Raw genomic sequence first — 57,671 nt, 5'->3', positions numbered from 1 at the left:
AGCAGGGGTTCGGTATGCACTCATCCGCCAACAGCTATAATAGAAAAAACTTTTCGCTAATATCGCTGCTTATTGATGCCTTTTTACTATTGATACAATCTGCGAATTAACTTTCGCATCTCCTGCCTCCTATTGTCGTTGAAAAGAAAACACGTAGGGTGAAGCTGTGAATTCCAGTGGGAGGGTAACAATATGAGGATCCCAACAGCTGGCGTTTTACCTGCAGTAGGCTGAAGCGTTCTTCAGGAAAGCGAGTGTTTTTCCACAGCGCCGAATCATCACTCGTTTTATTCGGGTAGTAGTGGATGCACACAGGTAAATGAACGCTATGTTGCAGATTAAAATTTTTGGGCAAAAGCGAGGCTTCTAGAGTATCGTTATAAGGAAAAATATTAGCATTTTCTTTTTTTTTGTATTATAATTATTTTTTGTGAAAAAATGTTTCTATAATGTCTTTCCCTGTTGGACATGTTTAAATGATGAGGATATTAAAATCTGAAAAATAAAAACATAGGAAAAAGGAAGGATTATTCGAATTCATGTAGAATAAAAAACTAGCTGTTTTCTTTTTCATGTCGAAATAAAGGATACATTTATCTTTTCATTTTTACCATTTCTTATTCAATTATTTAGGGTAGAGAAAGTATTGGTTTGACCCTTCTATGCAAAGGTTACATTATTATGTAAGATCAGGACGAGAAGCAGGTCCTGGGAGTGAGAACGTTTTGTTTTTGGTAAGGCAAGTGAATCAGTTATTTTTTTAAAAAAGATTGTCGAATTTTGCAGGGTTTTCTTAGTCTTTATAGAATAAACGTAGAGCATGGTGATTCTAATGAATGGTCAAATCCCTGAAGAAACGATAGAAGAAATAAGGAAATCCAATGATATCGTGGATATCGTGGGAGAATATGTCCAGTTGAAAAAGCAGGGCAGAAATTATTTTGGTTTATGCCCATTTCATGGGGAAAAGACACCGTCTTTCTCCGTGACACAGGACAAACAGATATTTCATTGCTTCGGCTGCCATAAAGGCGGGAATGTTGTTACGTTTGTAATGGAGATGGAAGGCTTCAGTTTTTTTGAGGCATTAAAGCATTTGGCTGAGAAAAGCGGCCATACTCTGCCAGAAAGCTACCAGCCTGTGAACCAAAACCAGCAGGTAAGCCAAGAAAGTCAGGATGTGCTCAATGCTTATGAATGGCTGACGAAACTCTATCATCATTTGTTGCGTCACACGAAAGAAGGTAAGACTGGCTATCAGTATTTAATCGATAGAGGATTCACTGATGAGGTGATAGATACTTTTCAGTTAGGTTTTTCACCAAACTCCAAGGAGTTTATTGTTCAGTTCCTGGAGAAGAAAGGGTTTCATCCTCAGACCATGGTGAAGGCGGGACTTCTCTCAATGAATGACCAACAGGAAGTCTCTGACAGGTTTAGAGGAAGGGTTGTTTTTCCTATACGCAATCATCTTGGGAAAACGGTTGGATTTGGAGGAAGATCAATAAATAATCAGGAACCCAAATATTTGAATAGCCCAGAATCGGAGCTGTTTCATAAAGGAAGGCTTTTATATAACTTCGATTTAGCCAGAAGCCACATCCGTAAACAAGAAGAAGCAGTATTGTTTGAAGGGTATGCAGATGTGATATCGGCTTATGCGGCTGGAGTCACAAATGGCGTAGCTACCTTGGGTACTGCCATTACAGAAGCACAGGCCAAACTGCTGCGCCGATATGTGGATACAGTGGTTATTTGTTATGATGCGGATGATGCGGGAGTACAGGCATCTTACAAAGCTGCCAAGGTTCTGAAAAAGGCGGGCTGTACAGTAAAGGTAGCAAGCATGCCAAACGGAATGGACCCCGACGAATTTGTTCAACAAAATGGAGCGGAGCGCTTTCGGAAAGAGGTAGTCGATGTAAGCGATACGTATATGTCCTTCCTGATGCGATTTTTAAAAAAAGATTATAATCTAAATCTGGAAGGAGATCGCATACAATATGTTGAAAGTGTACTTGATGAAGTCGCACTGATCGACCGACCTGTGGAACGGGAGCATTATTTGAAAGAATTAGCAAATGAATTTGAATTATCTATGGATACTTTGACTCAGGAGATAATGGCTAGAAGGCAAAAGATAGGTCCCGGGCAGGATAAGATGGTGCAGAAGAGCAATACTAGTATGGCGAAAGCACCGTACAGTCAAAAGAAATTACTTCCCGCTTACCATAATGCGGAGAAGCAGTTGATTGCTTATATGCTAAACGATAGAACGATTGCTGAAAAAGTGAAAGAAGAACTAGGCGGATCGTTTAACGTTGAGCAGCATCAAATCATTGTGACCTATTTATATGCTTTTTATGAAGAAGGGAACGGGCCAGATGTCAGTCTGTTTGTGGAAAGACTTCCAGACCCGTCTATCCAAAGTTTAGTTGTCCAAATTGCAATGATGCCTATCCATCAGGATATCAGCGATAGGGAGATTAATGATTACATTCGTCTCATACGTGTGGAACACAGCGACGAAGCAGCTATTAAATCTCTGAAAGCGGAGCAAAAGCTGGCAGAAAAACAAAATGATCATGTAAAGGCTGCCCAGATAGCTATGCAGATTCTTGAGATTAGAAAGCAACTGAAAAATTCAATTCATTGATATAGAAGTAAGTCTGGAAGGAGGGGGACTCATGGCAGATAACAAGCCATCACGTTCTAAAGAAAATGAAAATGAGCTAACCCTGGAGCAAGCGAAGGACCAGTTACTTGAACTGGGAAAAAAGCGCGGGGTGCTAGCATACGAAGAAGTTGCAGAGCGTTTGTCCAACTTTGAGTTGGAATCAGAGCAGATGGACGAGTTTTATGAGTACCTGAATGAGCAAGGGGTAGAAGTAATTGGTGACTCTGAAGAGGATCCGAGCATGCAGCAGCTTTCAAAAGAAGAGGAATTCGATTTAAATGATTTGAGCGTACCATTGGGTATAAAAATCAATGATCCGGTCAGGATGTATTTGAAAGAGATCGGACGAGTTGATTTGCTTTCTGCCACAGAAGAAATTAACTTGGCAAAGCGGATTGAAGAAGGCGAGGAAGAGGCCAAAAGAAGACTGGCTGAAGCAAACCTCCGACTTGTTGTAAGTATTGCAAAGCGTTATGTCGGCCGCGGAATGCTGTTTCTTGATTTGATCCAGGAAGGTAATATGGGCTTGATCAAAGCGGTTGAAAAATTTGATTATCGAAAAGGGTATAAATTCAGCACCTATGCCACCTGGTGGATTCGCCAGGCGATAACACGAGCAATTGCGGACCAGGCGAGGACGATCCGGATACCGGTGCATATGGTTGAAACCATCAATAAGTTGATTCGTGTACAGCGTCAGCTTTTGCAAGATCTGGGCAGAGAACCAATACCGGAAGAAATTGCGAAAGAAATGGAATTAACACCTGATAAAGTCCGGGAAATTTTGAAAATAGCACAGGAGCCTGTGTCCCTCGAAACACCGATTGGTGAAGAGGACGATTCTCATCTAGGCGACTTCATTGAGGACCAGGAAGCTACTTCTCCTTCCGACCATGCAGCATATGAATTGTTGAAGGAACAATTGGAAGATGTACTGGACACGTTGACAGATCGCGAAGAAAACGTATTGCGGCTTCGCTTCGGTTTGGATGATGGTCGAACCAGAACACTCGAAGAAGTAGGAAAAGTATTTGGTGTGACTAGGGAACGTATTAGACAAATTGAAGCGAAAGCCCTTCGCAAGTTACGCCATCCAAGCCGGAGCAAGCGGTTAAAGGATTTCCTTGAGTAAAAATCCGTTCATGCGAACTGTTTGGAGCTCAACTAAGTCATTGTGCGTACGTACAATGACTTTGATTTTGCTTCAAAGGGTTTAAAAACGCTAAATCGGTTAGGCAGTTCATGCCCGCCATGGATCTTCCTCTATAACAGGAACTGTTTGCCGACTGGTATTACAGGAAATCGGATGGGGGAGTAGGATGGCTATTGAGAAAAAAGAAATCATTATTAGAGAAATTCAGCAATGGAAGCAGAGCAGGCTTTTACCAGGTGAATATTGTGACTTTTTACTGGCTCTCTATTCTCAAGGAGAGGGGATCGATGAGCATATAAAACCTTCCCTGAACCTGAAGCTTGTGTTTCTGCTCTTTTCTAATATTTTGTTGTTACCGCTAACATATCTTGTAATCAATTTTACTGAATTCCCAGACAGATTGCAAATGTTCCTTGCATTTATTTTTCTACTGCTTTCCATTGCATGTTACCGAGTGTTTTCAAAAATAAAGGCTGTAAAAATACCTGTTGCAAAGCTCGTTATACTGGGTATTCTACTGATCATTACTATGGATATGGTGGAAATGTTGACAAAAACTCCCTGGATTACCGCAATAGCGATTTTGCTTCAATTGGCAGGTTGGTCGATCGCCGGCTATAAACAGAAAGATAAATACTTGTTTGGGGCAGGAATGATTGGTACGATTATGGTAATATACTATGTGATTATATAAAAATTTCTTGTCATTTCCCTTTTCTCTTGTCACATTTTCAAGTAAAATATAGATAGTTTGGTCTGTAAAGACAAGTTTGGGGATTACATAAGGAGGATAAAGACATGAAAAGAAACCCAGTTATCCCTTTTGCAATTATCGCAGTGTTGGGAATACTTACAATGATTGTTCTATCTGTAGTCGGTCTGAATCAATATGAGGACATTCAACAAGCTGGTGAAGAGGGTAGTCAGCAGGAGGAGTCTGGAGAAGGCGGCGGTGAGGAAGCGGCTTCCGATGATCCGGAGGCAATCTTCCAGAATAATTGTGCTTCATGTCACGGAGGCGACTTGTCTGGAGGTGCCGGTCCTAATCTGCAGGAAGTTGGAGGCAGATATTCCAAGGATGAAATACATGAAATTATCATGAACGGTACTGATGGAGGAATGCCAGCCGGTCTTGTAAGTGACAGTGAGGCAGATTTGCTTGCTCAATGGTTATCTGAACACAAGTAATATTTAAAAGAAAGCTTTCTGTCGCCGGAAAGCTTTCTTTTTTAAATACAAGCTACGAAGTGCCGTCTAGTCACGGCGTTCGACTTCCTCCTGGTCTTCACCAAGATCGCAGTGTGGCGTTAACTTGCCACGCAGTGGCTTGGCTTAACAGAAGGAAGCCAAAGCGCTTTTTCTTAGACAAGAATCCGGTGAAAAGAAAAAGGAGTTAATAGTAATGAATGAGAGACTGGTGTCTAATCGCTTACAATGTGTTGCATCCTTTTTACCAAAAGGGGCTTTATTTGCTGATATTGGTTCTGACCATGCATACTTACCTGTATATGTCTGTCATTTGGACAAACAAGCAACTGCTATTGCAGGTGAAATAAACGAAGGACCATACCAGAGTGCCAAAAGCACAGTCGTTGAAGAAGGGCTGACGGACAGGATAGAAGTGCGTAAAGGCGATGGCCTTGCGGTTATATCTGCCAATGAAGTCAACCAAGTGGTAATTGCAGGTATGGGGGGCAGTTTGATTTCTGCGATTTTGCAGGAAGGGAAAGAAAAACTGGCAGGAGTGGGACAAATTATTGCTCAACCCAATGTGGAAGCACGGGCTGTCAGGGTTTGGCTTCAGGACAATGGCTACCGACTGAATGGGGAAGCGATTCTTGAAGAAGCAGGTCACCGTTATGAAGTAATTTCAGCTATTTCTTCAGACATCACATATTCAATGACAGAAACGGAATTGCTGCTTGGCCCTTATTTAATGAAAGAAAAATCGGACCCTTTCCAAAGAAAGTGGAAATTGGAAATAGAAAAACGGGAAAGGGTACTAAAACAGATGAAAAAGGCGAAGTCACCGGATGAAAAAAAGATGGAAACTTTCCGTCATGAAATAGAACTTATTAAGGAGGTTTTAACTTGACTCAAATGCAAGTATCCGGAAGGCAAATAATTGATGCTTTTGAAGCATGGGCGCCTCCTGGACTAGCCTACAAGTGGGATAATGTCGGATTGCAAGTAGGCACGTTGGACAAACCCGTCAAAAAAGTGATGATAACATTGGACGTCCTTGAAACAGTCGCTGAAGAGGCAGCTGAAGCGAACGTCGATTTGATCATTGCCCATCATCCTTTATTGTTTAAATCGTTAAAACAAATCGATACAATGACCCCTAAGGGACGGACGATTACTAAATTGATCGAAAATGGAATCACTGTCTATGCCGCTCATACCAACTTGGATATAACTAGAGGCGGTGTTAGTGATATTCTGTCCGAGCGACTGGGGATACGTGAGACAACTGTCCTAGTCCCGTCCGAGCAAGACGAACTTATAAAACTTGCGGTTTATGTTCCTGATGACTATACAGAGAAGGTTAGAGTAGCGATTGGAAATCAAGGAGCAGGTCATATCGGAGACTATAGTCATTGCAGTTTCCGGGTAAAAGGAGAAGGGACTTTTAAGCCGTTGGATGGAACACAGCCATTTATCGGTTCCAAAGGAGAATTGGCACGTGTGGAGGAAGACAGATTGGAGACAATCATTCCGAAAAGTAAACTGTCTCGGGTGTTGGCTGCAATAGAAACTGCCCATCCATATGAAGAACCTGCATATGATCTTTATCCACTGAAAAATAAAGGAGAAGAAATCGGTGTCGGGCGTATTGGAGAATTACAAGAAAGCATGACGCTGCGTGAATTAGGTGAACTGGTAAAAGAACGCTATCAGGTTCCCAGCTTAAGAATCGTCGGGAATCTAGACGAAGAGGTAAAGCGGGTCGCGGTTTTAGGCGGAAGTGGCGAAGACTATATTGATCAAGCATATCAACAGCGGGCTGACGTATTTATAACCGGTGACCTCAGTTTCCATGAAGCACAGGATGCCTGGCAGATGGGATTGAAGCTCATTGATCCGGGACACCATGTAGAAAAGTTCATGAAACAATCTGTTCAATCTTTTTTACAGCAGAAATTCGATAAATTCTCTGCTCCCGAAGTGATCATTTCCGAGACAAATACCGAACCGTTTCAATTTATGTGAATAGAATCTATCGAAAACTATAGTTTCTTTATTCCATGGCACTAGGTGAAAAGGATGCCTTTCTCCTGCAGGAGGCAGAATTCAAAGTATCATTATATTTTGTCCATTACAAAACCGCGAAGAAAATATTTCTTCGCGGTTTTTTTCTTTATGCTTTTTTCTTCGCTTTGACTTTCGGAAGAATTTTACTTTGTTCTACTTTGGATTGAAGATCCCAATCTCCCTGTGCCGCATCAAAATTTTCGATGAAGCGAATCACTTCTTTCGTGATCGGAGTCGGGGTAGAAGCGCCGGCGGTTACTGCTACCTTGTTGACTCCTTCCAACCATTCAAGCTTGATTTCCGAAACATCTGCAATTCGGTACGCAGTAGTTCCTGCAATTTCCTGTGAAACTTGAGCCAGACGATTGGAATTGTTACTGCGTGGATCTCCGACAACAAGCGTCAGGTCTGCTTCTTTTGCCTGTTCAGCTACTGCTTCTTGACGTACCTGTGTTGCCATGCAAATCTCTTGTACCATTTCCGTTTGTGGATATTTTTCTTTTACCTTTTGCATAACATCATATACATCCCATTGACTCATCGTGGTTTGGTTGGTAACGATCAGTTTCTCGTTATCCAAATGCAGTTTTTCTACATCCTCTTCCGTCTGCACTAAATGGACTTTTCCAGGGGCAACCCCCATGGCACCTTCGGGTTCTGGATGACCTTTTTTCCCAATATAAACTACTTCGTAACCTTCTTTTACTTTCTCACGTATCAGGTCATGCGTCCGGGTGACATCGGGACAAGTGGCATCCAATACTGTCAATCCCTTCGCTTCCGCTCTTTTTTTAACTTCCGGTGAAACGCCGTGAGCGGTGAAAACCACCGTACCCTCTTCAATTCCTTCCAGAAGCTCTCCCCTGTTTTTTCCATCGAGGGTAATGACTCCCTCGCTTTCAAAGGCTTTGGTAACATGAGAATTATGCACGATCATTCCCAATATATAAATAGGTCTTGGCAGATTCGGATCCTTAACCGCATTCTGAGCTATGACCATTGCGTCCACTACTCCATAACAATAACCGCGCGGAGCTATTTTAATTACTTCCATGATTACGGTTCCCCCTCTAATATATATCTTCACTACTTTTTGTTTTCAGGGCATCAGTTTCATTATAAAGGTAAAACTACAATATGACAAAAATATTCATTAGTTACAACACTTACTGAAAGTATTTCTTTTTGGTCGCCATACAAGAGGCTGTGTGGATCTGTGAAGGATTACCGTGCAAAATACCTCTTTCTCCACTATAATAGGAAAGTAGCAAAAGTCAATTTAAAGGAGTTTATAAATGAAAAACCATCATTTCAGACAATATTCATTGCATCCCCTTATCAATGACGTCATTGACCGACTTGAATTTCATAAGCCAACCCCGATACAGGAGAAGGTGATTCCGGCCGTTCTGAGAGGGGAGAGCGTGATTGGACAATCCCATACTGGATCAGGGAAAACCCATGCTTATTTACTGCCATTGTTCAATGAAATGGAGGAATCGAAAAAGCAGGTTCAATTTGTGGTCACGGCACCTACAAGGGAACTGGCTATCCAAATCTATGACGAAGTAAGGAAAATCATTCATTATGCCAACAAAGATCATCGCTGGAATGCGAAACTGCTGATTGGCGGAACCGATAAAAAAAGGTCGATTGAAAAGCTGAAGGAACAGCCACACATTGTTGTGGGTACACCGGGAAGGATTTTAGATCTTGTCGAGGAAGGAGCACTTGACTTATACAATGCCAAAGCATTCGTTGTCGATGAAGCGGACTTAATGCTTGATCTCGGTTTCATTCAGGAGGTCGACAAGACGTTGGTAAAGACAAATCAAGAAATACAGCTCCTTGTTTTTTCTGCGACGATTCCGGAAAGGTTGCAGCCGTTCTTAAAAAAATATTTGGAGAATCCGGCCCACTTAACCGCCGATGAACATAAGCTTTCACCTGAAACGATGGAGCACCGACTAGTGCCTTTACGGCATCGTTCTGTTTCGGAGATGGTCTATCGTATTTCAGGAGCCATTCAACCTTACTTGGCAATTATTTTTACAAATGGAAAGGAACTGGCTAATCAACTTGCAGAAGAGCTCACCGAAAAAGGAATGGAAGTAGGGCTTATCCATGGAGGGCTTTCTCCACGAGAAAGAAAGCGGATGTTGAAGGAAATTCAAAATCTTCGTTATCAATACATTGTTGCTACCGATCTGGCAGCCAGAGGGATTGATATTAAAGGTGTCAGCCATGTAATCAATGCCCAGCTGCCCAAGGAAGAAGAATTTTATATCCATCGAGTTGGCCGTACTGCGCGCGCAGGGATGGAAGGCACAGCGATTAATCTGTACACCGATCAAGATGTGCAGCTAATTGAAAAACTGGAAAAAAAAGGATTGACGTTCACCAGCTTTGACGTTAAAAACGGGGAATGGGAGGAAGTCAAAGCCTGGAATGAACGAAGCACAAGGAAAAAAGCTGAATCAGACACGGAAAAAGAGGCATGGCGCAAGGTCCGTAAACCAAAAAAAGTGAAACCGGGTTATAAAAAGAAGATGAAGCAACAGAAGGAACAAGTGAAAAAGAAGTTAAATCGTAATAAGTATAAAAAATAATTATTATTATGTTATAATAGTTATAGAAAAAGAACAAAGAGGTGGAGGAATTGCTGAAAATAGGTTCGCACGTATCGATGAGTGGTAAAAAAATGTTGCTGGGATCGAGTGAGGAAGCTGTATCTTACGGTTCTAATGCATTTATGATTTATACAGGAGCACCGCAAAATACACGCAGGCGTCCACTAGAAGAGTTAAATATTGAAAATGGGCGCAGGCATATGGCGGAAAACGGTATTGTTGATCTCGTTGTCCATGCCCCTTATATTATCAATATTGGTAATACGACAAAAACGGAGACGTTTGAACTCGGAATCAATTTTTTGAGAAGTGAAATTGAGCGTACAGAAGCTTTAGGTGCAAAGCAAATTGTCCTGCATCCCGGCGCCCATGTTGGCGCAGGTGCAGACAAAGGGATAGAGAAGATCATCGAAGGCTTGAATGAGGTACTCCATAAAGACCAGCAAGTGCAGATAGCTTTGGAGACAATGGCTGGAAAAGGCTCAGAGGTTGGCAGGAATTTCGATGAATTGGCAAAAATTATCGACGGTGTCAAGTTGAATGAAAAGTTGTCTATTTGTTTTGACACGTGCCATACTCATGATGCGGGTTATGATATCGTTCATGACTTTGATGGAGTCCTCGACGAGTTTGATCAGGTGATCGGTTTAGACCGATTAAAAGTCATTCATGTCAATGATAGCAAAAATGAGCGCGGAGCCGGGAAAGATCGTCATGAAAATATTGGCTTTGGGCATATTGGGTTTGACGCACTTCGAAACATTGTCCATCATCCGCAATTGGAAGAACTCCCTAAGATTTTGGAAACCCCGTATGTAGGAGTAGACAAAAAGAACAAAAAACCTCCATATAAGTTTGAAATTGAAATGCTTAAAGGCGATTCTTTTGTCAGAGATCTAAAAGAAAAAATTGTTGCACAATAATTAAAGTATTTGGAAAAAGTATAATAGGCCAAAGTAAAAACCGAACGTGATTCGAAAGCATAAGCATTCGAATTCGTTCGGTTTTCTTTTTGATTTATAAGCTACCTGCGCATAACATGGCAATTAAGCTTTTTAACTTTCCCTTTTGAATAGTGGCAAACACTCCCATCGCCAAGTGCTTCGCTGAGGGAGGGCGAAGCCGTGCCCGTGGTAAGGACGGTATCTTGTCGAAACGATGGGAAACATCCCTCATAACTCCTGGATTAAAGCAAGTCTATCTACGGCATTTACCTTTCTTTGTTGATTCTTTTAATCCTTCCTATCCTGATATTGATTGGTTCATTTAAGTGGAGGTATGCTAAATCCCAACCTATTTGTCTGGGGAAGATGGTATTCCCTTCCTACCATCAACAATTGTGGTATAGGCTAACCAGTATCTTATGGGATTTTTCGGTGTATCAATCGAGCGAATGTTTAGTTTCAGTTAAGATAGGGAAGTCAATAAAACCAGGAGTCAATGCCGTATTCTTTCGTCAGTTGCTTAAACAGTTTATTGGCTTTTTTAGCTGTTTCTACGTTTGTCATTTTGGCTAGCTCTTTGAACAATACCATGCGCTCTTTCTCGCTGAAAGGATCGAATTCTGTTTTTCTTAAATAGGCAGTTATTTGTTCTGCCTGTCTTTTAGTTACTGGAATATCATATTGCTTGCTGTAATGAAGCAACTCTTCAGTACTTACTTGTTTCAATTTATTGAGTATCATCTTTTTAAGCATGCTGTTCATCCAAAAACCCTTTCTTCTACTGGCTGGTATCGACAGAGTTGAAACAGCCGAGCGTTAAAGTTTTCCCTGTTATACCTTATGAAGAAGAGCAGGTTTTGTGACGGGCAACAGTCGGTAAGTAAATCAATTGCATTTATGCCCCTTAACAGCTAGTATAGTTTTTTGTGGTTGGAAAAATGCAGGTTGTAGTAAGGAGTGGATTTATGTGAACTTTTGGAGCAACTCTGGTTCTAAGGCCATCAGCTTTTTATTTATTTGTGCACTATTATTATTTATATTTGACGGATATGCCAAAGATAACCAGAAAATCGATGCAATCTCGCAGGAGAAAGAAGAAATAAAAGCGCAGATTGTCGAACTCAAACAAGAAAATAAGCAACTGCGATCAGAAAAAAAGTACCTACAATCCCAACAGTCCGAATTAACTAACAAAAATGGGTATCTCACTTGGCCGAAAATCGAACAGATTGCGGATACTTTTGTTGAAGAAAGTGATGGGAGATTTAAGAAATCCTGGGCGCTCTATTTGGTGAAAGAGGCGCAAAAATTTGATATAGACCCTAAGATTGTTTTTGAGCTACTCAAGGTCGAGACTGGCGGAACTTTCGATGCAGAATTGGTTGGTCCGGAAACCAAATATGGGAAGGCATATGGAATGGGGCAGTTCATGAAGAACACAGCACCGTGGGTGGCTGAAATGGCTGGATTACCGTATGAAGAGGAATTATTGTACGATCCATATTATTCCATGCAACTGTCAATCGTATATCTCGATTATTTGCATAATGAATATGGTAAATGGGAAGAAGCGTTAACTGCTTATCATCGTGGTATGAATGGGATGGAAGAGTTTGTCCGGAAAAACGGTGATGCCAAAAGCTGGTATGCTGTAGAAATATTGTCCAATGCGGAAAATCACAAGACTGTGGCAACTGCAAACTAAACGAAAACCACCCAAATGGGTGGTTTTCGTCGTTTAGTAAAATCATTTCGAAAAATCAGCTTTGAGTGATAGGTTACATCCTTTATTTACCTTGTAATTTGAACAAGGTTCCTTCACAAACTACAAAAGCACCCCGATAAGAAAGTGAGGATGTTGCCGATGGACGAGAATTCGAACAAAAAGCAACAGAATGAAGAAGTCGAGGATGCTCCGAAATTTGGAGATGACACGAACGATCCGATTATTACCCAGCAACAGGGGGGTTCTGTACCTCCGAGAGATCCGCATGAACAATATATTCTCGACGAGCCGTATAAACGGGATGAAGAAATGGCTCAGGAGTTGACAGCTACAGAATTCAATAAGCCAATCAACGCCGAGGAAAAGGAAACAAAGATGGACGGGGATGTGCAAACAGGGTTTGGCTGGGTGGCTGTTATCCTTGGTGTTTTATCTTTCTTCATGATGCCGGTGGTACTTGGTGCCGCCGCGATCATTTTTGGGTTTATATCGAGAAATCGGGGTGCCCATACTCTGGGAAATACAGCGATAATCGCTGGAGCTGTTTCCATTATCCTAACGTTGTTTTTAGCCCCCTTTGTGTAACAAAAGAGCTGGTTCCTTTTGGAACCAGCTCTTTTCGTGGTCGCAATTATGCCTTTTGTTTGTCTTCTTCTTCTTTTTGTTGAGCGAAGTACTCTTCCGCAATTCGATCAACTTCGATTTTTAACTCGTCAACCATTGTTTCTTCAGGCACTTTACGAATGATTTCCCCATGGCGGAATAGTAAACCTTCTCCGCGGGCTCCTGCGATCCCGATATCGGCTTCTCGGGCTTCTCCTGGGCCGTTTACCGCACAACCAAGCACAGCTACTTTGATTGGCGCCTTGATGGTGGAAATATAATCTTCCACTTCATTGGCAATGGAAATCAGATCAATTTCAATCCTGCCACATGTCGGACAAGAAATAAGGGTTGCTGCATTGGAAGCAAGGCCAAAGGATTTGAGCAACTCTCTGCCAACCTTTACTTCTTCAACAGGATCAGCACTTAAAGAAATTCTCATTGTGTTTCCGATACCTTTACTTAGAATTGCTCCCAACCCGGCAGCACTTTTTACAGTTCCGGCAAATAAAGTACCGGACTCGGTGATGCCAAGATGAAGCGGATAGTCAATTGCTTCCGCTGCTTTTTCGTAAGCTTCGATAGCCAATGGGACATCAGAGGCTTTCATGGAAACGATAATGTCATGGAAATCGAGATCTTCGAGAATTTTGATGTGATGAAGTGCGCTTTCCACCATGCCGTCGGCTGTCGGGTATCCGTATTTTTCGATGATATGCCGTTCGAGTGACCCGGCGTTAACACCAATCCGGATTGGAATTCCTTTTGCTTTGGCAGCATTAACAACAGCCTCCACCTTATCCCGTTTGCCGATATTTCCCGGGTTGATTCTGATTTTGTCTGCTCCGCCTTCAATTGCCTTCAAAGCTAGTTTATAGTTAAAATGAATATCGACAACTAAAGGAATATTTATTCTTTTTTTGATTTCCGGAATCGCATCTGCAGCTCTGTCATCAGGACAGGCGACACGTACGATTTGGCATCCGGCTTCTTCCAAACGGTTTATTTGATTAACAGTTGCTTCAACGTCATGTGTTTTGGTAGTAGTCATAGATTGGATGACCACTTCGTTTTTACCCCCGACCATGACATTGCCTACTTTGACTGGTCGTGTATTTTTCCTGTGGGTTATTGCCATAAATATATCGCTCCTTTATTTAATCGCGAACAAGAATGGTATTTTAGGTACCATTGCTTATTATAAGGGGAAAAGGCTAAATTGAGAAGTAACAAACCTTAAAAAAACGGATACTTCATTCCTCGCTTACATATAAAGGAAATAAGTATGTTTCCCCAGGCTGGATTTGTTGGGGATCTGTTCCGGGATTCAATTTTTGAAAGTCAGTGACGATACTGTCAATTGCCAGAACCGCTTCCGCACGATTGATTTCCTCAATAATACTGAGTACTGTATCACCGGGGCGTACCTCCACTTCTATTGCCTGATAGGCTGTTTGGTCTTGTTGCGGTGCTTTCTGAGAAGGCTTGTGGCTTTCTGACAGGTTGTCGGACTGTTCTTCTGTCTGTTGGACGCCATTTAATGTTCCGACCGTCAAATCTTTAAAGATACTGACAATAAATAATACAATAAAGAGAGTTACGACTGTTTTTTTGAGGAATCCCATAGTAACACCGCCTTCTATTGATTTATATATACATTCTACAAATAAAATAAAACCCTTTTTTTGAAACAAAATTCTTTAGAAGAACGTAAATAATACAAAGCAGGAAGGGTGATACAAGTGGACGTTTTTTCAGCAGACTGGGTGAGTTTTATCATTACAGGTCTCGGTACTTTATTTTTATTCGGCGAACTGTTGATAAATATGAGAGGTATTTTTGGCATTATTGGCTTAGGTTTTATAACCATCTATTTTCTGTCGTTTTTGGCACCAGGTGCCTTTGTACTGATGATGGTGATTTATTTGATCGGATTGTTGCTGATTATTATAGATGGAAAATTTCTGAATGATGGAACCCTTGCTACTATAGGTGCTGTCTGTATGATCCTTTCGATCGGGTTAAGCTCTCCTAACTGGACAGCAGGACTATATGGTGTGATCGGGGTAATTATCGGCGGCTTTTGTTCTCTTCTTTTCCTGAAGGTATTCAAGCGAAGAGAAATGTGGTCGAAGTTAGCCTTGGTTGATCAACTTACAAGCGAGAAAGGATATAACTCAATGAACGAAACGTATGCTTCGTTAATTGGAAAAGAGGCAATCACTATTACGGATATGCGGCCTGTCGGAACCATTCGGGTAGGAGGGGAGGACTACAGTGCAGTAACGAACGGTCAATGGATTCCAAGAGAAACAGAGGTCAGGATAGTGCAAGTGGACGGAACAAAAATACTTGTATCAAAAAACTAACAGTAACAAAAGCTATAAAAGAGTGTTTCATCGTGAAATGGTGAAGTACTCTTTTTTGTTGGTTATGTAACGGCTAACTTTACGATTGTAGTAATGGAATTGGGGTACATAACCAATAGAAAGGAAAGCATTAGCAAAAAGTGGCGGAAAAACCAGCTTTTATATGTATTGATGAAGGGAAGAGTCGTTTGAGGAACAAGAATGTAAATTTAACGTAAATTTTAACGAAAAATCTTTACAAACTCTTCTGCTTTCATTAATAATGAGAGAGGCAATTCAAGCTAATCAGCATGTGTGAAGGGATGGGAAACGTTGGATATTAATGTGCAATCCTTAATTTTCGAGTTTGTCGGCGGACTGGGAATCTTCCTGCTCGGACTGAAATTTATGGGAGATGGTTTACAAAAGTCTGCAGGTGACCGATTGAGGGATATTTTAGACCGGTTTACCAGTAATCCATTTATGGGTGTGCTGGCAGGTATTATTGTTACAGTCCTTATTCAAAGTAGTTCCGGGACAACAGTACTCACAGTGGGACTAGTTAATGCCGGTTTTATGACTCTCCGGCAATCAATAGGGGTTATCATGGGTGCCAATATCGGTACGACCGTGACCGCCTTCATCATTGGTATCGATTTAGGGGAGTACGCCCTGCCGATTATGGCTGTCGGTGCATTTATGCTCTTTTTCTTTAAAAATAATAAAGTGACCTACCTGGGACAGACGGTTTTTGGATTCGGGTCTCTGTTCTACGGTTTGGAATTAATGAGCAGTGGAATGTCTCCGCTTCGAGATGTACAAGCTTTTCATGATTTAACTTTAAATATGAGCTCCACTCCAGTTTTGGGCGTAGTGGTTGGTACGTTGTTTACCTTTATCGTCCAAAGCTCCAGTGCTACGATAGGTATCCTGCAAGGCTTGTTCGAACAGGGTGCCATCGATATCCAAGCAGCATTGCCGGTGTTATTCGGAGATAACATCGGGACGACAATCACTGCGATTCTTGCTTCGATCGGAGCGACCATTGCAGCTAAACGTGCAGCATTTACCCACGTTATTTTTAACGTGATAGGAACGACGATCTTTCTGATTCTGTTGCCTTTATATACGAGGTATGTTTCTTATTTACAGGATGCGTTCAATCTTAACCCGGAAATGACGATTGCTTTTGCTCATGGAAGCTTCAACCTGGCGAATACAATCCTCCAGTTTCCATTCATTGGTGCGTTGGCGTTTATCGTGACAAAACTGATACCTGGTGAGGATGCGGTTATCGAGTATAAACCGAAGCACCTGGATCCAATTTTCATCCAGCAGTCTCCGTCGGTCGCGCTTGATCAGGCAAAAGAAGAGGTCATCCGTATGGGTGAATATGCTTATAAAGGATTGGAAGAAGCAAGCCTGTACTTGAATAATCATAGCCAAAAGCATGCAGACATGGCTCTCCAGGTAGAAGGAGCACTGAATAACCTTGATAAGGAAATTACGGAATACCTTGTCAGTTTGTCAGGTACTTCCTTTTCGGAAGCAGACAGTACGAAACACACTGCTCTAATGGATTCCGTTCGTGATATTGAAAGAATTGGTGATCATTTCGAAAATATAGTCGAGCTTGTCGATTACAAGATATCCAATAAAGTGGTTATAACAGAACAAGCCCAGCAGGATTTAAATGATATGTTCGATCTTACGTTAATTACTGTTAAACAGGCGATCAATGCGCTTGGCGAAATGGACAGGGAGGAAGCATTGGCGGTTGTACAAAAAGAAGATCAAATTGATCAAATGGAACGTGCTTATAGGAAAAAGCACATTATCCGTATGAACGAAGGTTCCTGTTCCGGTCCGGCCGGCATCGTTTTTGTCGATATCATCAGCAATTTGGAAAGGATCGGCGACCACGCGGTGAACATAGCGGAAGAAGTATTAGGGGAATAATGCAAAAGGGTGCCAAAGCTGTTTGGCACCCTTAATTATCGAGAAAATGACAAGAGCGATCATAAAAATTATAAAAAAATACTTGAATGGGAGAGGCGGACATGCTATATTATTTTTGTTGCCGATTTAAAAACATTTGCAAAAAGTGTTGACAGTCTTACATATTCATGGTAAATTATATTTCGTCGCTTCAACAAGGTAGATATTAACGACAGGAAGAGAAGCTGATTATTCCACAGTAGCTCAGTGGTAGAGCAATCGGCTGTTAACCGATCGGTCGTAGGTTCGAGTCCTACCTGTGGAGCCAATATGGCGGTGTAGCTCAGCTGGCTAGAGCGTACGGTTCATACCCGTGAGGTCGGGGGTTCGATCCCCTCCGCCGCTACCAACTAAATATGGCGGTCGTGGCGAAGTGGTTAACGCACCGGATTGTGGCTCCGGCATTCGTGGGTTCGATTCCCACCGGTCGCCCCATATTTTATACTAGGACCCTTAGCTCAGCTGGTTAGAGCTATCGGCTCATAACCGATCGGTCGCAGGTTCGAGTCCTGCAGGGTCCACCAACAACTCGAGGAGGATTACCCAAGTCTGGCTGAAGGGAGCGGTCTTGAAAACCGCCAGGGGCTTCATCGCCCGCGGGGGTTCGAATCCCTCATCCTCCTCCATTACATAAACCATTACATAAACTCACATGTTCCGGCTTGCAAAAAATGGCAAGCACGAGGAAATATGTATTGGCTCGGTAGCTCAGTCGGTAGAGCAACGGACTGAAAATCCGTGTGTCGGCGGTTCGATTCCGTCCCGAGCCACCATTTTACTTTATGAATATAAATTGTAAACAGTAAAGACGAGCATTCTGCAGCTTGTCTTTTTTTATTGCTGCCCGACAAATGTACTACACTATGTTTTTGTGCAGGAAATACCCCTGCCACATCCTTTCGTGTGCTAATTTCTTGTAAGCTTGACTGTTGTGTGGAAGGTGTCTTTCCCTCTTCCATCCATAAAAAAGGGAAAAGTTTCTAATTTTAATGCATAAAAGTTGCAAGAAAAAACACGCTTTGATAATCTTGGTTTTGAAGGAAAGATGATTAGTGTCATCTTTTTCTAGCTACATATTATTAAAAGGAGGAATTAACAATGGCTAAATTTGAACTACCAGAGCTACCTTATGCATACGATGCATTAGAACCGCATATCGATAAGGAAACAATGAATATCCACCACACAAAGCACCATAACACTTATGTGACAAAATTAAATGGTGCTGTGGAAGGAAACAGTGATTTGGAAAACAAATCACTAGAGGAATTGCTTTCAGATATCGACAGTGTTCCTGCTGAAGTTCGTACAGCTGTACGCAACAATGGCGGGGGTCATGCTAACCATTCACTATTCTGGACTGTTCTTTCTCCTAATGGCGGCGGCGAACCATCCGGTGAGTTAGCTGACAAAATCAACTCGAAGTTCGGCGGCTTCGACAAATTCAAAGAAGAATTCGGCAAAGCCGCAACAGGCCGTTTTGGATCTGGATGGGCTTGGCTGGTTGTCAACAATGGCGAACTGGAAATCACTAGTACGCTAAACCAGGACTCTCCTATCATGGAAGGAAAAACACCTATCTTAGGTTTGGATGTTTGGGAGCATGCTTATTATCTTAAGTATCAAAACAAACGTCCTGAATACGTTTCTGCTTTCTGGAACGTAGTAAACTGGGATGAAGTTGCGAAGCGTTACGAAGCGGCTAAATAATAAACGATTTGAAGCAAAAGGACTTGATGAGTTTTTCTCATCAAGTCCTTTTTTTATGGTAAGAAAAAGCCTCTAAAGCTATTTCCTTCTGTCCTTTAGCTTCTCTACAAGTCTTAGGGCCTGCCTGTCCTTGACGGCTGGGATATTTCAATTCGGCGTCTTTTGTATAACTCCGTTTCTTTAGAAAACACTAAGTTTAACAGTAAAGGAGACGGGAAATATGAAAAAATCTTTACATTTACTATTAGGCGATATTGAAATAGACAAGAATTTAAAATTGCTTCTGACCATTGGCGGGCTGTATTCACTAGGCATCTTTTTGTCGAATACTTTCGTCAATATTTATCTTTGGAAGCAATCAGGTGATTATATGGCGATTGCCCTCTATAATTTAGCTATTTATATTCTACAGCCGCTTACATTCATTCTCGCAGGACGCTGGGCCAAAAAAGTGGACCGGGTGATTGTCTTACGACTGGGAGTGTTATTTCTCTCGCTGTTCTTCATGACTGTTTTGCTGGTTGGTGAACAAGCTGCCAAGTATAACATGCTGTTGGGCGGCTTACTCGGAATCGGTTATGGTTTCTACTGGCTAGCCTTTAACGTCCTGACATTTGAAGTGACTGAACCAGAAACAAGGGATTTTTTCAATGGCTTCCAAGGACTGCTTCAGTCGTTTGGAGGGATGATTGGCCCGATACTGGCTGGTTACATTATATCCCGAATGGCATCCTTTCAAGGCTATACCGTCATATTTGCCATTTCGTTCTCTCTATTTGTACTGGCGGTAGTGTGTACGTTTTTTCTGAACCGTCGTTCTGCAAAAGGTGTATTCCGTTTTGTCAGGATCTTCAAAGAACGAAATCAAAATAAAGACTGGAAAAGGGTCCTTTACGCCCACTCCTTTCAAGGTCTGCGGGAGGGCATATTTGTCTTTGTGATTTCGGTTTGGGTGTTTATAACAACCAACAGTGAATTGGCATTGGGAACATTCAATTTGATTTTTTCCGGTTTTTCTTTTGTGTTTTATTATGCTGCTACACGTTTGATCAAACCCCGAATGAGAAAGGGAGCGATCTTTATAGGCGGGTTGTCCCTTTGCCTGTCCGTATTATTGATTCTTATTCATCTGGATTATACGACGTTACTTATCTATGCAGGGATTATCGGTTTTTCTTATCCCATACTGTTTGTGCCGTATGCCTCGATGACGTACGATGTCATCGGAAAAGCATGGAGAGCCGCCGAGATGCGGATTGAATATATTGTCGTAAGAGAGTTATTTCTCAACTTCGGCAGAATCACATCAATTCTTTTATTTTTAGCAGCGGTCAGTCTCTTCGAGGCGGAAGTTGCGATTCCTTATTTGTTAGTGGGAGTCGGAATTGGGCCGTTCATCATCTATTTCTTTTTGAAAAATATTGATTTGAAGGTGACAGAACCAAGGGAAAAACCAGCCATCTCCAAAGAATTGGCGGAAGAGGAAAATCGTTGAGAAATAATAGTCTGCTCCCCGTAAAAATGTTATACTAACAGTAATGTACACTTATAAAGGGGGAGCGATATGGGAAAGAAGAAAAAACGAGCACAACTTCCCTTTCGTTTAAATATATTGTTTTTGTTTGTATTTTTGCTGTTTTCCGGCTTGATCTTGCAGCTGGGTGTTGTTCAGATCTTGAACGGCGAGGAAGCGCAGGATGAAATCAATCGAACGGAGAATACAATATCGGAAATACCTGTACCACGGGGGAAAATGTATGACCGTTATGGCCGGCTGGTTTTAGATAATGAACCAGTCCGGTCGATTACTTATACAGCACCAAAAAATGGAGCAAAAGTAGAAGATCGCTTGAAATTGGCGAAAAAACTTGCTGGTTATATCGACATCGAAGATGCTGAAGATAAAGTGAGTGAACGGGATAAAAAGGAATATTGGTATATTTTGAATGAAGAGGATGCTCTGGAGAAACTAACGGATGAAGAAAAGGAAGAGATGGACAACGGTGAACAGTACAATACGATGCTGAAACGAATCACGGAAAAAGAGTTGGCAGAAATTGAATGGGACGATGACTTGCTCGAAGTGATCGCTATTAAAAAGGAACTGGACGCTGCTTCGGAGCTATCTCCTCACATCGTGAAAAATGAAGGAGTCACAGAAGAGGAGTATGCAAAGGTATCCGAGCATTTAGGTGAATTGGAAGGAATCGACGCAACGATTGACTGGAATCGAATCTCTGCCGTGGAAGGTACATTCTCCGATATTATCGGAAGTGTGTCCAGTTCAGATCGCGGTATCCCAAAAGAAAATGAGCAATACTACTTGAGCCGAGGGTACAGCCCGAACGACCGTGTCGGCATCAGCGGGCTGGAGGAGCAGTACGAGGCAGAATTGAAGGGAACCAAAGAGAAAGTCGAATATATCACCAACAGCAGCGGGGAAGTCGTAGATTCCAAGGTAGTCACTGAAGGACAGCGCGGCAACGATTTGATGCTGACCATCGATATGGAACTGCAGCAGGCTGTTGATAAAATTGTCCGGGAAGAACTGAAAACCGCAATAGAAATGCACCCATCCAAAAACCAATATATGTCCGATGCGTTGGTCGTCATGATGGATCCCCAGACAGGTGAAGTGTTGACCATGTCAGGCCAGCATTATGATAGGGAAGAAAAGGAGTACCGTAACCAATCTTACCGGACGCTTTACGATGCGCACAGGCCTGGTTCCGCAGTAAAAGGCGCAACCGTTTTATCTGGTTTGGATGCCGGAGTAATTAAGCCCGGCACAGTATTTCATGATACTGAAATAAAAATTGGACAGTTGAAAAAATCCTCCTATAGAAATTTAGGGAATGTCACGGATGTGCAGGCTTTGGAGAAATCTTCCAACGTGTACATGTTCCATATAGCCATGCGCATGGCTGGTGAATTCAACTACCACTACGGAATGAAGTCGATGAACTTTGATCCGGAATCCTTTACGACAATGCGGAATTACTTCAAGCAATTCGGACTTGGCGTGGAAACGGGAATTGATTATCCTTATGAAGCAACGGGTTATGTTGGGCCGGACCCGCGAGGTGGTAACTTGCTTGACTTTGCTATTGGGCAGTATGACACATATACGACGATGCAATTGGCTCAATATGTTTCTACATTGGCCAACGATGGCTACCGTATCCGACCACGTTTAGTCAGCGAGATAAGATCCCCCAAACCTGATCGCGATGAGCTTGGTTCTGTCGTCGAAAGTTTTAATACGGATGTCTTAAACAAAATCGAAATGGATGATAAATACCTGGACCGTGTCCATGAAGGATTTCGAAGAGTTATTACCCAAGGAACTGCACAGGGTCATGGTTGGGCAAGCTTGAGTGAGTATAAAGTTGCGGCCAAAACGGGTACTGCGGAAAACGAAGTATACAAGGATGGCAAAAAGCTTGCTGATACGGAAAACCTCAGTCTTGTCGGATATGCCCCATATGACGAACCGGAAGTAGCCTTTGCCATCATTGTGCCGAACAACGGAACAGGGAACGGTCAGTATGATATCAACCATAAAATCGGAACGAGGATCATCAAGAAATACTTTGAACTGAAAAAAAACCGTGATAAAGACGGTGTGAACAAAGAATTGAAACAGAGCAAGGAAGGAAAAGAAGAAGTAGAAGATTAAATCAATAAATTGAGATTACAGGAGAAGTCCTTGGCAATATGTTGCCAAGGACTTTTTTTGGTTGAAAAGCGAGGATGTCTGCGTTTACTCTTGTTGCCTAACGCACGTTCGGTCATAGGTGACAGCTGGCTTCCCTCATTGTAAATCATTCAGAAACTTCCCCTAACTCACCAGAGAATTCGTCGACAAAATCTATCAATAAGGACTATTTATCTAGTAAATTTACATGATCTTTACAAGCAGTTAACTGCTACTTAAAACTAGCGCGTTACGATGTACTTGTAGCCGGATAGGCGACAATCATTTTATAAGATTATAGGGGGAACAAACTTATGAAGAAAACGAAGTTATTATCCTTTGCTGCATTGTTGATTTTGCTGATAGGGATATTGGCAGCATGTGGATCGAGTAATGGAGAAGATCAAGAATCAAACGGATCGAACGAAACGGATCAAGAGACAGATGCCAGCCAAGATTCCGAAAGTGAATCCGATGAAGGAGCAAGCGCAGAGGGTGCTTCCGGTTCGATTACTATTTCCGGATCTAGTGCTATGCAGCCATTAGTAGCAGCTGCAGCAGAACAATTCATGAGCGAAAACCCTGAAGCGGACATTCAAGTCAACGCCGGTGGATCTGGTACAGGCCTTAGTGAAGTGTCTGAGGGAACAGTGGATATTGGAAACTCGGATGTGTTTGCAGAAGAAAAGGATGGCATTCCGGCTGATGAATTAGTCGATCACAAGGTTGCCGTAGTAGGGATGACTGCAGCAGTGAATCCTGGAGTAGGAATTGACGATATCTCGAAAGAAGATCTGAAGAAAGTTTTTACAGGAGAAATCACAAACTGGTCTGAACTTGGCGGCGAAGATGTAGATATAACGCTGGTCAATCGTCCTGATTCATCTGGTACGCGTGCAACCTTCGTGAATTTCGGTCTTGATGGTGAAACACCTGCAGAAGGTGTTACGGAGGATTCTTCGAATACAGTCAAGCAAATTGTCAGTGAAACAGAAGGAGCAATTGGATATCTGGCATTCTCCTACTTTACTGATGATTCTGTCACAGCAATGGCAATAGATGGTGTGGAACCAACAGATGAAAATGTACAAAACGGTGAATTCCCAATTTGGGCTTATCAGCACTCTTATACAAAAGGGGAAGCAGAAGGCCTTGCCAAAACGTTCCTTGACTACTTAATGAGTGATGAAATCCAAACGGGATTACTACCGGAGCAAGGATATATCGCATCAACAAAAATGCAAGTAGAACGCGATGCCGAGGGAAATCAAACAGATAAATAAGAAGAAAAACAGAAAAACAAATGAGAAAAAATGCAGGGTAAATGCTAAAAGCATTTGCCCTGTGATGACTTATTAGGGGTGTTTACTATGGAAAACAAAGCAGCTCTATCAGCGGGAGAGCGATTAATAAAATCAAAACAAAACAGGTCATTAGGTGAACTGAGAGGGAAAATCCTGGTTACGTTGTGCGCACTGATTATGATTACAGCCACAGTAGCCGTAACGATTTTTCTGACTGTTAAGGGGCTGCAATCTTTTCTTGTGAACCATGTAAGTCCCATTGAGTTTTTAACCAGCACCAATTGGAACCCATTAGCAGACCAGCCAAGCTATGGCGCATTGCCATTCATTTTTGGTTCATTGGCTGTTACCTTTCTCTCTGCTTTGATTGCAGCACCGTTAGGTATCGGCGGAGCCATTTTTATGACAGAAATCGCCCCGTCGTGGGGAAGAAAAGTCCTTCAGCCAGTCATTGAGCTGTTGGTAGGAATTCCTTCTGTTGTTTATGGATTCATAGGGCTTACAGTATTGGTTCCTTTTATTAGAGAACATGGCGCGGGAACCGGTTTTAGTATTCTTGCTGGTACCATTGTCCTGTCCATCATGATTTTGCCGACGATTACTACTATAGCGACGGATGCAATGGGTGCATTGCCGAACAGTTTGAGAGAAGGTTCATTGGCCCTTGGGGCGACTAGATGGCAGACAATCCGGAAAGTATTGCTGCCTGCAGCCCTGCCATCCTTGTTGACAGCAGTCGTACTCGGGATGGCCCGAGCATTTGGTGAAGCATTGGCAGTACAAATGGTCATCGGAAATGTCCGGAACCTGCCGGAAAGTTTACTTGATCCGTCTGCCACTTTGACGACGATCATTACATTAAATATGGGTCATACCACCTATGGGAGCGTAGAAAACAACACGTTATGGTCCATGGGACTAATTTTGTTGATCATTTCGTTTGTCTTCATATTAATAGTCCGATACTTGTCATCTAGGAGGAAAATCTAATGAACAGCAAGGTAGCAGATCGAATCGCCACCGGAGTCTTTGTCACAATAGCCTTTATCATCGTTGCCATTCTGGCCGCGCTGTTCTCTTTTATCCTGTTTCGAGGTGTACCGCAAATTTCCTGGGAGTTTCTTACCACTCCTTCCAGCTCGGTACAGGCAGGAGGGGGAATTAGAGACCAACTCTTCAATTCCTTTTACATCTTGTTTATCACAATGCTGATTACCGTACCCCTTGGAGTATGTGGTGGTATTTATATGGCGGAATATGCCAAGCCGGGTAAAGTAACCAATTTTATTCGATCGTGTATAGAAATGCTTGCGTCCCTGCCTTCTATCGTCGTCGGTATGTTCGGACTCTTAGTTTTTGTCAACACGACAGGATGGGGCTATACCATTATTGGCGGAGCATTGGCTCTTACGATTTTCAATATTCCGGTTATGGTCCGGGTCAGTGAAGATGCCATTCGCTCTGTACCTGCTGAAATGAAGGAAGCAAGTCTTGCGCTGGGCATCACACATTGGCATACAATCAAGACAGTGTTGATTCCATCGGCCTTCCCAGGAATTTTGACAGGATCCATTCTGGCATCGGGACGTGTATTCGGTGAAGCGGCAGCACTGTTGTTTACGGCGGGATTATCTACACCACGGCTTGATTATCTGGATTTAAATCCTTTTTCAGAAACTTCTCCATTGAACATTTTTCGACCGGCTGAGACGCTTGCTGTTCATATTTGGGCAGTGAACACGAATGGCATCATGCCTGATATCAGGGAAATAGCCAATGGATCATCTGCGGTGCTGGTTTTATCAGTATTGATTTTTAACCTATTGGCTAGATGGCTCGGCAGTGTTGTCCATAAGAAAATCACGGCAAGTAAATAATTGAACAAAGGGGTATTAATATGGCTGCTACAATCACAATTGAACCAAAGATGCATAAACAACCGACAGCAGTGGATGAAAAGAGAGAAACCATCCTGCAGACAGAGGACTTGAGTATCTATTATGGAGACAATCAGGCGGTAAAACACGCCAATCTGGATATAGAAAAGCATGCCATTACTGCTTTGATCGGTCCTTCCGGTTGCGGGAAATCGACGTTTTTGCGAAGTATTAACCGAATGAACGATTTAATCCCTGTTTCATGGAATGAAGGAAAAATTATGTATGAAGGCGTGGATATCCTTTCGAAAAATATCAATACAATCGCGCTTCGTAAAGAAATCGGCATGGTTTTTCAAAAACCGAATCCTTTTCCGAAATCAGTTTACAACAATATTACGCATGCCTTGCGATTTTATGGGAATCGCAAGAAAAAACAGTTGGATGAAATCGTGGAAGAGAGCTTGCGAAAGGCTGCTTTATGGGACGAGATAAAAGACAGGCTGCACGATTCAGCATTATCTTTATCAGGCGGGCAACAGCAGCGACTTTGTATCGCCCGGACACTTGCAATGGAACCAAACGTATTGCTGCTGGATGAACCTTCTTCTGCTCTTGATCCAATTTCCAATGCAAAAATAGAAGAGTTAATTTTGCAATTGAAAGAAGACTATTCGATTGTTATTGTCACGCATAACATGCAGCAGGCTTCCAGGATTTCGGATAAAACAGCGTTTTTCTTGAATGGATCTGTAATTGAATACGGAGAAACCGAAAAAATATTCACCAATCCAGATCAAGAAAAGACAGAAGATTATATTTCCGGCAGATTCGGATAAGGGGAGGGAACAGAGGCATGAACAAGACAGCAACAGCAAAGAAACCCGTTTTTCATGTACAAGACATGAATTTATGGTACGGAAACAACCAGGCTTTGAAAAATGTCAATCTGGAAATTCCAAAAAATGAAGTCACGGCGGTAATTGGACCATCTGGTTGCGGAAAGTCGACCTTTATCAAGACTTTGAATTTGATGATTAAAAGGATTCCATCTGTTAAATTATCAGGCGAGCTGCATTTTAATGGGCAAAATATTTTAAGAGACAAAGTCGATTTGGTTAACCTGAGGAAACAAATCGGAATGATTTTTCAAAAAGGGAACCCTTTCCCACAATCGATTTATGACAATGTAGCGTATGGTCCGAGAATACACGGCATGAAAAAAAAGAAACAGCTCGATGAAGCAGTGGAAACGTCTTTGAAACAAGTTGCCTTATGGGATGAAGTGAAGGACCGTTTAAACAGTTCAGCTCTCGGCTTATCCGGAGGCCAGCAGCAGCGACTTTGTATCGCCCGTGCAATTGCCACTAAGCCAAGTGTCGTACTGATGGATGAACCTACATCGGCATTAGATCCCGTTTCCACCCTTCGGATTGAACAATTGATTAGCGAGCTGAAGAATCAATATACGATTGTGATTGTTACCCATAATATGCAACAGGCGGCCAGGATATCTGATCAAACGGCATTCTTTCTTCACGGCGAAATAATAGAAGCCTCGGACACGGACAGTTTATTTTCTGTTCCCTCCGACAGACGGACAGAAGACTATATTAGCGGCCGATTTGGTTAATTTTATAGAAAAGAGGAGATAAGATGGTTGCAAGAGAACAGTTCCAGGTAGAATTGACGGCATTACGGGGTCAAATCATCAGTCTTGCCCATGAAACAGAAAAAATGCTGGAAAAAGCAATGGAAGCATTATATAACCAGGATATCGAACTGGCCAATGAGATAATCGCTTATGATGAACAATTGGATGAAAAGGAATTAAAAATCAATGAAGACGCGATTTTGATGATTGCCAGACAACAACCTGTAGCAACAGATTTACGGAGACTAATCATCGCATTGCGCATTTCCTCTGACTTGGAAAGAATGGGCGATAATGCTAAAAATATAGCGAAAGCAGCCATTCACTTAGGGGAAAATCATGGTTTGACGATCCACCCTGCTCTGAATGATATGAAGCAAACGGCATTGAAAATGGTCGATCTCTCGGTAAAGGCCTTTGAATATGAAGATATCACCTTGGCAAGAAAACTGGCAGAGTTGGATGATTTAGTCGATAACATGTATGGAGAAGTAGTTCGTGAAATGCTCGAAGAAACAGCGACCAATCCCCAGAAAATACAACACATCATGCAGATGGCTTTTAGTGCGAGGTATATTGAACGTTTCGCCGATCATACTACCAATATCGGCGAAAGTATTCTCTATTTGGTCAAAGGGGAGACCCTTGACTTAAATAAGTAGCTGTTTGCAAATCATTAAAACCACTTGGATTAACCAAGTGGTTTTAATGATTTCTTGCTCCGTCATTGACGATAAATCAACGGGTAATGGTTTCGGCAATTTCCTGATAGGTCATACCTTCCTCGATATGAAATTCTCCGGTTTGAATTCCCGTACTATAATCATGCTCAGTTAAGTAATTGCTAAAACTCTGTTTGTCTTCTATAATACCAGCTTCATAAAGCATATCAATGATTTCTTCTGTGCTCATGCCTGGTTCGACATGCAGGTCAATACTGGCTGGTGTCATGCTTTCTTGTTCTTCCGTATTTTCTTCGTCTTTCTCTTCCTCGTTTTTCTCGTCTAGTCCTTCGGCCGTTTTATCCTCTGATTGTTCAGTCTGTATTTCATCCAGCGTTTTAACGACATATCCCTCCGCCTCCAGCTGTGTAACCATCTCGGAAACCTGCATCTCTGTTTTTTGTTCTGCAGTCTTTCCATCGATGTAATAGATAACGCCCAGCACGAGGACTGCGCTCAAAAGGCCAAGGGCAAACGCCCTTATCGGTTGCTTCATCCTGATTCTCCTTATCTCTTTGAAGAAAATTGTTTTATAATGGAAAGTACGTCGTGTTCATTCAAGGAAGTTTCCCTGGCAATTTGCTCGACTGATTTTCCCTGGTGATTCAGTTCGAGTATTTCCTGGTACATGGACGGTTTTTTTCCTTGAGATACTGGAATGGTATCCTCCATAAAATCCATGTCGTCTGCAAGCAGTTCTTCTTCCAGTATTTTGATCTTTTTTTTCATCTGGTAAGATTCTTGCATGGAAGAAATAGAAAACTGCTCCAGTTGCTGTTCGATGTCTTTGAATCGATCATTCATGAAAAAGGATAGGATCAATAAAATGATGGCCACTGCCAACAAGGCAGAAAGTGCATATAACATGGTGATTCCTCTTTTCTTATGGCTTTTTATTTAAAATAGTTACTTCTTATGTATAATTTTAGAAGTAGTTGATGGTTTCCATAACAGTTATATCATATTCTCTCAAATATTTGAATGCTTTCTGTTAAGAGGTTGAAATTGCACAGTTTTTTTGGTAGTATTATTAAGTCTGAAAAATGATATGTAAGATTTAAATGATGATTACATTTGATGAAGGTTTGGAGGGATAAAGAATGCGTGTAAACATTACACTTGCTTGCACCGAAACAGGTGACCGCAACTATATTACAACTAAAAATAAACGTAAGCATCCAGAACGTTTGGAGCTAAAAAAATATTCTCCACGTTTGCGTCGGCACACATTGCACCGCGAAACAAAATAACCCTGCAGTATATCCGGATTGCCGGAAGCTGTATGTGTTACAAAACCCCCACCAAATTCATTTGGCGGGGGTTTTTATCTGTTTTCTTTTGGTTTCTCTTTTCGTGAATTTGGTATCCTCCCCGAAGGATAAAAGGGAGTAAGGATTTGTGGGAAATTGGGAAGCTTACCAATGCGTTCTGCATTTGTTATGATAAAATCAAGCATGGAATCGCGTGATTATCGAAGATGAAGGATGGTCTGGGAAATGAAAAAAAGTGAATGGAGAACGAAGGCTAAACAATTGCTAGAAGACATGCCTGCTGAAAGAAGGGAAATGATCGAAGCAAAATTGGCGGCTCACTTATTCGATTCGGTTTATTGGAAGAAGGCCAAAACAATCGCATTGACCGTTTCCCAACGTCATGAGTGGGATACCAGAGTGATCATCGAGAAGGCGTGGAAGGAAAAGAAAAACGTTTGTGTTCCAAAGTGTTATCCAAAAGTACCGGAGATCGTGTTTTATCATTTGTCGTCCTATGACCAATTAGAATGTGTTTATATTGATTTATTGGAACCAAATCCTGACGCGGCTAAATCTATTTCGAAGCAAGAAATAGATCTGATCATCGTTCCGGGCTTATTGTTTGATCTGCAAGGATATCGGGTTGGCTATGGCGGGGGTTATTACGACCGTTTCTTATCCGATTTTTCAAACCCCACCCTCGCTTTGACAAGTAATGAACAGTTGATCGATGAGGTTCCCAGAGATGCTTATGATATAGCGGTCGACCATATCATAACGGAAACCGGATTGATATTTTAGAGGCATAAAATGAACCCTCCTAGTGCATGATAAGATCATCCAGTGAGAAAGGGTGTAGAACATGAGAGCATTTCTGATTGCATGCTCGATTATTATCACAGCCGGTATGGTTTTTCAAAAACGATTTAAAATACTTAACGCACTGCTTGCAGTCAATACACTGCGAAAGCTTGCTGTCACTGTGTCGATGAACATTCCGTATATTCGGACAAAAATCATGCCTGCTATTTTAGGACGCTCAGCATCATAAGCTGAGCGCCTTTTTTTATGAAGCAACTTAAGCAATTTGACTTTTGCACTTAAAATATAAACTGCGCAGTAACTTCCTTTGTGGTCCAAGGGCCTTTTTATAGAAGTAGTGTAGTTCGGCGCTGCGGAAATACCCTGCGCATTCCGCGGGCGGCTGGTAAGCTTCCTCGAGCTAAAGCTCTGCGGGATCTCACCGAGGCCTTTCCTCCCGCGGGAACAGCGCGAGCTGAAGATCCACTTGGTAAAGCGGTTTTCTTTACCAAGTTAGCTGAAGCCGTGCCCGCGGAAAGCGTAGTATGCTACCGAAGCGGCGGTTAACACTCTTTTTGAATAGGCAATGGCACTTCACATTACAGTTACTGCGCAGTTTATAGTTCTGCGTCTTCGCAACAACGCAACAATTTTTTATTAATAGTCTTGGTTTTCAAAAAGTAAAAGAGAGGAGCTAGCGGACAAGGGGGTCATCCTTTTCATATGAGTGGCGAAAGGTTTTTTTGTCATTTAGACTGTCATACATGGTAAGATAAAAGGGAGAGGGAGTGGCATCATGTATGTGCAAGATGAATATTACTTTTTGAATTTAGCTCATGATTTGGTCCGTGACCATGACTATGAACTATTACATATTGATAAGGACAGTCAGGAAATCTGGCTCGAAAAGCAGCAAAAAGATACTTCGAATGTGATCCGGTTGTATCATAAAAGTTTTGATTGGGGAAATCATTTGAAAAATGACATGGCTCAGGTCATCTATAAAGTACAGAATTTGCGTAAGCTGCTCGGTGGCAAAAAAGTGAAAATACATGATGTTTATATTGCGGCACAAGCACCTGTCGATGACTGGGAGTCCTTGAAAAAACCGTTGCTTGTAAAGGATAAAAAGCCCACAGAAATGCATGTTTATTATTTAGACGAAAGGAATCGTCTTAATGAAAAGTATCGGTTATATGATGATTTGGGGCTTGATGATCGACCGATCATACAGTCTGACAATGAAGAAGTAATGGAGCGTCAGTCTGACGAAATTAAAAGCCTACTAAAAAGCCGCTTGGTTGAACAGCAGCAGGCAGAACAGTCTGTCTTCCAGCATGGCCGACCTTTGTTTACCTACGTTTTACTCGCCGTCAATGTCCTATTATTTTTTTTGCTGGAACGTCACGGAAGCAGTCTAAACACACAAACATTGATCGATTTTGGAGCGAAGTACAACCCGGCCATTTTGCAAGGGGAGTGGTGGAGGATCATCTCATCCATGTTCCTTCATATTGGCTTTGTCCATTTGCTCATGAATATGATTGCTTTGTTTTATTTGGGCACAGCAGTAGAAAGGCTGTATGGAACTGGCCGGTTTGCGATCGTCTACTTTTTAGCTGGCATAACAGGTGGGCTTGCAAGCTTTGCCTTTAACACACAGGTGTCTGCTGGCGCATCGGGAGCGATTTTTGGTCTTTTCGGGTCCCTGCTTTACTTTGGAGTGCTCTACAAAAGATTGTTTTTCCGGACAATGGGCTGGAATCTTCTGTTTATATTGGCTTTAAATATTGCTTTCGGCGTTATGATGCCACAAATTGACAACGGCGCACATATCGGTGGATTGCTTGGTGGATTCTTGGCCTCTGCTGTTGTTTCTTTACCTGGAAAAAAGAAAAGGTTGAATCAATTGGGAGGATTCATGCTTTACCTTTTATTGACCGTCGGTTTGCTATTCTATGCCATGCAATTTTCATCAGCCAATCTTCTCCAGCTTGCCCAGCATTCTATTGAGCAGGAAGAGTACCACCGTACCTTGAAATATACGGAGCAAGGGCTTGAAGATGGGGAATACAAGGCAGAGCTTTTGTTTTACCGGTCGCTGGCACACTTGAATTTGGATGAAGCCGAAGCAGCAATCGATGATTTAGAGGAGAGCTTAAAAGTGAAACCGGATTTTGCCGAGGCACATTATAACTTGGCTTTATTGTATGTCAGCCATGACCAAGTCGACAATGCGAAACAGCATGCAGAAAAAGCTTTAAGCCTGCAACCGGATAACAAAGATTTTGACAATCTGGTTCAACGTTTGTCATCGAATGAAGGGTAGGCCTGTAACAATTGTTGTTTCTCCTCGTTTTCATCTTGGAAAAGAACCATTAAATGGCTTCCATCATTCGCGAATAATAGTAGAGGGATAAACGTATTGATTGGATGCTTGTTATTCTGGCTCCCTGCAATTCCAAGGATATAATGTTTGTAAAGTCCTTCCCAAAGCTGTCCGATAACCTGCTGACTTTCGGTTTCTGTTAACCCGGGCAACGGCAGGTGTTCGTATTTGGCCAAGTCTGTTAATGGAATGATGGTATACTTATCGATCGGAATATCAAAGTGATTGATCAGTTGGTTCCAATGGAAACTGAGTTGCTGGTTGGTAGCTGTATCAAGGGTGTGCTTCCATTCTTCCTGATTTTTGTTTAATGGCTGATCAAAAGATTCCAAGGCTGTGTGAGGAGAGTCAATCACGTACAATTCATCAGAAGACATTGCCTGTATACTTTTAATTTTGTCATCTGGATAATGAACTTCTCCGTGATGAAAAGTGATTGCCTGGAAGTGACTGCTGTCTTCCCCATGTATAGATGATTTTTGTTCGATAGTTTGTCCGTTTTCTTTCCATTTGCTAAGGATTCCTTTCAATTTTCCGTCTACATATAATAAAGATACATCCTGTCGTAAATAAATAGGGGTCTCTAATTCGGAAACTTCCTGCCATTGTACACCATATTCATCCGTATCAATTTCGGACAATATCTTCAAATCTGTATAGTAAGAAGAAAAAGAAATCTTTTCATCCAGCGGAAAGTATTTAAGTACTGTTTTTTCCTGGTTGGCGAGAAAAAATAAACCGGCAGCAAGGACGGCTGCAGTTAAAATGACTGGTATGAGAAACGTTTTTTTCATATAGTTTTCTCCTTTAACAGCTTGTCATTAGTTGCTTAATTGAATATATGTACTAGTCGTAAATTATATGAAACGAAGCTGTTTGATCTTTATAGCAGGAGTTGTACAAGTAGTGGATTTTCTGTATGGTTCATACCTAAACGGTACAAGCTAACAGTATTAAAGACTTTACCAAATAGGATGAGACCATGGACAACGAAACGAAGAAGGTACCAGTACATCGCAACTTAGAAGAGAATGTAGATTACATGCGGGAACGTCTCGGTGTGGATAAAAGCTTTGATGTCATCCACATGGACTTAGAATACGCTGGTAAGAAAATGGCTTTATTTATGGTTGATGGATTTGTTAAAGATGATATCCTTCACTTATTGATGAAGCTTTTATCCAGACTAGAGCCCGATCAGTTGGAGCCGGATCCACTGGAGAAGCTGCTTAAAACCCATTTGCCATACATCGAGCTGGACAAGTCGGAGGATTTGGATGAAACCGTCGATACAGTGCTGGCCGGGCCGACGGCATTGTTAGTGGAAGGAATCCGTTATGCCATTATCATTGACGCTCGTACTTACCCAGTCAGAAGTCCGGATGAACCGGATTTGGAAAGAGTGGTAAGGGGTTCGCGTGATGGTTATGTAGAAACCATTGTGTTTAACACTGCTTTAACAAGAAGGAGAATCCGTGACCGTTCCTTGCGCATGGAATACTTAAGCATAGGCAGGAGGTCCAAAACAGATATTTGTCTTTGCTATTTAGATGATATTGCTGACAAAAGTAGAGTGGAAACGTTAAAAAAGCACTTGAAAAAGATTGACACCGACGGTCTGCCGATGGCTGAGAAGACCATCGAAGAGTATCTATGCGGGCGTCACTGGAATCCTTATCCGACTATACGATATACAGAACGACCGGATACAGCAGCTGCCCATATATATGAGGGACATATTTTGGTGATTATCGACGGGTCACCAAGTGTTATGATTACGCCGGCTACCTTCTGGCATCATTTACAGCATGCTGAAGAATACCGTCAGAAACCATTGGTAGGAGCATATCTGCGGATGGTGCGTTTTATTGCGGTAATCGCTTCGATTTTTATTCTTCCTTTGTATTACTTGCTTTCCACGAGCCCGGATTTATTGCCCGAAACGCTGGCTTTTATCGGTCCCAGTGAAGACGGAGCCATACCGATATTGATCCAATTCTTAATTGCAGAAGTGGGAATAGATATGCTCCGGATGGCGGCCATCCATACTCCTACAGCGTTGGCGACTGCGCTTGGTCTTGTCGCAGCCATATTGATTGGACAAGTAGCCGTCGAAGTGGGGTTGTTTTCTTACGAAGTGGTATTGTATCTTGCAGTAGCGGCAATCGGTACATTTGCTACTCCAAGTTACGAATTAAGCCTTGCCAACCGAATATTCCGGATTGTTTTACTTGTTTCCACAGCAATCTTCGGAGTGAAAGGATATGTTGCCGGGATAACGATTTGGATTTTTTATCTGGTGCGAATAGACTCTTTTCGAATTGGTTATCTATGGCCATTCTTCCCATTCTCTGCCCGGCCGTTGCGCGATATTGTACTTCGCTCTCCGATACCACTGAAAAACAGAAGACCTACATTTCTAAATCCTCAGGATCCAGATCGATAATTAAGTATAGATCATCCAGCTTGTAGAGAATTCAACTTTTTCTACAAGCTTTTCGTTTTTTCTCAGAAACCAACCCATTCATTAAGTATTCCTCTGCATAAACTGACAATTAGTGGTTAATCATTCCCAACCGGATAAAAGATTGGTATAATGATTTTTGGTGATTTAATATGAAAACGATTTATGATATTCAACAATTTTTAAAAAATTTCGGTACTTTCATTTATTTAGGAGATAGGATAGCCGACCTGGATATGATGGAAGACGAAGTAAGAGAATTATACAAAGCGCAATGCATGGAAACAAAGGATTTTCAATCGGCCATCCTGCTGTTGAAACAGGAGAAACAGAAGCTGAAGGAACAACAATAAGGGGGAAGCGGAATGGCAGAAAAATATGCTGTCGGCGTCGATATCGGCGGTACAACGGTGAAACTGGCTATTATTAAAGAAACCGGTGACATTGTCGAAAAGTGGGAGATTGAAACCAACCTCGAAAATAGCGGTTCATCCATACCGGAGGACATATGGTCATCCGTTGCTCAAAAATTAGAAACAATTGGCTTGCAGTCTTCGGATTTGATTGGAATCGGTGCAGGTGCCCCTGGATTTGTCGACACAGATTCTGGGACAGTAGCTGTTGCTGTGAATATAGGATGGAAAGATTTTGCATTGGCCGATAAGCTAGAAAACTTGTCGGGATTGCCTGCCGTAGTGGATAATGATGCCAATATAGCGGCACTCGGAGAAAACTGGCTAGGGGCGGGAAACCAGGCAGAAAATTTAGTAGCAGTCACAATTGGGACTGGGGTCGGGGGCGGTATAATCGCAAACGGCCAGGTGATAAACGGAGTAAATGGCACAGCAGGGGAGATCGGACATATTACGGTAGAAACTGACGGCGCCCCTTGCAATTGTGGCCGTAATGGTTGTTTGGAAACCGTTGCATCTGCCACTGGTATTGCTAGACAGGCTGAGCAATATATTAATTCGGCTCAGGAGACAATACTAAAAACGGTGTATAAAGAGAACGGAAAAGTTACCGCCAAAGATGTATTCGACTCGGCGGCTGCCGGAGATAAAGTCTCCGAAGCAATTATTGACCGGGTAACGGATGTTTTGGGACTGGCTATAGCCAACGCGGCCACCGTTGTTAATCCTTCCAAAATTGTGATTGGAGGAGGGGTATCTAAAGCGGGTGAACAGCTCCTAATCCCACTCCGAAAAGCTTTTGACAAATACGCATTGCCCCGGATTAGCGAAGGTGTTGAATTTGTCACCGCAAAATTGGGAAATGATGCGGGGGTTATCGGTGCGGTTTATTTGATCGTACAGGGAAGGAATGCATAAACGTTTTATTCATTACTGAAAAAATAAGCCTTAAGAGGGTTTATTTTTTTGGTAATGTCTATTAAAATATAGAAATATTAAAAAGACGTAATTTTTTTCTAAAAAAATGAAACCTTCTCTTAGGAGGGCACGTCTTATAATTAGTGTTTATTTATTACAGATGGTGGAATATAATTTAATAATGTAAAACGCATGTAAATTTATCATGGATTATTATTAAACTATGAAAATAGAGTTTTGCTGTTAGGAGGAAGAAAGCATGTCTAAGAAACTGTTTAATATACCGTTGTATATTATTGCAACCGTACTATTTGGTTTAAAGACGTATATTGTATATCGTTTTATATTTGAAATATCGCTTGATAATTGGATGCAGGAATTTATCCTGTTTGTGAACCCATTCGCTTCTGCATTTTTGGTGTTTGCGCTGAGCGTATGGTTCAAAGAGAGAAGACAAATGAAGTTCTTGCGCTATGCCGCGCTGATTGGGACACTGATTATTTACTTTAATTTGATTTTTTACCGGAATTTCACCGACTTTATCACAATCCCTGTTCTATTCCAGGGAAGCAATGCGGCGGATTTAGGTTCAAGTTTTATGTCACTTGTCCACATTCCGGATTTGCTATTGTTTCTTGATGTAGCCATCATCTGGGTATTGAGCAGAAAGTATCCTTCCGTAATATCGGCAGGATATCATAAAAGAGGCAAAACGCTTGCACTTAGTGTTTCTCTTTTATTCTTGCTTTTCAACTATACGCTTGCTGAAATTGAGCGCCCGCAGTTGTTGCAGCGGACATTCGACCGGGAATATCTGGTGAAAAACATCGGGTTGTTCAACTATCATATTTATGATGCGGTGTTACAGTCCAAGACGAAGGCTCAACGAGTTTTCGCCGACGGAAATGAAATGCCGGAAATCACAGAATATGTTGATGAGCATGTTCAAAACGAAGAAAAGTCAGATATGTTTGGTGTAGCGAAAGGTAAAAACGTTATTTTTATCTCGCTTGAGTCAGTGCAAAATTTTGTCATCAACAATAAAGTGAATGGAGAAGAAATCACACCGTTCCTGAACGATTTGATTGATGAAAGTTACTATTTTGAAAACTTCTACCATCAGACTGAGCAGGGTAAAACATCTGATTCAGAATTCTTGATTGAAAACTCTTTGTATCCTTTGTCCAGAGGTGCAGTTTTCTTTACACACGGTCAAAATGAATACCATGCATCGCCGGAAATCTTAGGGGAAAATGGTTATTTCACCTCCGTTTTCCACGCCAATAATAAAAGTTTCTGGAATCGGGACGTTATGTATGACAGTCTTGGTTATGACAAGTTTTTCGATGTAGATTCGTATGAAGTGACAGAAGACAACTCGATTGGCTGGGGATTGAAAGATAAACCATTCTTTGAACAATCGATGAAATACTTGCAATCTCAGCAGCAGCCGTTTTATTCCAAATTCATTACGTTAACCAACCACTATCCGTTTGATTTGGAAGAGGAAGATGCTTCGATAGATAAGTATGACTCGAATTCGAAGACATTAAACCAGTATTTCCCGACCGTCCGTTACACGGATGAAGCTGTAGAACAATTCTTCAAGGATTTAAAGGAATCTGGCTTGTATGAAAACTCGGTTATCGTATTAATGGGTGATCACTATGGTATTAGTGAATTCCATAATAAAGCGATGGGGCAGTATCTTGGCAAAGAAATCACGCCTTATGAGCACATTCAGCTGCAGCGTGTACCGTTATTCATCCATATTCCTGGTGAAGAAGGGGGCGTCATTTCGGAAATTGCTGGTCAAATCGATGTGAAGCCAACGATTTTAAGTCTGTTAGGCATTGAAACGGACGACGACATTACCTTCGGAACCGATTTATTTGCCAAAGACCGTAAAGAATTTATCGCCTTACGTAATGGAGATTACATCAGCGATGATTATATCTATACAAAGGGCCAATGCTATGATCGTAAAACTGGTGAACTTCTTGAATCTGAACCTACGGGATTGGAGCAAAAACAAGAAGATACAGCCGAAGGCTTATGTGAGCCTATCAAAGAAAAGGTAGACAAAGAATTATCTTATTCCGATAAACTTATTTACGGAGACTTATTCCGTTTCTATGATTTTAACGACGAAGAAGACGGCCAAGACGAACAAAATGATCAGAGTGATCAAGTAGAACAATAAAAAAAGCATTCCCGTTCAACGGGAATGCTTTTTCATTCATCGAAGGATATAGTAAGGGCATAGCAGCAGGAGAAGAGCAAAAAAACCGGTTGTATACTGAATGTGGCGGTTTCCCCTGTCTTGAAGGATTTCATGAAGTCACTTAAACAGGGAGTCTGTCCGTAGATACTGGGAGATTTATTAATCACTGCCGACCGCTTTCCTTTCCTGCTGCAGATCTAGTGGGGGTTGGATGAAGTTCGTTGAGAAGTTAGGTAGATAAGAAGAGGCGTTTTCACATGAATGGAAGTGAAAAAGCTGCTGTGGAAGTCACTCCAAACTGTGAGAAGTAGGGAGACAAATGGTAGAAAAGCTTCTCCAAATCTATCCCCGTTAAAAGCGGCGTACGCGTTAAAAGAAAAGGGGAGGGATGAATGGTTTTAAACAAGTGATGAGAAGACAGCCGGAAAAGGGCTGAAGGAATGTCTGGAATGGACCCGTCTTGCAAATATAAAGGTATGAAAAGTAGGAACCACCACATTTGACAGAGAACCGAAAAATCCCCTGTCCAAAAGAACAGGGGATTTATTCATACTAACTTATTCATCTGGATCAAACGTTTTGAAACAATTCTGCCCAAATAGTCATAATGGAAAACCATCCGAACACTAAAGTAGATAATCCGGCAAAAAGTACAGCAAACATATTTTTAGCTTTCAATTCACGCAATACAGCAACAGCACATAAAATAGCTACAATCAATAACAGGATTGCCAATACCACTATCGATAACCTCCTTGAATTCCTGAAGATGCTCAGGAACAATCAATATTAATATGTAGTAGATATGATCTCCTCATACATTCTAAAACAAATTAAATGATTTGTCGAGATATACACGGACGATTTATACTGTTTTTAGAAGGAGTGGTAACATGAAGATAGAGAAAATGCCCCTTGGCCCGTTAGGCACTAATTGCTACCTTGTCATTAAAGACAAGGTAGCAATGATTGTAGACCCGGGAGGAGATGCGGATAAACTTTATACTTACCTGGAAGAGGCAAATATAAATCCGATAGCCATTTTGCTGACCCATGCACATTTTGACCATATTGGTGCTGTAGAGGATGTACGGAACAGGTATCAGATTCCTGTATTGGTACATAAAGCAGAGGCTGACTGGCTGTCCAATCCCAATTTAAATGGTTCAGCCCTGTTCCGTATGGAACCGATATCCGCCGGACCTGCTGATAAATATATACAGAGCGGTGAGATGGACATAGGCCCATTCTCGTTCCATATACGGGAAACCCCCGGCCATTCACCCGGTGGAGTGGCTTTCGTTTTTCCAGAGGAAAAATCGGTGATCTCGGGTGATTCCTTGTTTCAACGAGGAATTGGGAGAACCGACTTGCCTGGCGGGGACTTTGAAGTATTGGTAGAAACAATTAAAAGTAAACTGTTCAGCTTGCCTGATGATTATACTGTTTATCCTGGACATGGTCCTGAAACGGTAATCGGGGATGAAAAGGCACATAACCAATTTGTCGGTTGATCATATAGGGGAGCAATTCAAAGCAAAAAGCTCTGGCCTTTTTTAAAAAGGTCCAGAGCTTCATGTTTTTAATGCCCAAATCCGGGAACGAGTATGAAGTTCGTATAATAGGTAAAACCAATAAAGAACAGGGTGCAATAGCCACCGAATAAGTACATGTACATGCGTTCAGAGAGCTTCAAGTAGCTTACAGCAATAAAGAAAACTGTCTGAGCAAGGAACAAAACAGCTAGGCTTTCCATATCACCTATATAAAACATGACTGTGAAAATACCCGTCCAAAAAGAAAGAACGCGATACATTCTATCCATACTTTTCCCCTCCTTTTCAAGGTTATGTATCATGGTTATTATAAACGAGTATGATAAGATTGTAAATCAATCTTATCATTTCCAGAAATGAAGGGAAGAAATGCTCTCAACAATAACAAACTGGGCTAGCTGGATTCGAACCAGCGAATCACGGGATCAAAACCCGCTGCCTTACCGCTTGGCTATAGCCCAATGTTTGTACACTGTTAGGATGGATGGATAGGTTGTAAAATATACGTCTATTTATCAAATTCCATACAAAAAGATTAAGATGCAACTCCAGCTAGGGAAGCAGGCTAAAACCCCACTGAAACAAAGTTTTGAAAGCGTACTTCAAACGGATGTGTGGAAAATCTTATAAGGTTGAGGTTGCCCCACAGTGGTGGGACAACCCTTTCATCAAATTAACGGTTCTACTTCAACTACTCGAAATATCGTACCAATATTAGTTAGCAGTAGTCGTGAATCGTTTTCCTTTCCAATCCATACTTGTAAAAGACAACTGGTCATGGTGAACCTGGTTGGAAAACAACCAATTTATTGACGGTTGTGCCATTGGTGGTTTCCATGGTAAAGGTTGCTTTGAGAACTCCATCTTCTATTTTTTCACAGCGAATGACGGTAGTGCCTGATGGATATGTGTACTTCCAGGGAGCAGGGCAGCTCATATCCCAATTATGCTGCTCGGATTTTAGTTGCTCTTTCCCCATTTGCAGCAGTGTATCCAACTTAAGCTGTTCCTCATATTTGTAAGTTGCCATCTGCTGATTATGGAGGAGAGCAACTGCGCTGATTAATGCCATGATTATAACAACAGAGGCAAAGGCTACATAGGGGAAAATAAAACCATTAGGATTTAATTTTTCTTTCTTAAGGATAAGGGATGATTTTTTCATATTGTTCTCCTCTATCCATCATCACGGTTATTTTTAAGCCAAATGTCAGCTGTTCTATCGCAAAATCAGATACATCTCGCAACAATATTTCATGACCTTCACCAGCTACTTGTCTCCGTAATAGGTCCTCATACTGGCTAATCGAGATAATGGACCCCTCCCCCGGTTCAAATAATAGGGTGTTTCCTGAGACCTGCATTTCCACAGATTGTTCCGACTGATCAGCCAAAAATTGAAAGGCAAGTCTTACGGCTTGTTCCTGATAATGGTTGTCCATGGAAAGTGACTGGTAAAATATACCGACACAAGGAAGAACCATTAATAAGATGGCTAATCCGAAAAGAAGCGAAAGGAGTGTGAATCCCTTACTGTTTTGCGGGATAAGCATAAAGACAAACTTCATGGTCTTCCTGTTTTGCATATTGCCATTTCGCACATCCTTTCGTTAAATCAGTTTCATTGACAAATGTGTACGTAACCTTCACCCCCATTGTGGTGTCCTGGTAATTTTCACTTTCTGGATTTTCCTGTTGTTTTCCATAAGCAATTTCAATTAAATCATCATGAAGCTGCGACAGTACTTGCCTTTTTATCAATAATTGGTAATCCTCCATTTTGATGTGAAGCAAGCCGGGGAGAATGGTAACGGAAACCATGAGAAAAAGAGAGAAAACAGCTAATGCTTCGATGGTGGTAAATCCTCTACAATTCTTCATAGTAGTGCCTCCCTTTACCGAGCGGGAAGACCACTTTGTATCGCTTTCGATCTGTATAAATAATCATTGTTCCTGGCTGTTTTATTGTTCCTTTTGAGTTAAAGGAAAGTGGTATTTTAAGTGTTCTTAACTCAATTTTCCAGCTTTTCGGTATTTTTCTTTCTAAAATAACTTTGGCGGTACCACCTGTGCGAATGGTATATTTGTGACCTTTCGGATCGAGGTAAAGGGCATTTCTTTCGGAGGACAGCATTGCTGATTGTTGCAGGTAAATGAGATCGCTGTCGAATAACTGAAAGAAATCTTTTGTTTCTTGTTTCTCAAGTAGGTGCAAGGGAAGCGTGATACCTACGGCTGTAAGGGTAACGAGACAACCTAATACAATCATCACTTCGATGAAGGTAAAGCCCCCTGCTTTCATGGTGAGACAATCTCAACCTCTCCGGTTGGTGAAAGTTGAATTTGTTTCGCTCCATTGGCGCACGTATCTGTTTTTAAATAATTTTCATTCAGCAGCTCAGAAATAGAGTCTGGTTCGCTGCCATGGTCCAGAACATAGGCTTGTATTTGGCTGGAAGCCATTTCTGCGAGTGCAGTACAGCCTTTTGTCTGGACCTCTTCATTCTTATCAGCAAGGTTAGGCAATATGAGGATTAAGAGAATAGAAATAATCGTTAAAACGATTAACATCTCAATTAAAGTGAAGCCTTCTTCGTTTTTCATAACAGTCTCCTTTTGTCAGATTGAATTTATCAATTGGAACATCGGCATCATAATCGATAAGTAGACAAAAATTATCAAACCTGCAAGTAGACAAAATGTAAGCGGCTGAATCCAGGCGATCATCTTTTTCCATTTATCCTCGAGACTTTCGGTTAAAAAATCAGCGTAAATCTGTAAGTCATGCGCCAATTCTTGGGCATTGTTATTCTTAAGGAAAATGCTGAAAAGCTCAGTTTCAAAAAGGGTTAGACTTGGAAGGACAGTGGTGATATGGATACCTCGATTGAGATTGGCTGTAAAGATCATCGCATAGTGGGCGAGTATTGGATGGTGGCTTTGATTTTGCATAATAATCAGGGCGTCTTTCAATGGCACGGTACTTTTCAAAAGAGCTCCCAAGTGTATGGCAAACAGAAATGTAGTTTTCATTCGCTGAAAACCATACAATAAAGGAATTCTCTGAAGTATCCTTATGTGCAAATCAATCGGTATCCTGGTCTTCCATAATAACCAAACAGGGACAAAGAGAAGGGCTGCTGCAGCCATGCATGCGGAGAAGTTAAACAGAAAGTCGACAAACAAAACGGAATAAGTGGTGATTGCCGGTGTCTCTCCTGATACAGAGAGGACCATCTGTGTAAAAGCTGGATAAACTGAGGTTTTGATGAAATAAAGCAACACGGCAAAAAATCCAATCAGGATAAAAGGGTATCGTGAAGTTTTTTGAAATTGCTCGAATTGAGCCAGCTGCTTCTCCATTGTCTCAGAGCAGTGGCGGAGCATGGATTCTAAATCGCCGTTTTTTCTGGCAAAATATAAATAGGAAATGATATTCTGATGGAAATGCGCTTGTTCGAAAGCCTTGTCGATACTGTCCCCATTGGCCAAAGAACGAGAAATGAAGTGGGACGCACTTTTTAACTTTGGGTCCCATTCCAGCATCTGAAGGGAATCCATCAATGAGTAGCCGCTCTTGATAAGCCTGCTGAGACGTTGTAGCAGGACAAGCTGGTCTTTGGTGGATAATTTCATCCTGTTGTTAGAAACCAACGTTGAAAATTGTCTGATCAGCATAACCATACGCGTACGCTTTCCTCCTTAGTCGGGAAAATGTAGCAAAGGCAGGGGAGTGATAGGGATTGTGACCGCTTATTGCCTCGACCAGAGTAGTGTTTTCCAGCAACTCCAGTACGGCAGTACGGTTGTTACCAGAATCGGACAGTTGTATTGGCACCAATTGAAGAGCACATACACCTAGTAAGACCTGGTAGAGTTCATTCTTATTGATATCCATGTCAAGCAGGCGTTTGATCGTGCCATAGGCATCTTTGGCGTGAAGCGTAGATAAAACGAGATGACCAGTTAAAGCAGCTTGAACGGCAATTTGTGCTGTTCCCTTATCACGGATTTCTCCTATCATAAGAATGTCGGGATCATGTCGCAGCACTGCCTTTAACCCTGTTTGAAAGTTGATGCCGGCTTTTTCATTCACCTGAACTTGGATAGCTTTGTCCAAGTCCTTTTCAATCGGGTCTTCGAGTGTGATCACTTGAGGGGAATACTTATCAAGCAAGGATTGTAACAAGGCGTAAAGGGTAGTAGTCTTCCCGCTTCCAGTGGGCCCCGTAAGCAGGATGATTCCAGATTTAGCAGAAACCAAACTGTGAAGCTTGGTTAACTGCCAGGGGAACAATAACAACCGTTCGAGAGGAGGGGTGTCACTCTGGGGAAGAATACGGACGGCCAAGCTTTCAAAATGATTTACAGGGAGTGTGGACAAGCGAAGGGAGTAGGACGGACCACTATCCACCGTAAAAGGGATGGTGCCACTTTGCGGCTTACGTACTTCTCCTATATCCATTCCTGAGGTAAACTTATAATAACTGAGTATTTGTTTATAGTGTCTAACTGGTATTTTGCTGAAGAGGCTTCGTTCGCCTCTAATTCGAAAGAAAATTTCGGTATCAACTGCAGAGGGGAGGAAGTGGATGTCGGAGGCATTGGCTGAAATGGCAGCCGTAAGCAATTTTTCTGAGAAGGTGACAGCGATGGTCACTTCTTTAATCACCTCACTTTCATTTGGGATAAAGATTAATTCGACGAATTTCGTATTTTTCCTGCAATTATATAAAAATTCTTCAGGAAGTTCAGGGGGAGAGGAAGTATGAAAGCAATTTATCTTATCGGCTTTATGGGCAGCGGTAAATCAAGTGTATTACGATTGTTAGCTGAGAAAATGGCATTACCGGGGCTGGATACAGATCAGCAGATCGAGCAAACAACCGGACGCACAATCCCGGAAATTTTTAAGTGCCAGGGGGAAGCAATCTTCCGTGAGAAGGAAACCGATACATTGATGAAAATGCCCAAAACGGATGCAGTGGTAGCAACGGGGGGCGGTATTGTGGAGTCCACAATGAACAGGAACTGGTTGAAGGAGCATGTTTTTGTGGTGTATCTACATACTTCATTAGCTGAAATTGATCGCAGATTAGGAAACGATGACTCACGCCCTCTCTGGAAAAAACACGAAAAAACAGAACTATATGAGCGTAGATTGGAGAAATACCGACAGACGGCTGACAATCTGATTGAAACGGATGGAAAGAGCCCCGAACAGGTGGCCGAAGAAATATACCAGCTTATAAGAAAAGAAAATACGGACATGCTAGGCATATAAGAAAAATTTAGAGGTGAGTAAAGTGTCCGGAAACGATTATGTGAAATTTATGACTCAGGAAATCGTGAAGTACATGGATACACCGCATGACCAACGGAAAAAGCAAAAACAGTACAGCAAAAGAGTGCGCAACGATGTTTCTGATCACTGGCTGGGTTTACTTCCATTTGCATTTCGTTTGCTCATGAAAAAGAAAAAGTAACAGGCTGTATTTTGACAGTCTGTTACTTTTTTAGTGGGCAGATTATTTTGGAAGATAAAAGAGTAAAAACTGTCCTTAATGAGAAAAGTGGGTTTTTACGTTCTTTGGATAAAAGTAACCCCTGTTTTCCAGAAGGTTTTAGTAGTTGCTGAACCCTTGGAATTTTCACGTATTCTCTCCCGATCTGAATACAGAAGGGTGGAGCAATGCGAATTATTCAACTACTTGAACGAACAACGTTTGAACTCTCCTGGGATAGGTAAAAAAGACCGCCGTTGATAATGTCAATGGAAATCCGAGGGCGGAATCTGCTTTCGATTTCGCTAAGTGCCTGCTGTAACTGGTTCTGTTTCTCCTTATCCGCCTGGTCTTCCTTATAGAAATGTTCAAGTAGTTTTCCTTCGGCATAAAGATGGTCCCATGATTCCTTCGCCCACGTGTAATCCTTTGTCCGAAGATAATCCTGTACATAGCGAATCATTCGCTGATAAGCGCTTTTGTTGTGAATCAGCGGAGATATTGTATAACAATAATCTGGTATTACTGGCTGTAGGTTTAACTTGGATAGCTTCTCCATCATTGGACTAACCAACGTTCCGTTAATCAATTGCAATCCGTAAGACAATAATTCATCCTTTTTATGCTTTCCTTGATAACTGATCTTTATGTTCAAAACCAGCCAGGGAATCAGCGGCTGGCGATACACCGATCCAGATTGCTCATACTGTCTGGTTATCTTTCCCTGTTTCGACAATGTACGGAATATTTGATGCAACCTCGGACTCCCGAAATGTACCCATTCACCTTGCTCATTTTGTCTGTCTGGATTTGTTATAAACGTAATTTTCATCGGCTGGCCTTGCTGGCCGATTTGTTTGATGTAGTGCCAGTAAAACGGCCGATTCATAATCAGTTCATCCATTTTATCTGTTAGTTGGATGGTCACTTTTCCATTTTCGTTGTCCAATAACTCGCATTGATTGGCCAGAAAGTAGTCGGAAAGAAATTTATGAAGATTCTCGATTGCCATCCCAATCCTCCTGTTCTTGTAACTGGTCTTGTCGCAAAGAGATCACCGAAGAGAGGTTGTCCAGTTTGATTTTGGCTTCCCCTTCTGTTTCTGATTCCCTGAAGATTGTCTGAATTTCCTGCTCGACATCTTTTATATCCAATTCGGCAAGAATGTCATCGAGGTTGCCTACCACCCGTTCAAACAAATGGATCTTTTCATATAATAAATTCAGCACATGTTCTTCCATCGTGTTGCGGAGCGCAAAGTTATATATATGAACATCCTGCTGCTGGCCGAATCGATGGATTCTTCCGATTCTTTGCTCCAAACGCATGGGATTCCAGGGTAGGTCATAATTTATCATGTTATTGCAAAATTGAAGGTTGATCCCTTCACCGCCGGCTTCAGTGGCAATCAAAACCTGCGCATGGTTTTGAAAAAGCTGCTTCATCCAATCTTTTTTGCCACGTTTAAATCCGCCCCGATACGGTACGGAAGAGATGCCGTGCTGCTGTAAGTACCACTGCAAGTACAACTGGGTTGCCCGGTATTCCGTAAAAATAATGAACTTCTCATCCGTGTTTCCGATTAATTCAACAACCTTATCGGCTTTTGCGTGGTGTGGCAGCTCTTCTATCACCTTCAGAAAATCCTGATATGCTTCCCGATTGGCAATCTGTTTTTCCTGCTGAAGCATTTTTTTCATGGATAAATAACAAGCTTCCCGTGAAGAGCACAGTTCTCTCGTCAATGTGATAGAAGAAAATGTATCTGCTTTACTGGTTATGGAAGTTAACTCATCGTAAGCCTGTTGCTCGGATTCGCTAAAAGCAATCCAGACCGTCTGGACTTTACGTTCCGTCCAGTCGACCTTTGTATCTTGCCTTCGGTTCCGAACCATCACTTTTTGAATAAGCTGCTTAAGGTGCTCGTCGTTAAATAAATTGTTACGATCTTTTCCGTAATTGGCGGTGAAGTCTTCATAATTCCCAAGATGTCCGGGTTTTAAAATCGAGACAAGGTTGAAAATGTCACTAAGTTTGTTTTGCACTGGTGTTGCAGTCAGAAGCAAGCAGTATTTCTTTTTCAAAGCGCGAACGAACTCATAGTTTTTGGTTTTATGGTTTTTGAGTTTATGAGCCTCGTCTATTAAGATGAAGTCGTATTCCTGCTCTAGAATAATATCGCGGTGCGGCTGGCGCTTGGCTGTATCAATCGAGCTAACAATGATACTGTTCTGATCCCATACCGGCCGTTTTCCTTGGGATACGGCCGGTATATAAAATTTTTGGCTGAGCTCCAGTACCCATTGGTTTACAAGGGAAGCGGGTACAAGAATCAGAGCTTTTTTAACCAATCCCCTGATCATGTATTCTTTTAAAATCAGTCCGGCTTCAATCGTCTTACCTAAACCGACCTCATCTGCCAGCAACCCTCTGCCGTTCATTTCTTCGATTATCTGCCTGGCGCAGTCCAGTTGGTGCGGTAAAAACTCCATATGAGGCAGATGTTTAGGTGCGGTCAACCCAGTAAATTCGGGTGTCAGGGTCGTTTGTGCTGCTTGATAGGACATCTGGAACAGCTGCCAGGAAGAAAACGGTCCGTCTTGTTGTAATGCGTCTTCCAATTCTTCTATGAAAGCAGTATCATTGTTTAGCTGGATATTCATCCCGTTTCCCCTTTCAAAATTATTCTTAAAAATTCTTCCCATACCAGCCGATTGCTATGGTATAATGATGCTGAATTTAAAAAAGTGTAAACATTATGACATAATACTCTTGGGTTCAACATCACCCTTATTATGTCCGAATATCGTTAATTTAATATAGCGAATGAATATAAGAGGAGAGACTATCTAAGAAGATAGCGCCGAAGGAGCAAGCATAATTGTGAATCTCTCAGGCAAAAAGACTCTTATAGGACGCAGCTCTGGAGAGTGTTTACGTATGTAAACCACCTAAGAAGCAAGCCGATCGGATTGGCGAAACTTTCTGGTGAAAGGACAGAGATTTTCCTGTGTGGGAAAATTTCTGTCCTTTTTTATGTTCGGTTTACTGTAGTGTCTGCCTGCGGCTAGTGTTGAACGGTTGCAGTTATGGATGATTATATAATAGGAGTTGATAGAATGGCAGAATTAAGCAGAACCCCTTTATTTCCAGAATATGAAAAAAGCGGTGCCAAAACGGTCGATTTCGGCGGTTGGGAAATGCCGGTTCAATTTACCGGGATTAAGAAAGAACATGAGGCCACAAGAACGGCAGCTGGTCTTTTTGATGTTTCCCATATGGGGGAGATCCTTGTAGAAGGCGAGGATGCGGAACGTTTTTTGCAGAAACTTTTAACAAATGATGTATCAAAACTCACACCGAAACGAGCACAGTACACCATGATGTGTTACCCGGATGGGGGAACGGTGGATGATTTGATTGTTTACCAGCTAGCTGAGCAGAAGTATATGCTTGTGGTCAATGCTGCTAACAGGGGTAAAGACCATGATTGGCTGCAGCAACACAAAATGGATGGGGTGGCCGTCAGGGATGTATCAGATCAGTATGTCCAGTTGGCTGTTCAAGGACCAAAAGCCGAAACCATTTTGCAAAAAATGACGGATGCTGATCTCTCCTCCATTCGTTTCTTTCGCTTTGAGATGGATGTGCCATTCTCCGATGTGAACGGTACAGCAATCGTGGCACGCACCGGTTATACAGGGGAAGATGGATTCGAAATATACATCGAACCTGAGGCTGGCATACAGCTATGGAGAAGACTGCTGGATGAAGGTGCATCAGATGGCCTCCAGCCGGTCGGACTCGGAGCGCGGGATACGCTTCGTTTTGAAGCGAATCTTGCGCTTTACGGGCAGGAACTTTCGGCCGAAATAACCCCAATCGAAGCAGGCCTAGGCTTTGCAGTCAAGACCGAGAAAGAAGCTGACTTCATAGGGAAAGAGGTCTTGAGAAACCAAAAAGAGAACGGCCCTCCAAGAAAATTGGTAGGAATTGAAATGATTGATAAAGGGATTCCCCGTACTAGCTACAAAGTGTATGCAGAGGAAGAGGAAATTGGATCTGTCACTACAGGTACACAGTCGCCGACATTAAAGAAAAACATCGGACTTGCTTTAATTCGGGCAAATTATGCAACTCAGGGAGAAGAGGTTTTTGTGCAGGTGCGAAAACGTCTATTGAAAGCAAAGGTAGTTCCGACGCCATTTTATAAAAGATCTTAAACAGATAAGCTAAGGGGGAAAAACAATGGAGTTTCGCTATTTACCGATGACCGATGAAGATAAGCAGGAAATGTTGCGCACGATCGGTGTTGAATCTACGGAGGCATTATTTTCGGATGTGCCTGAAAAAGTGCGTTTTCATGGTGAATTGAATATAAAAAAACCAACTAATGAACCAGCACTCCTCAAGGAGCTGGCAGATTTATCAAGGCAAAATGTCAGCTTGAAATCGCATGTTTCCTTTCTAGGTGCTGGTGTCTATGACCATTACATTCCATCCATCGTTGATCATGTCATCTCCCGGTCGGAGTTTTATACAGCATACACTCCTTACCAGCCGGAAATTTCTCAAGGGGAATTGCAGGCGATTTTTGAATTTCAGACAATGATTTGTGAATTAACGGGAATGGATGTAGCCAACTCCTCCATGTACGATGGACCCACTGCGCTAGCAGAAGCAGCGAACTTAAGTGCGTCACAGACCAAACGTAAGAAAATCATTGTGGCTGATACAGTTCATCCAGAGTCCAGGCAGGTGATTGCTTCTTATGCAAAAGGGCCTGGGCTTGAAATAGTAGAAATCGGACACAAGGAAGGCATGGTGGACGTAGAAGCCTTGCAGGCAGAAATAGACGACAACACGGCAGGCGTCATCGTGCAGTATCCAAACTTCTTAGGACAAATAGAGCCGCTTGCCGAGTTGCAGCAGTTGTTAGAAAAAGAGAAAGCGATGTTCATTGTCTCCAGTAATCCTTTGGCTTTGGGTTACCTGACTCCACCTGCAGCATTTGGAGCAGATATTGTCGTAGGGGATACACAAGTATTTGGAATTCCAACTCAGTTCGGCGGACCGCATTGTGGCTATTTCGCAACTACAAAGAAACTGATGCGGAAGGTTCCAGGACGGCTGGTTGGTCAAACCACCGATGAAGATGGCCGGCGTGGATTTGTTCTCACCTTACAGGCAAGAGAACAACATATCCGCAGGGACAAGGCGACTTCAAATATTTGCTCCAACCAGGCTTTGAATGCACTTGCTTCTTCTGTAGCAATGAGCTCCTTGGGTAAGCAGGGCATCAAGAAGATGGCATGGCTTAATATGCAGAAGGCCAGGTACTTACGACAACGCCTTAAAGAGCAGGGAGTAGAGAGCGTTTTGAGAGGGCCGTTTTTCAATGAGCTGGTTGTCGACATCAAGATGCCTGTAGCAGAGATGAACGAAAGACTGCTGAACAAGGGCTTTATAGGTGGATATGATCTGGCGAAGACATATCCTGAATTTGCTACTCACATGCTGGTAGCAGTCACTGAAAACCGAAGCAAAGATGAAATTGATGCTTTTGCCAAAGAAATGGGGGATATTCATGGATAAACAAGATTTTCCTTTAATTTTCGAACATAGTAAGCTCGGTAGAACAAGCTACAGCCTGCCGGAATTAGAAATCGAGGGATTCAACCTGAAAGAGGAAATCGATCCAGTTTATATCCGCGAGGAGGCACCGGAGCTTCCGGAAGTAAGTGAACTGCAGATTATCCGCCATTATACTGCTTTATCAAAAAGGAACCATGGAGTGGATTCAGGGTTTTATCCATTAGGTTCTTGCACGATGAAGTATAATCCGAAGATGAACGAGGACGTCGCACGATTGGAAGGGTTCAGTCATATCCATCCATACCAGGACACGAAAACTGTCCAGGGTGCTTTGAAAATGATGTATGATTTGCAAACGTCCCTGGCGGCCATCACAGGCATGCATGAGGTGACGTTGCAGCCTGCAGCAGGAGCTCAGGGAGAATGGACCGGACTGATGATGATCAGGGCATATCATGAGGCAAATGGTGATTGGAATCGCACGAAGGTCATCGTACCGGATTCTGCCCATGGAACCAACCCTGCATCTGCTACTGTAGCCGGATTTGAAGCGGTAACGGTAAAATCCAACGAACGGGGAACCGTGGATTTACAAGATCTAAAACGCGTAGTCGGTGAGGATACGGCTGCGTTGATGCTGACCAACCCGAATACGCTTGGTTTATTTGAAGAAAACATTGTCGAAATGGCAGAAATCGTTCACCAGGCGGGCGGAAAGCTTTATTATGACGGCGCCAACCTTAATGCGATTATGGGCTATGCGCGACCTGGGGATATGGGATTTGATGTTGTTCACTTAAATCTTCATAAAACCTTTACAGGTCCTCATGGTGGAGGAGGACCTGGCTCAGGACCGGTAGGAGTCAGTGAAGAATTGGCTAGGTTTTTACCTAAGCCGATTTTGACAGAATCAAATGGAGAATACTACTTTGACGAAGACAGACCAGATTCCATCGGTAGAGTGAAGCCTTATTTCGGCAATTTCGGAATTAATTTGCGGGCTTACACATATATACGTACTATGGGAGCAGAAGGATTGAAGAAGGTTAGCGAATTTGCTGTTTTAAATGCAAATTATATGATGAGGCGTTTGCAAGAGGAATATGAATTGCCTTATACCCAGCATTGCAAACATGAGTTCGTCCTTTCTGGAAAACGCCAGAAAAAACTGGGGGTACGTACGCTTGATATTGCGAAACGCTTGTTGGATTTCGGATATCATCCCCCGACCATTTACTTTCCACTGAACGTGGAAGAAGCGCTGATGGTAGAACCTACCGAAACAGAATCCAAAGAAACGCTTGATGGATTTATTGATACTATGATTCAAATTTCCAATGAAGCAAAGGAGAACCCGGAACTTGTCCAGGAAGCGCCTTATCATACAGTAGTGAAGCGAATGGATGAAACGACAGCGGCCAGAAAACCTATACTCCGTTACAATAGGGAATCATAAAATAAAATAAGCGGCCTGTCCGAAAAATTCGGGCAGGCCGCTTTAATTTTTTGTCCAGCTCCAGTGCCTACCCCCTCGAGGTCTTAAGCCAATCCTCTATGTGGACGAAAACACCACGTCGAGGCTAGGCTTAAGCTTGTCGGGGGTGATCGAGGCACTTGCGCATTTCGGTTTGTCCAGCTCCAGTGCCTACCCCCTCGAGGTCTTAAGCCAATCCTCTATGTGGATGAAAACACCACGTCGAGGCTAGTCTTAAGCTTGTCGGGGGTGATCGAGGCACTTTGGGCTTGTCTTTTATTTTAGTACTGTGAAGATTTAGACTTTCTTATTTTGCCGTTCCATTTTTTGAAACCGCCCTGAAGCTGGTACAATTCGTTGTATCCCTTTTTATTTAAAAGAATGGCAGCTCTTGCAGTTCTTGTCCCATTTTGGCAATACATATAAATCGGCTGATCTTTTCTTAATTCAGTCAAACGGTTTCGCATCTGGGAAAGCGGGATATTCCTTGCCCCCAGGATGTGCCCCCCGTCGAATTCTTTCGGTTCTCTTACATCAATTAATTGGGCTTTTCGGTATCCTTGACGGAATTCTTCTTCCGATAAGGTTTTCAGTATTTTTCTTTGTTTAAAGTATCTATATATACCGAAACCTACTATCACGATTAGCAAAATTAACAGAAATTCAATTCCCATAATCTGTTCCCCCATTTTCTTTAGCGTCAACCTATATTATAGGCATGTTATTATTTTTTTTCAAAGGATATTTCAGTGGCCTCCTGTTCCATCCATCACGAATTGTATCGTAAAAAAATTAGTTGTTTAAAAAAATTTCTGATTTATCATATTCTATAAGCTCTCTTTTTCGCGGATTTACAGGTTTACTTGTTGTTCAACAAAATACAGCAAAAAACGCAACTAATAAAAAAAGCTGTTTTCCAAAAAAATTAAGCTATTTTCTTTTTTTATCTCCGATTTACGGTTATAATTGCGATTTCTCATCTTTGACAAATCTTGTTCGTTTCGTTCCAACAAACAATATATAGTATGTTTTTAAAAAACAAAGCACAATATATTGTTTTATTTCTTAGAGATGTGGTAAATTGAATACTATACTTAATGTTTTAAAGGGAAGAAGGAGTGATGCCAGATATGAAAACCATCACAGAAGTAAACATGCAGATTAATGTCGACCAATTAAACGAGGATATCGCTTTATTTGAGCAGGTGCATCCAATAACAACGGAGATGAAAATCACCCATAAAGGTGTATCGCGTTTAGTAATGCTAGATAGGTATGCTTTCAAAGATACTGAGAAAACAACGTTGAAGTCAGGCGATTTTGTCGTTTTGACGGTAAAAGCAGACCCTAAGTTTCCAGCAAGGGGATATGGCTTTATCAAATCGATCGATTGGCAGGCAAAACGTGCTGAAATTCAGGTAGACAAGGATTTTGTTTCGGTGCTGGATGACCCGGAAGAAGCGAATACCGGGGTTGTCAGCAGATCGTTGGATGTGATTGATAAACCGCTCGAAATTTATTATGAACAAATTGCCAAGCGGAATGCAACAGGTCTCGCAAAGGTGGAAACAACTGAAGAAAAACAGCAGGAAGCCTTTGAGCGCTTTTATCATGAATTATCCAATATGCATTTTATTCCAGCTGGACGTGTATTGTATGGAGCAGGAGCTGAAACAGATGTGACCTACTTCAACTGTTATGTCATGCCATATATTCAAGATTCGCGCGAAGGAATTTCTGATCACCGTAAGCAAGTCATGGAAATAATGAGCAGGGGAGGAGGCGTCGGTACGAACGGATCTACGCTCCGACCACGCAATACCCTAGCACGAGGGGTGAATGGTAAATCTTCCGGATCTGTTTCCTGGCTGGATGATATTGCAAAGCTTACCCATCTGGTCGAGCAAGGCGGTTCTCGCAGGGGAGCGCAAATGATTATGCTGGCAGACTGGCATCCAGATATTATTGAATTTATCATTTCTAAAATGCAAAACCCGAGGATTCTCCGGTTTTTAATAGAAAATACAGAGGACGAGCAAATTAAAAAGTTGGCGCAAGAAAAGCTGAAATTCACACCGTTAACTCCGACGGAAATAGATCTGTACCAAGGCATTGTCAACTATAAAAACATGCCAGGATCAGGAGGGTTCACGGAAAATGCTATCAAAGAAGCGGAAGAAAAGCTGAACACTGGAGGTACATACAGTGTACATAATCCGGAATTTTTGACAGGGGCAAATATATCCGTTTGCCTGACAAAAGAGTTTATGGAAGCAGTCGAAAATGATATGGATTATGAACTTAGATTCCCTAATGTAGAAAATTACACGCCGGAAGAGATGCAGGCTTATAATGAAAACTGGCATGAAATCGGCGATGTACGTCGCTGGGAAGAAAAGGGTTACGGCGTCCGGGTTTATCGCCGGATGAAAGCAAAGGAATTGTGGAACCTGATCAATATCTGTGCCACATATTCTGCAGAACCTGGAATTTTCTTCATCGATAACGCGAATGATATGACAAATGCCAAGGCTTATGGACAGCAAGTTGTTGCTACCAACCCATGTGGAGAACAACCGCTTGCGCCTTATTCTGTTTGTAACCTGGCTGCAGTAAACCTTGCTTCTGTGGCCGATAAGGAAAATAAACAGGTTGACTTTGAAAAACTAAAAAACATTGTCCGTACAGGGGTAAGAATGCAGGATAATGTTATCGATGCTACCCCATACTTTCTTGCCGAGAATAAAAAGCAAGCACTAGGCGAACGTCGTGTCGGCCTGGGGGTTATGGGTCTGCATGATCTTTTGATCTATTCCGAAACGGAGTATGGTTCGGTGGAAGGCAATCAGCTTGTCGATAAAATTTTTGAAACCATTGCAACCACTGCTTACCGTACATCGATTGAATTGGCGAAGGAGAAAGGTAGCTTTCCATTTTTGATTGGAGATACAGAACAAGAGACCAAGGAGCTGCGCGAACGGTTTGTACAAACTGGCTATGTGAAAAAATTGCCGGAGGATATCCGTCAAGGCATTTTGGATCACGGTATCCGTAATTCGCATCTTCTAACGGTAGCTCCAACAGGAAGTACTGGTACAATGGTCGGTGTTTCTACTGGACTGGAGCCATATTTCTCCTTCTCTTACTTCCGTAGCGGCCGTTTAGGTAAATTTATTGAAGTGAAAGCAGATATTGTCCAGGAATATTTGGACAAGCATCCAGGAGAAGATGCCGACCATCTGCCGAATTGGTTTGTTACGGCGATGGAGTTATCACCAGAAGCACATGCAGATACCCAATGTGTGATTCAGAAATGGGTAGACAGTTCTATTTCTAAGACAGTCAATGCTCCAAAAGGTTATTCGGTTGAACAGGTAGAAAGTGTTTACCGCCGACTCTATAACGGGGGTGCCAAAGGCGGGACCGTCTATGTGGATGGCAGTCGGGACACACAGGTACTTTCCTTGAAAGCGGAAGACAATAGCTTTGACGAGGAAGAAAAACAACAGGACGAACCGACAGACAACAAACCTCATGTTGTTTTGATGGATACCATTCATGAATTGGAAAAAACAAACGTGACGATTGGCTCGGAGGTCGGTGATACATGCCCTGTTTGCCGGAAAGGTACAGTGGAAGACATAGGTGGCTGTAACACTTGTACAAATTGCAATGCGCAGTTGAAATGTGGATTATAAGCAATTAAAAGGGCGGCATCTGCCGCCCTTTCTTATTTGCTACGCCGTTAATGTTGAAAATAAATAGCTTGCGATTGTCAGCTTGTCTGCATGTATAAACTATTGTATGCTTTTACATAGAGGGAATAATTGGATTGAAGAAGCGAATGGAGGATTATTATGCCAACACCTAGCATGGAAGACTATATTGAGCAAATTTATCTGTTGATCGAATCGAAAGGATATGCACGCGTTTCCGATATAGCGGAAGCCTTGCATGTTCATCCATCCTCCGTCACTAAAATGGTTCAAAAGCTGGATAAAGATGAATATTTGAATTATGAAAAATACCGTGGACTGATCTTGACAGCGAAAGGAAAAAAGGTTGGTAAGCGGTTAGTATATCGGCATGAATTATTGGAACAATTTTTAGAATTGATCGGTGTAAATAAAGAAAACATCTATGAGGATGTGGAAGGAATCGAGCATCACTTAAGCTGGAATTCGATCGATCGAATCGGTGACCTGGTGCAATATTTTGAAGAAGATGAAGCAAGAGTGAAGGAACTGGAAGCCATTCATCAAAAAGCAGAAAATCAATAAGGAGTACCTTAGCAAAGAAGTATTACATCTATTGGTATAATACTTCTTTTTAAATATAAGCTGTTTTAGATATTTTGTAGGCTTTAGTTTGTTACATCATGATAACTATGAACTGTGCAGGTAATGTAAAGTGCCATTGCCTATTTAAATAAGAGTGTTAACCACCGCTTCGGCAGCATACTTCGCTTTCCGCGGGCACGGCTTCAGCTAACTTGGTAAAGAAAACCGCTTTCCCAAGTGGATCTTCAGCTCGCGCTGTTCCCGCAGGAGTCTGCGTATGCTACCTGCGCTAAGAAGCATGCTGAATGTCGCAAGCGTAGAAACTTTTTCCTTGAAACTCAACAAGCTATCTTAAAAACGGTTGTCAGGAAATAGGTTCTTCTTTTCATAAAAAGACAGTAGGGGTTCCGTCTATTCTTCTTCTCTTAGACTTTCTGCTTGTTCTCCCAGCTATGTCTTTTGATAAGACGGTTCATGGAGTACCAAGTGAATCCAAAAAATG

56 protein-coding genes, 7 tRNA genes and 2 riboswitches are annotated in these 57,671 nt (G+C 42.1%); of the genes, 43 read left to right on the top strand and 20 right to left on the bottom strand.

Features of this window, described 5'->3' with window-relative positions; translation table 11 throughout:
• The first annotated feature begins 832 nt into the window (after positions 1–832).
• The 6 genes from dnaG to BLR82_RS19630 all read left to right on the top strand — a co-directional run bounded on the left by dnaG (position 833) and on the right by BLR82_RS19630 (position 7,043).
• Positions 833–2,656 (top strand): DNA primase, encoded by a 1,824-nt coding sequence (dnaG, locus tag BLR82_RS19655; RefSeq protein ID WP_074601135.1) that lies wholly within the window; start codon positions 833–835, stop codon positions 2,654–2,656.
• A 31-nt stretch (positions 2,657–2,687) separates the two neighbouring features.
• The gene (rpoD, locus tag BLR82_RS19650; RefSeq protein WP_053219143.1) at positions 2,688–3,809 is read left to right on the top strand and encodes an RNA polymerase sigma factor RpoD; all 1,122 of its coding nucleotides are present in this window, start codon (positions 2,688–2,690) and stop codon (positions 3,807–3,809) included.
• A 187-nt stretch (positions 3,810–3,996) separates the two neighbouring features.
• The gene (locus BLR82_RS19645; protein WP_074601134.1) at positions 3,997–4,524 is read left to right on the top strand and encodes a hypothetical protein; all 528 of its coding nucleotides are present in this window, start codon (positions 3,997–3,999) and stop codon (positions 4,522–4,524) included.
• 104 nt (positions 4,525–4,628) lie between these two features.
• Entirely contained in the window at positions 4,629–5,018 is a 390-nt protein-coding gene (cccA, locus tag BLR82_RS19640; protein ID WP_074601133.1) for a cytochrome c550, read from the top strand.
• Positions 5,019–5,232: 214 nt separating this feature from the next.
• Positions 5,233–5,925, top strand: a complete 693-nt coding sequence (locus tag BLR82_RS19635; protein ID WP_074601132.1) for a tRNA (adenine(22)-N(1))-methyltransferase — start codon at positions 5,233–5,235, stop codon at positions 5,923–5,925.
• A 5-nt stretch (positions 5,926–5,930) separates the two neighbouring features.
• Entirely contained in the window at positions 5,931–7,043 is a 1,113-nt protein-coding gene (locus tag BLR82_RS19630) for a Nif3-like dinuclear metal center hexameric protein (RefSeq protein WP_074601155.1), read from the top strand.
• Between the two features lie 148 nt (positions 7,044–7,191).
• Here BLR82_RS19630 and BLR82_RS19625 read toward each other — a convergent pair whose 3' ends face one another.
• On the bottom strand, positions 7,192–8,139 hold the full coding sequence (locus BLR82_RS19625) for a 4-hydroxy-3-methylbut-2-enyl diphosphate reductase (protein WP_074601131.1): 948 nt from the start codon (positions 8,137–8,139) through the stop codon (positions 7,192–7,194).
• A gap of 241 nt (positions 8,140–8,380) precedes the next feature.
• On the opposite strand from BLR82_RS19625, the gene BLR82_RS19620 reads away from it, so the two are divergent.
• Positions 8,381–9,694: a DEAD/DEAH box helicase gene (locus tag BLR82_RS19620; protein ID WP_074601130.1), complete on the top strand. Its 1,314-nt coding sequence runs from the start codon at positions 8,381–8,383 to the stop codon at positions 9,692–9,694.
• 50 nt (positions 9,695–9,744) lie between these two features.
• Positions 9,745–10,638: a deoxyribonuclease IV gene (locus tag BLR82_RS19615; RefSeq protein ID WP_074601129.1), complete on the top strand. Its 894-nt coding sequence runs from the start codon at positions 9,745–9,747 to the stop codon at positions 10,636–10,638.
• A 498-nt stretch (positions 10,639–11,136) separates the two neighbouring features.
• Here BLR82_RS19615 and BLR82_RS19610 read toward each other — a convergent pair whose 3' ends face one another.
• On the bottom strand, positions 11,137–11,421 hold the full coding sequence (locus tag BLR82_RS19610; protein ID WP_074601128.1) for a DUF2624 domain-containing protein: 285 nt from the start codon (positions 11,419–11,421) through the stop codon (positions 11,137–11,139).
• 205 nt (positions 11,422–11,626) lie between these two features.
• Between BLR82_RS19610 and BLR82_RS19605 the strand changes: the two genes are divergently transcribed.
• On the top strand, positions 11,627–12,364 hold the full coding sequence (locus BLR82_RS19605) for a transglycosylase SLT domain-containing protein (RefSeq protein WP_245693901.1): 738 nt from the start codon (positions 11,627–11,629) through the stop codon (positions 12,362–12,364).
• Positions 12,365–12,523: 159 nt separating this feature from the next.
• Positions 12,524–12,970, top strand: a complete 447-nt coding sequence (locus BLR82_RS19600) for a DUF4190 domain-containing protein (RefSeq protein ID WP_074601127.1) — start codon at positions 12,524–12,526, stop codon at positions 12,968–12,970.
• Between the two features lie 46 nt (positions 12,971–13,016).
• Here BLR82_RS19600 and ispG read toward each other — a convergent pair whose 3' ends face one another.
• Together ispG and BLR82_RS19590 are read right to left on the bottom strand one after the other, a co-directional pair.
• Positions 13,017–14,126, bottom strand: a complete 1,110-nt coding sequence (ispG, locus tag BLR82_RS19595; RefSeq protein ID WP_074601126.1) for a flavodoxin-dependent (E)-4-hydroxy-3-methylbut-2-enyl-diphosphate synthase — start codon at positions 14,124–14,126, stop codon at positions 13,017–13,019.
• Positions 14,127–14,241: 115 nt separating this feature from the next.
• Positions 14,242–14,613 carry a LysM peptidoglycan-binding domain-containing protein gene (locus tag BLR82_RS19590; protein WP_074601125.1) on the bottom strand — a complete coding sequence of 124 codons (372 nt, stop codon included), beginning with the start codon at positions 14,611–14,613 and terminating at the stop codon, positions 14,242–14,244.
• A gap of 117 nt (positions 14,614–14,730) precedes the next feature.
• Here BLR82_RS19590 and BLR82_RS19585 point away from each other — a divergent pair, with 117 nt between their 5' ends.
• From BLR82_RS19585 to phoU, 17 genes are all read left to right on the top strand, one after another.
• Complete coding sequence (locus tag BLR82_RS19585) at positions 14,731–15,357, top strand: NfeD family protein (RefSeq protein WP_074601124.1); 627 nt, start codon at positions 14,731–14,733, stop codon at positions 15,355–15,357.
• Positions 15,358–15,669: 312 nt separating this feature from the next.
• Entirely contained in the window at positions 15,670–17,295 is a 1,626-nt protein-coding gene (locus tag BLR82_RS19580; RefSeq protein WP_074601123.1) for a Na/Pi cotransporter family protein, read from the top strand.
• A 232-nt stretch (positions 17,296–17,527) separates the two neighbouring features.
• Positions 17,528–17,602: transfer RNA gene (locus BLR82_RS19575), tRNA-Asn, on the top strand.
• A gap of 4 nt (positions 17,603–17,606) precedes the next feature.
• Positions 17,607–17,683: transfer RNA gene (locus BLR82_RS19570), tRNA-Met, on the top strand.
• A 10-nt stretch (positions 17,684–17,693) separates the two neighbouring features.
• A tRNA-His gene (locus BLR82_RS19565) sits at positions 17,694–17,769 on the top strand.
• 12 nt (positions 17,770–17,781) lie between these two features.
• Positions 17,782–17,858: transfer RNA gene (locus tag BLR82_RS19560), tRNA-Ile, on the top strand.
• Between the two features lie 9 nt (positions 17,859–17,867).
• Positions 17,868–17,960, top strand: a tRNA-Ser gene (locus tag BLR82_RS19555).
• A gap of 71 nt (positions 17,961–18,031) precedes the next feature.
• Positions 18,032–18,107: transfer RNA gene (locus BLR82_RS19550), tRNA-Phe, on the top strand.
• A 325-nt stretch (positions 18,108–18,432) separates the two neighbouring features.
• Positions 18,433–19,044 carry a superoxide dismutase SodA gene (gene sodA / locus BLR82_RS19545; RefSeq protein WP_074601122.1) on the top strand — a complete coding sequence of 204 codons (612 nt, stop codon included), beginning with the start codon at positions 18,433–18,435 and terminating at the stop codon, positions 19,042–19,044.
• Between the two features lie 220 nt (positions 19,045–19,264).
• Positions 19,265–20,539, top strand: coding sequence for an MFS transporter (locus BLR82_RS19540; RefSeq protein ID WP_074601121.1), 1,275 nt, complete (start codon positions 19,265–19,267; stop codon positions 20,537–20,539).
• Positions 20,540–20,608: 69 nt separating this feature from the next.
• Positions 20,609–22,723, top strand: a complete 2,115-nt coding sequence (locus BLR82_RS19535) for a peptidoglycan D,D-transpeptidase FtsI family protein (protein WP_074601120.1) — start codon at positions 20,609–20,611, stop codon at positions 22,721–22,723.
• A 332-nt stretch (positions 22,724–23,055) separates the two neighbouring features.
• Positions 23,056–24,024: a phosphate ABC transporter substrate-binding protein gene (locus BLR82_RS19530; protein WP_074601119.1), complete on the top strand. Its 969-nt coding sequence runs from the start codon at positions 23,056–23,058 to the stop codon at positions 24,022–24,024.
• Between the two features lie 87 nt (positions 24,025–24,111).
• Positions 24,112–25,035 (top strand): phosphate ABC transporter permease subunit PstC, encoded by a 924-nt coding sequence (gene pstC / locus BLR82_RS19525; RefSeq protein ID WP_074601118.1) that lies wholly within the window; start codon positions 24,112–24,114, stop codon positions 25,033–25,035.
• Complete coding sequence (pstA, locus tag BLR82_RS19520) at positions 25,035–25,922, top strand: phosphate ABC transporter permease PstA (protein WP_074601117.1); 888 nt, start codon at positions 25,035–25,037, stop codon at positions 25,920–25,922. The genes pstC and pstA overlap by 1 nt, the downstream gene beginning before the upstream one ends.
• A gap of 50 nt (positions 25,923–25,972) precedes the next feature.
• The gene (gene pstB / locus BLR82_RS19515) at positions 25,973–26,761 is read left to right on the top strand and encodes a phosphate ABC transporter ATP-binding protein PstB (RefSeq protein ID WP_139187016.1); all 789 of its coding nucleotides are present in this window, start codon (positions 25,973–25,975) and stop codon (positions 26,759–26,761) included.
• 17 nt (positions 26,762–26,778) lie between these two features.
• Positions 26,779–27,555 (top strand): phosphate ABC transporter ATP-binding protein PstB, encoded by a 777-nt coding sequence (gene pstB, locus BLR82_RS19510; RefSeq protein WP_074601115.1) that lies wholly within the window; start codon positions 26,779–26,781, stop codon positions 27,553–27,555.
• A 23-nt stretch (positions 27,556–27,578) separates the two neighbouring features.
• Entirely contained in the window at positions 27,579–28,238 is a 660-nt protein-coding gene (gene phoU, locus BLR82_RS19505) for a phosphate signaling complex protein PhoU (RefSeq protein ID WP_074601114.1), read from the top strand.
• Positions 28,239–28,314: 76 nt separating this feature from the next.
• Here the strand turns inward: phoU and BLR82_RS20660 are convergent, their stop codons facing one another.
• Both BLR82_RS20660 and BLR82_RS19495 read right to left on the bottom strand, forming a co-directional pair.
• Positions 28,315–28,794, bottom strand: a complete 480-nt coding sequence (locus BLR82_RS20660; protein ID WP_083334961.1) for an endolytic transglycosylase MltG — start codon at positions 28,792–28,794, stop codon at positions 28,315–28,317.
• 11 nt (positions 28,795–28,805) lie between these two features.
• Positions 28,806–29,165, bottom strand: coding sequence for a hypothetical protein (locus BLR82_RS19495; RefSeq protein ID WP_074601113.1), 360 nt, complete (start codon positions 29,163–29,165; stop codon positions 28,806–28,808).
• Between the two features lie 233 nt (positions 29,166–29,398).
• Here BLR82_RS19495 and rpmG point away from each other — a divergent pair, with 233 nt between their 5' ends.
• The 4 genes from rpmG (at position 29,399) to BLR82_RS19475 (ending at position 32,681) form a co-directional block, all read left to right on the top strand.
• A complete protein-coding gene (gene rpmG, locus BLR82_RS19490) occupies positions 29,399–29,548 on the top strand; it encodes a 50S ribosomal protein L33 (protein WP_026771167.1) in 150 nt (49 codons plus the stop codon).
• Between the two features lie 246 nt (positions 29,549–29,794).
• Entirely contained in the window at positions 29,795–30,352 is a 558-nt protein-coding gene (locus BLR82_RS19485; protein WP_074601112.1) for a 5-formyltetrahydrofolate cyclo-ligase, read from the top strand.
• A 61-nt stretch (positions 30,353–30,413) separates the two neighbouring features.
• Positions 30,414–30,602, top strand: coding sequence for a hypothetical protein (locus tag BLR82_RS19480; protein ID WP_074601111.1), 189 nt, complete (start codon positions 30,414–30,416; stop codon positions 30,600–30,602).
• Positions 30,603–31,148: 546 nt separating this feature from the next.
• Positions 31,149–32,681, top strand: a complete 1,533-nt coding sequence (locus BLR82_RS19475) for a rhomboid family intramembrane serine protease (RefSeq protein ID WP_074601110.1) — start codon at positions 31,149–31,151, stop codon at positions 32,679–32,681.
• On the opposite strand, the gene BLR82_RS19470 is transcribed toward BLR82_RS19475, so the two are convergent.
• Positions 32,654–33,535, bottom strand: coding sequence for a hypothetical protein (locus tag BLR82_RS19470; RefSeq protein ID WP_074601109.1), 882 nt, complete (start codon positions 33,533–33,535; stop codon positions 32,654–32,656). The two genes, BLR82_RS19475 and BLR82_RS19470, sit on opposite strands and share 28 nt — an antisense overlap.
• 188 nt (positions 33,536–33,723) lie before the next feature.
• Between BLR82_RS19470 and BLR82_RS19465 the strand changes: the two genes are divergently transcribed.
• The 4 genes from BLR82_RS19465 to BLR82_RS19450 all read left to right on the top strand — a co-directional run bounded on the left by BLR82_RS19465 (position 33,724) and on the right by BLR82_RS19450 (position 38,739).
• Complete coding sequence (locus BLR82_RS19465; protein WP_074601108.1) at positions 33,724–35,187, top strand: spore germination protein; 1,464 nt, start codon at positions 33,724–33,726, stop codon at positions 35,185–35,187.
• A 170-nt stretch (positions 35,188–35,357) separates the two neighbouring features.
• A complete protein-coding gene (locus BLR82_RS19460; RefSeq protein ID WP_074601107.1) occupies positions 35,358–35,558 on the top strand; it encodes a YqgQ family protein in 201 nt (66 codons plus the stop codon).
• Between the two features lie 12 nt (positions 35,559–35,570).
• Entirely contained in the window at positions 35,571–36,536 is a 966-nt protein-coding gene (locus BLR82_RS19455; RefSeq protein ID WP_074601106.1) for an ROK family glucokinase, read from the top strand.
• Between the two features lie 259 nt (positions 36,537–36,795).
• The gene (locus BLR82_RS19450; RefSeq protein ID WP_074601105.1) at positions 36,796–38,739 is read left to right on the top strand and encodes an LTA synthase family protein; all 1,944 of its coding nucleotides are present in this window, start codon (positions 36,796–36,798) and stop codon (positions 38,737–38,739) included.
• A gap of 591 nt (positions 38,740–39,330) precedes the next feature.
• Here the strand turns inward: BLR82_RS19450 and BLR82_RS19445 are convergent.
• A complete protein-coding gene (locus BLR82_RS19445) occupies positions 39,331–39,501 on the bottom strand; it encodes a DUF2759 domain-containing protein (RefSeq protein ID WP_074601104.1) in 171 nt (56 codons plus the stop codon).
• Positions 39,502–39,653: 152 nt separating this feature from the next.
• Between BLR82_RS19445 and BLR82_RS19440 the strand changes: the two genes are divergently transcribed.
• Entirely contained in the window at positions 39,654–40,274 is a 621-nt protein-coding gene (locus BLR82_RS19440) for an MBL fold metallo-hydrolase (RefSeq protein WP_074601103.1), read from the top strand.
• A gap of 68 nt (positions 40,275–40,342) precedes the next feature.
• Here BLR82_RS19440 and BLR82_RS19435 read toward each other — a convergent pair whose 3' ends face one another.
• From BLR82_RS19435 to comGA, 9 genes are all read right to left on the bottom strand, one after another.
• Positions 40,343–40,585: a DUF2626 domain-containing protein gene (locus BLR82_RS19435; RefSeq protein WP_026569956.1), complete on the bottom strand. Its 243-nt coding sequence runs from the start codon at positions 40,583–40,585 to the stop codon at positions 40,343–40,345.
• A gap of 120 nt (positions 40,586–40,705) precedes the next feature.
• A tRNA-Gln gene (locus BLR82_RS19430) sits at positions 40,706–40,777 on the bottom strand.
• 314 nt (positions 40,778–41,091) lie between these two features.
• Positions 41,092–41,481 carry a hypothetical protein gene (locus tag BLR82_RS19425; RefSeq protein ID WP_074601102.1) on the bottom strand — a complete coding sequence of 130 codons (390 nt, stop codon included), beginning with the start codon at positions 41,479–41,481 and terminating at the stop codon, positions 41,092–41,094.
• Positions 41,456–41,884: a competence type IV pilus minor pilin ComGF gene (locus BLR82_RS19420; protein WP_175486859.1), complete on the bottom strand. Its 429-nt coding sequence runs from the start codon at positions 41,882–41,884 to the stop codon at positions 41,456–41,458. The genes BLR82_RS19425 and BLR82_RS19420 overlap by 26 nt, the downstream gene beginning before the upstream one ends.
• Complete coding sequence (locus BLR82_RS19415) at positions 41,847–42,197, bottom strand: type II secretion system protein (protein ID WP_074601100.1); 351 nt, start codon at positions 42,195–42,197, stop codon at positions 41,847–41,849. The genes BLR82_RS19420 and BLR82_RS19415 overlap by 38 nt, the downstream gene beginning before the upstream one ends.
• On the bottom strand, positions 42,184–42,618 hold the full coding sequence (comGD, locus tag BLR82_RS19410; protein WP_074601099.1) for a competence type IV pilus minor pilin ComGD: 435 nt from the start codon (positions 42,616–42,618) through the stop codon (positions 42,184–42,186). Before comGD ends, BLR82_RS19415 begins: the two co-directional genes overlap by 14 nt.
• Positions 42,615–42,920, bottom strand: a complete 306-nt coding sequence (comGC, locus tag BLR82_RS19405; protein WP_074601098.1) for a competence type IV pilus major pilin ComGC — start codon at positions 42,918–42,920, stop codon at positions 42,615–42,617. The genes comGD and comGC overlap by 4 nt, the downstream gene beginning before the upstream one ends.
• A 15-nt stretch (positions 42,921–42,935) precedes the next feature.
• A complete protein-coding gene (gene comGB / locus BLR82_RS19400) occupies positions 42,936–44,000 on the bottom strand; it encodes a competence type IV pilus assembly protein ComGB (protein ID WP_074601097.1) in 1,065 nt (354 codons plus the stop codon).
• Positions 43,960–44,976: a competence type IV pilus ATPase ComGA gene (gene comGA, locus BLR82_RS19395; RefSeq protein WP_074601096.1), complete on the bottom strand. Its 1,017-nt coding sequence runs from the start codon at positions 44,974–44,976 to the stop codon at positions 43,960–43,962. Before comGA ends, comGB begins: the two co-directional genes overlap by 41 nt.
• 108 nt (positions 44,977–45,084) lie before the next feature.
• On the opposite strand from comGA, the gene BLR82_RS19390 reads away from it, so the two are divergent.
• Together BLR82_RS19390 and BLR82_RS19385 are read left to right on the top strand one after the other, a co-directional pair.
• Positions 45,085–45,600: a shikimate kinase gene (locus BLR82_RS19390; protein ID WP_074601095.1), complete on the top strand. Its 516-nt coding sequence runs from the start codon at positions 45,085–45,087 to the stop codon at positions 45,598–45,600.
• A 22-nt stretch (positions 45,601–45,622) separates the two neighbouring features.
• Positions 45,623–45,802: a YqzE family protein gene (locus tag BLR82_RS19385; protein ID WP_074601094.1), complete on the top strand. Its 180-nt coding sequence runs from the start codon at positions 45,623–45,625 to the stop codon at positions 45,800–45,802.
• Between the two features lie 217 nt (positions 45,803–46,019).
• On the opposite strand, the gene BLR82_RS19380 is transcribed toward BLR82_RS19385, so the two are convergent.
• Together BLR82_RS19380 and BLR82_RS19375 are read right to left on the bottom strand one after the other, a co-directional pair.
• The gene (locus tag BLR82_RS19380; RefSeq protein ID WP_074601093.1) at positions 46,020–46,832 is read right to left on the bottom strand and encodes a YqhG family protein; all 813 of its coding nucleotides are present in this window, start codon (positions 46,830–46,832) and stop codon (positions 46,020–46,022) included.
• Entirely contained in the window at positions 46,810–48,483 is a 1,674-nt protein-coding gene (locus BLR82_RS19375; protein ID WP_074601092.1) for a DEAD/DEAH box helicase, read from the bottom strand. Before BLR82_RS19375 ends, BLR82_RS19380 begins: the two co-directional genes overlap by 23 nt.
• A 163-nt stretch (positions 48,484–48,646) precedes the next feature.
• A riboswitch (glycine riboswitch) is annotated at positions 48,647–48,738 on the top strand.
• A gap of 3 nt (positions 48,739–48,741) precedes the next feature.
• Positions 48,742–48,822: riboswitch (glycine riboswitch) on the top strand.
• A 117-nt stretch (positions 48,823–48,939) separates the two neighbouring features.
• Between BLR82_RS19375 and gcvT the strand changes: the two genes are divergently transcribed.
• Genes gcvT through gcvPB form a run of 3 tightly spaced genes read left to right on the top strand, consistent with a single transcriptional unit; the run spans position 48,940 to position 52,871 of the window.
• A complete protein-coding gene (gene gcvT, locus BLR82_RS19370) occupies positions 48,940–50,043 on the top strand; it encodes a glycine cleavage system aminomethyltransferase GcvT (RefSeq protein ID WP_083334959.1) in 1,104 nt (367 codons plus the stop codon).
• A 25-nt stretch (positions 50,044–50,068) separates the two neighbouring features.
• Positions 50,069–51,415, top strand: coding sequence for an aminomethyl-transferring glycine dehydrogenase subunit GcvPA (gene gcvPA, locus BLR82_RS19365; protein WP_074601090.1), 1,347 nt, complete (start codon positions 50,069–50,071; stop codon positions 51,413–51,415).
• Positions 51,408–52,871 (top strand): aminomethyl-transferring glycine dehydrogenase subunit GcvPB, encoded by a 1,464-nt coding sequence (gcvPB, locus tag BLR82_RS19360; RefSeq protein ID WP_074601089.1) that lies wholly within the window; start codon positions 51,408–51,410, stop codon positions 52,869–52,871. The genes gcvPA and gcvPB overlap by 8 nt, the downstream gene beginning before the upstream one ends.
• A 299-nt stretch (positions 52,872–53,170) precedes the next feature.
• Here gcvPB and BLR82_RS19355 read toward each other — a convergent pair whose 3' ends face one another.
• Entirely contained in the window at positions 53,171–53,557 is a 387-nt protein-coding gene (locus BLR82_RS19355) for a rhodanese-like domain-containing protein (protein ID WP_074601152.1), read from the bottom strand.
• A gap of 462 nt (positions 53,558–54,019) precedes the next feature.
• Here BLR82_RS19355 and BLR82_RS19350 point away from each other — a divergent pair, with 462 nt between their 5' ends.
• Together BLR82_RS19350 and mntR are read left to right on the top strand one after the other, a co-directional pair.
• A complete protein-coding gene (locus BLR82_RS19350; RefSeq protein WP_074601088.1) occupies positions 54,020–56,587 on the top strand; it encodes a vitamin B12-dependent ribonucleotide reductase in 2,568 nt (855 codons plus the stop codon).
• A 159-nt stretch (positions 56,588–56,746) separates the two neighbouring features.
• Complete coding sequence (mntR, locus tag BLR82_RS19345; RefSeq protein WP_074601087.1) at positions 56,747–57,169, top strand: transcriptional regulator MntR; 423 nt, start codon at positions 56,747–56,749, stop codon at positions 57,167–57,169.
• The last annotated feature ends 502 nt before the right edge of the window (positions 57,170–57,671 follow it).

The sequence above is a fragment of the Sediminibacillus halophilus genome, from assembly GCF_900103695.1.
GTDB lineage: Bacteria > Bacillota > Bacilli > Bacillales > Amphibacillaceae > Sediminibacillus > Sediminibacillus halophilus.
This window is presented reverse-complemented; position numbering and strand designations above follow the sequence as displayed.

Bases quoted from the DNA above. Each gene is read 5' to 3' on its own strand.
- dnaG (WP_074601135.1), top strand. From the start codon at position 833: ATGAATGGTCAAATCCCTGAAGAAACGATAGAAGAAATAAGGAAATCC.
- rpoD (WP_053219143.1), top strand. From the start codon at position 2,688: ATGGCAGATAACAAGCCATCACGTTCTAAAGAAAATGAAAATGAGCTA.
- BLR82_RS19645 (WP_074601134.1), top strand. From the start codon at position 3,997: ATGGCTATTGAGAAAAAAGAAATCATTATTAGAGAAATTCAGCAATGG.
- cccA (WP_074601133.1), top strand. From the start codon at position 4,629: ATGAAAAGAAACCCAGTTATCCCTTTTGCAATTATCGCAGTGTTGGGA.
- BLR82_RS19635 (WP_074601132.1), top strand. From the start codon at position 5,233: ATGAATGAGAGACTGGTGTCTAATCGCTTACAATGTGTTGCATCCTTT.
- BLR82_RS19630 (WP_074601155.1), top strand. From the start codon at position 5,931: ATGCAAGTATCCGGAAGGCAAATAATTGATGCTTTTGAAGCATGGGCG.
- BLR82_RS19625 (WP_074601131.1), bottom strand. From the start codon at position 8,139: ATGGAAGTAATTAAAATAGCTCCGCGCGGTTATTGTTATGGAGTAGTG.
- BLR82_RS19620 (WP_074601130.1), top strand. From the start codon at position 8,381: ATGAAAAACCATCATTTCAGACAATATTCATTGCATCCCCTTATCAAT.
- BLR82_RS19610 (WP_074601128.1), bottom strand. From the start codon at position 11,421: ATGAACAGCATGCTTAAAAAGATGATACTCAATAAATTGAAACAAGTA.
- BLR82_RS19600 (WP_074601127.1), top strand. From the start codon at position 12,524: ATGGACGAGAATTCGAACAAAAAGCAACAGAATGAAGAAGTCGAGGAT.
- ispG (WP_074601126.1), bottom strand. From the start codon at position 14,126: ATGGCAATAACCCACAGGAAAAATACACGACCAGTCAAAGTAGGCAAT.
- BLR82_RS19590 (WP_074601125.1), bottom strand. From the start codon at position 14,613: ATGGGATTCCTCAAAAAAACAGTCGTAACTCTCTTTATTGTATTATTT.
- sodA (WP_074601122.1), top strand. From the start codon at position 18,433: ATGGCTAAATTTGAACTACCAGAGCTACCTTATGCATACGATGCATTA.
- BLR82_RS19540 (WP_074601121.1), top strand. From the start codon at position 19,265: ATGAAAAAATCTTTACATTTACTATTAGGCGATATTGAAATAGACAAG.
- BLR82_RS19535 (WP_074601120.1), top strand. From the start codon at position 20,609: ATGGGAAAGAAGAAAAAACGAGCACAACTTCCCTTTCGTTTAAATATA.
- BLR82_RS19530 (WP_074601119.1), top strand. From the start codon at position 23,056: ATGAAGAAAACGAAGTTATTATCCTTTGCTGCATTGTTGATTTTGCTG.
- pstC (WP_074601118.1), top strand. From the start codon at position 24,112: ATGGAAAACAAAGCAGCTCTATCAGCGGGAGAGCGATTAATAAAATCA.
- pstA (WP_074601117.1), top strand. From the start codon at position 25,035: ATGAACAGCAAGGTAGCAGATCGAATCGCCACCGGAGTCTTTGTCACA.
- pstB (WP_139187016.1), top strand. From the start codon at position 25,973: ATGCATAAACAACCGACAGCAGTGGATGAAAAGAGAGAAACCATCCTG.
- pstB (WP_074601115.1), top strand. From the start codon at position 26,779: ATGAACAAGACAGCAACAGCAAAGAAACCCGTTTTTCATGTACAAGAC.
- phoU (WP_074601114.1), top strand. From the start codon at position 27,579: ATGGTTGCAAGAGAACAGTTCCAGGTAGAATTGACGGCATTACGGGGT.
- BLR82_RS20660 (WP_083334961.1), bottom strand. From the start codon at position 28,794: ATGAAGCAACCGATAAGGGCGTTTGCCCTTGGCCTTTTGAGCGCAGTC.
- BLR82_RS19495 (WP_074601113.1), bottom strand. From the start codon at position 29,165: ATGTTATATGCACTTTCTGCCTTGTTGGCAGTGGCCATCATTTTATTG.
- rpmG (WP_026771167.1), top strand. From the start codon at position 29,399: ATGCGTGTAAACATTACACTTGCTTGCACCGAAACAGGTGACCGCAAC.
- BLR82_RS19485 (WP_074601112.1), top strand. From the start codon at position 29,795: ATGAAAAAAAGTGAATGGAGAACGAAGGCTAAACAATTGCTAGAAGAC.
- BLR82_RS19480 (WP_074601111.1), top strand. From the start codon at position 30,414: ATGAGAGCATTTCTGATTGCATGCTCGATTATTATCACAGCCGGTATG.
- BLR82_RS19475 (WP_074601110.1), top strand. From the start codon at position 31,149: ATGTATGTGCAAGATGAATATTACTTTTTGAATTTAGCTCATGATTTG.
- BLR82_RS19470 (WP_074601109.1), bottom strand. From the start codon at position 33,535: ATGAAAAAAACGTTTCTCATACCAGTCATTTTAACTGCAGCCGTCCTT.
- BLR82_RS19465 (WP_074601108.1), top strand. From the start codon at position 33,724: ATGGACAACGAAACGAAGAAGGTACCAGTACATCGCAACTTAGAAGAG.
- BLR82_RS19460 (WP_074601107.1), top strand. From the start codon at position 35,358: ATGAAAACGATTTATGATATTCAACAATTTTTAAAAAATTTCGGTACT.
- BLR82_RS19455 (WP_074601106.1), top strand. From the start codon at position 35,571: ATGGCAGAAAAATATGCTGTCGGCGTCGATATCGGCGGTACAACGGTG.
- BLR82_RS19450 (WP_074601105.1), top strand. From the start codon at position 36,796: ATGTCTAAGAAACTGTTTAATATACCGTTGTATATTATTGCAACCGTA.
- BLR82_RS19440 (WP_074601103.1), top strand. From the start codon at position 39,654: ATGAAGATAGAGAAAATGCCCCTTGGCCCGTTAGGCACTAATTGCTAC.
- BLR82_RS19435 (WP_026569956.1), bottom strand. From the start codon at position 40,585: ATGGATAGAATGTATCGCGTTCTTTCTTTTTGGACGGGTATTTTCACA.
- BLR82_RS19425 (WP_074601102.1), bottom strand. From the start codon at position 41,481: ATGAAAAAATCATCCCTTATCCTTAAGAAAGAAAAATTAAATCCTAAT.
- BLR82_RS19420 (WP_175486859.1), bottom strand. From the start codon at position 41,884: ATGAAGTTTGTCTTTATGCTTATCCCGCAAAACAGTAAGGGATTCACA.
- BLR82_RS19415 (WP_074601100.1), bottom strand. From the start codon at position 42,197: ATGAAGAATTGTAGAGGATTTACCACCATCGAAGCATTAGCTGTTTTC.
- comGD (WP_074601099.1), bottom strand. From the start codon at position 42,618: ATGAAAGCAGGGGGCTTTACCTTCATCGAAGTGATGATTGTATTAGGT.
- comGC (WP_074601098.1), bottom strand. From the start codon at position 42,920: ATGAAAAACGAAGAAGGCTTCACTTTAATTGAGATGTTAATCGTTTTA.
- comGB (WP_074601097.1), bottom strand. From the start codon at position 44,000: ATGGTTATGCTGATCAGACAATTTTCAACGTTGGTTTCTAACAACAGG.
- BLR82_RS19390 (WP_074601095.1), top strand. From the start codon at position 45,085: ATGAAAGCAATTTATCTTATCGGCTTTATGGGCAGCGGTAAATCAAGT.
- BLR82_RS19380 (WP_074601093.1), bottom strand. From the start codon at position 46,832: ATGGCAATCGAGAATCTTCATAAATTTCTTTCCGACTACTTTCTGGCC.
- BLR82_RS19375 (WP_074601092.1), bottom strand. From the start codon at position 48,483: ATGAATATCCAGCTAAACAATGATACTGCTTTCATAGAAGAATTGGAA.
- gcvT (WP_083334959.1), top strand. From the start codon at position 48,940: ATGGCAGAATTAAGCAGAACCCCTTTATTTCCAGAATATGAAAAAAGC.
- gcvPA (WP_074601090.1), top strand. From the start codon at position 50,069: ATGGAGTTTCGCTATTTACCGATGACCGATGAAGATAAGCAGGAAATG.
- gcvPB (WP_074601089.1), top strand. From the start codon at position 51,408: ATGGATAAACAAGATTTTCCTTTAATTTTCGAACATAGTAAGCTCGGT.
- BLR82_RS19350 (WP_074601088.1), top strand. From the start codon at position 54,020: ATGAAAACCATCACAGAAGTAAACATGCAGATTAATGTCGACCAATTA.
- mntR (WP_074601087.1), top strand. From the start codon at position 56,747: ATGCCAACACCTAGCATGGAAGACTATATTGAGCAAATTTATCTGTTG.